The 57,671-nt window shown below is 53.9% G+C and carries 48 protein-coding genes and 1 pseudogene (1 of these 49 only partly in view); 13 read left to right on the top strand and 36 right to left on the bottom strand.

All coding sequences use genetic code 11. The features are described 5' to 3' along the window. Positions 1 to 259 carry the 5' portion of a nucleoside triphosphatase NudI gene (gene nudI / locus ACRDD5_RS18545; protein WP_271283185.1) on the bottom strand. 167 nt of this gene lie to the left of the window's left edge, so 259 of the gene's 426 nt are visible here — the first part of the coding sequence; its start codon is at positions 257 to 259; its stop codon lies beyond the left edge, outside the window. Between the two features lie 80 nt (positions 260 to 339). Next, positions 340 to 1,731, bottom strand: coding sequence for a PLP-dependent aminotransferase family protein (locus tag ACRDD5_RS18540; RefSeq protein WP_438677617.1), 1,392 nt, complete (start codon positions 1,729 to 1,731; stop codon positions 340 to 342). Between the two features lie 100 nt (positions 1,732 to 1,831). On the opposite strand from ACRDD5_RS18540, the gene ACRDD5_RS18535 reads away from it, so the two are divergent. The 8 genes and pseudogenes from ACRDD5_RS18535 to ACRDD5_RS18500 all read left to right on the top strand — a co-directional run bounded on the left by ACRDD5_RS18535 (position 1,832) and on the right by ACRDD5_RS18500 (position 12,268). Beyond that, a complete protein-coding gene (locus tag ACRDD5_RS18535) occupies positions 1,832 to 2,311 on the top strand; it encodes a carboxymuconolactone decarboxylase family protein (protein ID WP_271283183.1) in 480 nt (159 codons plus the stop codon). A gap of 153 nt (positions 2,312 to 2,464) precedes the next feature. Next, entirely contained in the window at positions 2,465 to 2,935 is a 471-nt protein-coding gene (locus ACRDD5_RS18530; RefSeq protein ID WP_438677616.1) for a MarR family winged helix-turn-helix transcriptional regulator, read from the top strand. After that, positions 2,935 to 4,002 (top strand): HlyD family secretion protein, encoded by a 1,068-nt coding sequence (locus ACRDD5_RS18525; protein ID WP_271283339.1) that lies wholly within the window; start codon positions 2,935 to 2,937, stop codon positions 4,000 to 4,002. Before ACRDD5_RS18530 ends, ACRDD5_RS18525 begins: the two co-directional genes overlap by 1 nt. A gap of 2 nt (positions 4,003 to 4,004) precedes the next feature. Beyond that, positions 4,005 to 5,072 (top strand): DUF2955 domain-containing protein, encoded by a 1,068-nt coding sequence (locus ACRDD5_RS18520; RefSeq protein WP_271283181.1) that lies wholly within the window; start codon positions 4,005 to 4,007, stop codon positions 5,070 to 5,072. A gap of 70 nt (positions 5,073 to 5,142) precedes the next feature. Continuing rightward, a pseudogene (locus ACRDD5_RS18515) lies at positions 5,143 to 6,815 on the top strand (hypothetical protein). 260 nt (positions 6,816 to 7,075) lie between these two features. Continuing rightward, positions 7,076 to 9,523, top strand: a complete 2,448-nt coding sequence (locus tag ACRDD5_RS18510; RefSeq protein ID WP_438677615.1) for a hypothetical protein — start codon at positions 7,076 to 7,078, stop codon at positions 9,521 to 9,523. Then, the gene (gene bglB / locus ACRDD5_RS18505) at positions 9,520 to 10,602 is read left to right on the top strand and encodes a beta-galactosidase BglB (protein ID WP_438677614.1); all 1,083 of its coding nucleotides are present in this window, start codon (positions 9,520 to 9,522) and stop codon (positions 10,600 to 10,602) included. Before ACRDD5_RS18510 ends, bglB begins: the two co-directional genes overlap by 4 nt. Positions 10,603 to 10,642: 40 nt before the next feature. After that, positions 10,643 to 12,268, top strand: a complete 1,626-nt coding sequence (locus tag ACRDD5_RS18500; RefSeq protein WP_438677613.1) for an alpha-glucoside-specific PTS transporter subunit IIBC — start codon at positions 10,643 to 10,645, stop codon at positions 12,266 to 12,268. Between the two features lie 28 nt (positions 12,269 to 12,296). Here ACRDD5_RS18500 and ACRDD5_RS18495 read toward each other — a convergent pair whose 3' ends face one another. After that, a complete protein-coding gene (locus ACRDD5_RS18495; protein ID WP_438677612.1) occupies positions 12,297 to 13,568 on the bottom strand; it encodes a DUF445 domain-containing protein in 1,272 nt (423 codons plus the stop codon). Positions 13,569 to 13,746: 178 nt separating this feature from the next. Between ACRDD5_RS18495 and ACRDD5_RS18490 the strand changes: the two genes are divergently transcribed. After that, positions 13,747 to 14,034, top strand: a complete 288-nt coding sequence (locus ACRDD5_RS18490; RefSeq protein WP_271283175.1) for a BrnT family toxin — start codon at positions 13,747 to 13,749, stop codon at positions 14,032 to 14,034. Then, positions 14,021 to 14,323 (top strand): BrnA antitoxin family protein, encoded by a 303-nt coding sequence (locus ACRDD5_RS18485; protein ID WP_271283174.1) that lies wholly within the window; start codon positions 14,021 to 14,023, stop codon positions 14,321 to 14,323. Before ACRDD5_RS18490 ends, ACRDD5_RS18485 begins: the two co-directional genes overlap by 14 nt. An 85-nt stretch (positions 14,324 to 14,408) precedes the next feature. On the opposite strand, the gene ACRDD5_RS18480 is transcribed toward ACRDD5_RS18485, so the two are convergent. Both ACRDD5_RS18480 and ACRDD5_RS18475 read right to left on the bottom strand, forming a co-directional pair. Beyond that, entirely contained in the window at positions 14,409 to 15,053 is a 645-nt protein-coding gene (locus tag ACRDD5_RS18480) for a LysE family translocator (RefSeq protein WP_438677611.1), read from the bottom strand. A 47-nt stretch (positions 15,054 to 15,100) separates the two neighbouring features. Further along, the gene (locus tag ACRDD5_RS18475; protein ID WP_438677610.1) at positions 15,101 to 15,844 is read right to left on the bottom strand and encodes a helix-turn-helix domain-containing protein; all 744 of its coding nucleotides are present in this window, start codon (positions 15,842 to 15,844) and stop codon (positions 15,101 to 15,103) included. Positions 15,845 to 15,999: 155 nt separating this feature from the next. Here ACRDD5_RS18475 and ACRDD5_RS18470 point away from each other — a divergent pair, with 155 nt between their 5' ends. Next, positions 16,000 to 17,370: an NAD-dependent succinate-semialdehyde dehydrogenase gene (locus ACRDD5_RS18470; protein WP_438677609.1), complete on the top strand. Its 1,371-nt coding sequence runs from the start codon at positions 16,000 to 16,002 to the stop codon at positions 17,368 to 17,370. Between the two features lie 50 nt (positions 17,371 to 17,420). Here ACRDD5_RS18470 and yjiA read toward each other — a convergent pair whose 3' ends face one another. From yjiA to ACRDD5_RS18355, 23 genes are all read right to left on the bottom strand, one after another. Then, positions 17,421 to 18,374, bottom strand: coding sequence for a GTPase (gene yjiA / locus ACRDD5_RS18465; protein ID WP_438677608.1), 954 nt, complete (start codon positions 18,372 to 18,374; stop codon positions 17,421 to 17,423). Between the two features lie 10 nt (positions 18,375 to 18,384). Beyond that, positions 18,385 to 18,588 carry a YbdD/YjiX family protein gene (locus tag ACRDD5_RS18460; RefSeq protein WP_038155920.1) on the bottom strand — a complete coding sequence of 68 codons (204 nt, stop codon included), beginning with the start codon at positions 18,586 to 18,588 and terminating at the stop codon, positions 18,385 to 18,387. 153 nt (positions 18,589 to 18,741) lie between these two features. After that, on the bottom strand, positions 18,742 to 20,895 hold the full coding sequence (locus ACRDD5_RS18455; protein WP_438677607.1) for a carbon starvation CstA family protein: 2,154 nt from the start codon (positions 20,893 to 20,895) through the stop codon (positions 18,742 to 18,744). Between the two features lie 186 nt (positions 20,896 to 21,081). Beyond that, positions 21,082 to 22,353, bottom strand: a complete 1,272-nt coding sequence (locus ACRDD5_RS18450) for a capsule biosynthesis protein (protein WP_438677606.1) — start codon at positions 22,351 to 22,353, stop codon at positions 21,082 to 21,084. 48 nt (positions 22,354 to 22,401) lie between these two features. After that, positions 22,402 to 24,447, bottom strand: coding sequence for a capsular polysaccharide biosynthesis protein (locus ACRDD5_RS18445; protein WP_438677605.1), 2,046 nt, complete (start codon positions 24,445 to 24,447; stop codon positions 22,402 to 22,404). Between the two features lie 50 nt (positions 24,448 to 24,497). Continuing rightward, the gene (rfbC, locus tag ACRDD5_RS18440; RefSeq protein ID WP_271283166.1) at positions 24,498 to 25,049 is read right to left on the bottom strand and encodes a dTDP-4-dehydrorhamnose 3,5-epimerase; all 552 of its coding nucleotides are present in this window, start codon (positions 25,047 to 25,049) and stop codon (positions 24,498 to 24,500) included. Between the two features lie 50 nt (positions 25,050 to 25,099). Further along, entirely contained in the window at positions 25,100 to 25,972 is an 873-nt protein-coding gene (gene rfbA, locus ACRDD5_RS18435) for a glucose-1-phosphate thymidylyltransferase RfbA (RefSeq protein ID WP_271283165.1), read from the bottom strand. 99 nt (positions 25,973 to 26,071) lie between these two features. Continuing rightward, positions 26,072 to 26,959, bottom strand: a complete 888-nt coding sequence (gene rfbD, locus ACRDD5_RS18430) for a dTDP-4-dehydrorhamnose reductase (RefSeq protein WP_438677604.1) — start codon at positions 26,957 to 26,959, stop codon at positions 26,072 to 26,074. After that, positions 26,959 to 28,044 carry a dTDP-glucose 4,6-dehydratase gene (gene rfbB / locus ACRDD5_RS18425; protein ID WP_271283163.1) on the bottom strand — a complete coding sequence of 362 codons (1,086 nt, stop codon included), beginning with the start codon at positions 28,042 to 28,044 and terminating at the stop codon, positions 26,959 to 26,961. The genes rfbD and rfbB overlap by 1 nt, the downstream gene beginning before the upstream one ends. A gap of 147 nt (positions 28,045 to 28,191) precedes the next feature. Continuing rightward, a complete protein-coding gene (locus ACRDD5_RS18420; protein ID WP_438677603.1) occupies positions 28,192 to 29,214 on the bottom strand; it encodes a glycosyltransferase family 1 protein in 1,023 nt (340 codons plus the stop codon). Further along, positions 29,202 to 31,208 carry a glycosyltransferase family 2 protein gene (locus ACRDD5_RS18415; protein WP_438677602.1) on the bottom strand — a complete coding sequence of 669 codons (2,007 nt, stop codon included), beginning with the start codon at positions 31,206 to 31,208 and terminating at the stop codon, positions 29,202 to 29,204. Before ACRDD5_RS18415 ends, ACRDD5_RS18420 begins: the two co-directional genes overlap by 13 nt. Positions 31,209 to 31,289: 81 nt before the next feature. Then, positions 31,290 to 32,198 (bottom strand): glycosyltransferase family 92 protein, encoded by a 909-nt coding sequence (locus ACRDD5_RS18410; RefSeq protein WP_438677601.1) that lies wholly within the window; start codon positions 32,196 to 32,198, stop codon positions 31,290 to 31,292. A gap of 246 nt (positions 32,199 to 32,444) precedes the next feature. Beyond that, positions 32,445 to 33,137: an acylneuraminate cytidylyltransferase family protein gene (locus ACRDD5_RS18405; RefSeq protein ID WP_438677600.1), complete on the bottom strand. Its 693-nt coding sequence runs from the start codon at positions 33,135 to 33,137 to the stop codon at positions 32,445 to 32,447. Beyond that, complete coding sequence (locus tag ACRDD5_RS18400) at positions 33,134 to 33,790, bottom strand: HAD family hydrolase (RefSeq protein WP_438677599.1); 657 nt, start codon at positions 33,788 to 33,790, stop codon at positions 33,134 to 33,136. The genes ACRDD5_RS18405 and ACRDD5_RS18400 overlap by 4 nt, the downstream gene beginning before the upstream one ends. Next, positions 33,774 to 35,387, bottom strand: coding sequence for an aldolase catalytic domain-containing protein (locus ACRDD5_RS18395; RefSeq protein WP_438677598.1), 1,614 nt, complete (start codon positions 35,385 to 35,387; stop codon positions 33,774 to 33,776). The genes ACRDD5_RS18400 and ACRDD5_RS18395 overlap by 17 nt, the downstream gene beginning before the upstream one ends. After that, positions 35,375 to 36,469, bottom strand: coding sequence for a hypothetical protein (locus tag ACRDD5_RS18390; protein WP_438677597.1), 1,095 nt, complete (start codon positions 36,467 to 36,469; stop codon positions 35,375 to 35,377). The genes ACRDD5_RS18395 and ACRDD5_RS18390 overlap by 13 nt, the downstream gene beginning before the upstream one ends. Beyond that, on the bottom strand, positions 36,453 to 37,448 hold the full coding sequence (locus ACRDD5_RS18385; protein WP_438677596.1) for a hypothetical protein: 996 nt from the start codon (positions 37,446 to 37,448) through the stop codon (positions 36,453 to 36,455). The genes ACRDD5_RS18390 and ACRDD5_RS18385 overlap by 17 nt, the downstream gene beginning before the upstream one ends. 1 nt (position 37,449) lies before the next feature. Next, on the bottom strand, positions 37,450 to 40,761 hold the full coding sequence (locus ACRDD5_RS18380; protein WP_438677595.1) for a glycosyltransferase: 3,312 nt from the start codon (positions 40,759 to 40,761) through the stop codon (positions 37,450 to 37,452). A gap of 301 nt (positions 40,762 to 41,062) precedes the next feature. Beyond that, the gene (locus ACRDD5_RS18375) at positions 41,063 to 42,265 is read right to left on the bottom strand and encodes a sugar transporter (protein ID WP_438677594.1); all 1,203 of its coding nucleotides are present in this window, start codon (positions 42,263 to 42,265) and stop codon (positions 41,063 to 41,065) included. A 13-nt stretch (positions 42,266 to 42,278) separates the two neighbouring features. Further along, entirely contained in the window at positions 42,279 to 42,929 is a 651-nt protein-coding gene (locus ACRDD5_RS18370) for an ABC transporter ATP-binding protein (RefSeq protein ID WP_438677593.1), read from the bottom strand. Positions 42,930 to 42,941: 12 nt separating this feature from the next. Continuing rightward, positions 42,942 to 43,742, bottom strand: coding sequence for an ABC transporter permease (locus tag ACRDD5_RS18365; RefSeq protein WP_438677592.1), 801 nt, complete (start codon positions 43,740 to 43,742; stop codon positions 42,942 to 42,944). A gap of 53 nt (positions 43,743 to 43,795) precedes the next feature. Continuing rightward, positions 43,796 to 45,547 (bottom strand): polysaccharide biosynthesis/export family protein, encoded by a 1,752-nt coding sequence (locus ACRDD5_RS18360; protein WP_438677591.1) that lies wholly within the window; start codon positions 45,545 to 45,547, stop codon positions 43,796 to 43,798. Between the two features lie 24 nt (positions 45,548 to 45,571). Then, positions 45,572 to 45,946: a hypothetical protein gene (locus ACRDD5_RS18355; RefSeq protein ID WP_271283149.1), complete on the bottom strand. Its 375-nt coding sequence runs from the start codon at positions 45,944 to 45,946 to the stop codon at positions 45,572 to 45,574. 688 nt (positions 45,947 to 46,634) lie between these two features. Here ACRDD5_RS18355 and tsr point away from each other — a divergent pair. Continuing rightward, complete coding sequence (gene tsr, locus ACRDD5_RS18350; RefSeq protein WP_438677590.1) at positions 46,635 to 48,299, top strand: methyl-accepting chemotaxis protein; 1,665 nt, start codon at positions 46,635 to 46,637, stop codon at positions 48,297 to 48,299. Positions 48,300 to 48,347: 48 nt separating this feature from the next. Here the strand turns inward: tsr and ACRDD5_RS18345 are convergent, their stop codons facing one another. Then, the gene (locus tag ACRDD5_RS18345; RefSeq protein WP_438677589.1) at positions 48,348 to 49,709 is read right to left on the bottom strand and encodes an MFS transporter; all 1,362 of its coding nucleotides are present in this window, start codon (positions 49,707 to 49,709) and stop codon (positions 48,348 to 48,350) included. Between the two features lie 216 nt (positions 49,710 to 49,925). Continuing rightward, positions 49,926 to 50,840, bottom strand: a complete 915-nt coding sequence (locus tag ACRDD5_RS18340) for a GntR family transcriptional regulator (protein WP_438677588.1) — start codon at positions 50,838 to 50,840, stop codon at positions 49,926 to 49,928. Positions 50,841 to 50,986: 146 nt separating this feature from the next. On the opposite strand from ACRDD5_RS18340, the gene ACRDD5_RS18335 reads away from it, so the two are divergent. Next, entirely contained in the window at positions 50,987 to 52,009 is a 1,023-nt protein-coding gene (locus ACRDD5_RS18335) for a zinc-binding alcohol dehydrogenase family protein (RefSeq protein ID WP_438677587.1), read from the top strand. A 45-nt stretch (positions 52,010 to 52,054) separates the two neighbouring features. Here the strand turns inward: ACRDD5_RS18335 and opgB are convergent, their stop codons facing one another. From opgB to ACRDD5_RS18305, 6 genes are all read right to left on the bottom strand, one after another. Further along, on the bottom strand, positions 52,055 to 54,352 hold the full coding sequence (gene opgB / locus ACRDD5_RS18330; protein ID WP_438677586.1) for a phosphatidylglycerol--membrane-oligosaccharide glycerophosphotransferase: 2,298 nt from the start codon (positions 54,350 to 54,352) through the stop codon (positions 52,055 to 52,057). Between the two features lie 214 nt (positions 54,353 to 54,566). After that, on the bottom strand, positions 54,567 to 55,055 hold the full coding sequence (locus ACRDD5_RS18325) for a DUF2501 domain-containing protein (RefSeq protein WP_438677585.1): 489 nt from the start codon (positions 55,053 to 55,055) through the stop codon (positions 54,567 to 54,569). Positions 55,056 to 55,137: 82 nt separating this feature from the next. Continuing rightward, positions 55,138 to 55,875, bottom strand: coding sequence for a DNA replication protein DnaC (gene dnaC, locus ACRDD5_RS18320; protein ID WP_271283142.1), 738 nt, complete (start codon positions 55,873 to 55,875; stop codon positions 55,138 to 55,140). Next, the gene (gene dnaT, locus ACRDD5_RS18315) at positions 55,872 to 56,417 is read right to left on the bottom strand and encodes a primosomal protein DnaT (protein ID WP_438677584.1); all 546 of its coding nucleotides are present in this window, start codon (positions 56,415 to 56,417) and stop codon (positions 55,872 to 55,874) included. The genes dnaC and dnaT overlap by 4 nt, the downstream gene beginning before the upstream one ends. A gap of 103 nt (positions 56,418 to 56,520) precedes the next feature. Continuing rightward, entirely contained in the window at positions 56,521 to 56,949 is a 429-nt protein-coding gene (locus ACRDD5_RS18310) for an organic hydroperoxide resistance protein (RefSeq protein WP_438677583.1), read from the bottom strand. 34 nt (positions 56,950 to 56,983) lie between these two features. Beyond that, on the bottom strand, positions 56,984 to 57,625 hold the full coding sequence (locus ACRDD5_RS18305; protein ID WP_438677582.1) for a TetR family transcriptional regulator: 642 nt from the start codon (positions 57,623 to 57,625) through the stop codon (positions 56,984 to 56,986). Between the last annotated feature and the right edge of the window lie 46 nt (positions 57,626 to 57,671).

The raw sequence follows: 57,671 nt of genomic DNA, 5'->3' as shown, positions 1-57,671 counted from the left end.
CGGTGGTGCCATCCGGATAGGTTTTAATCCGGGTGTCATCCCGAAAAGCCCATGGCTTAATCTCTGTAATGTCCAGTTCCTCGCCTAGCTCTTCCCGGATTTCGCGCCTGAGCGCAGTTTCCATCGACTCACCCGGTTCCATTCCCCCGCCTGACAGTGCCCACTGTCCCGGGAAAACGCCACGATCGGCAGCCATTTTACACAGTAAATACTCGCCTTCATTTTGTATTACGGGGCACACGATGACTCTCTGGCGCATCTTATTTCCTTCGCTTTTTGGCTTTTTTGGGTTAGCCAATCCTATCACCATGAATTCTGTAAGGCTAAATCTGTTGGCGGTCAGGCAAGAAGCTCGCAGGTTTTTGCCTTCGGGCGGGTGAGCAGCGCAACCGCCTCATCATAGCTGCGTACATTGTTGTACCCCATCACCAGGCCGTAGCGCTTGCCCGAGCCGCTGTACCAGGCCGATAGCGCGTTCACCTGCAATTGCTGCTGTTGCCAGCAGTGGGCGATCTCCCGGTCGCAGCTGCCCCGGGTGAGAAACGCCACGATGTGCATCCCGCCATCGTTTTGCTCGGTGAAAAATCGGTCCCCGTAGACCGCGTGCAGAGCGGCAATCATCCAGTCGCGTCGCTGTTGATACAGGGCGCGCATCTTTTTCAGATGACGGAAGAAATGCCCGTCGTTGAGAAAGGCGGTGAGGATCTTCTGCGTCAGCACCGGCTGGCCGCTGGCCAGCATGTCGGCGCAGTCGGTAAATGCCGACACGGTGCTGGCGGGCATCACCACATAGCCCAGGCGCAGCGACGGCATCACGGTTTTGCTGAAGGTTCCCATGTAGATCACCCGATCGTGACGATCGAGGCTTTTCAGCGACGGCAGCACCTTGCGGGTGTAGTGAAACTCGCCGTCGTAGTCGTCTTCGATGATCCACGCCTCGTTTTGTCCGGCCCAGTCGAGCAACTGCTGCCTGCGCGGCAGCGACAGCGTGACCGCCAGCGGGCTCTGGTGCGACGGGGTGACAATGGCAAAGCGGGCGTCGGCGTGGTGGTGCAGCAGATAGTCGGTGTCAATTCCCGCGCGGTCCACCGGCACGGTGTGCAGGCGGGTCACGATCCGGCGCAGCAGCTGCTGGCCCATAAAATAGCCCGGATCTTCAAACACCACTTTATCTTTGTGGGTGGCGAGCGTATCGAGGATCAGGCGCAGGCTGCCGCTGTAACCGCTGGTGATCAGCACCTGGTCGGCATGACACGACAACCCGCGCGAGATGTTCAGGTAGCTGGCAATTGCCTGACGCAGGGGAGCCCAGCCCATCACCGGTGGGTTGAGCATCTCCTCCTGACGCATGGCGCGCACCGCCTGGCCCGCCAGCAACAGCCACTTCTTATACGGAAAGCTGTCCAGCGCCGGAATACCGGGGCGCAAAAAGCCCGACCGTTCACGCTGGCTGGCAAGCGTGAGCGGAAGCTGGCCCGTAACCTGATCGGCCGCAGGGGCCTGGATAACGGAGAGGTTTAAATCCGGGTTTACCCGCGTGCCGCGCGCCCCCTGGCTCACCAGATAGCCCTCGCCGGTGAGAATGGCATACGCCGTTTCGACGGTTTTGCGCGCCACCTTCAGCTCTTCCGCCAGCACGCGAATGGCAGGCACTTTGTCGCCGGGTTTCAGTACGCCGCGGGTGATGTTGTCCCGGTAGCGGGAATAAATCGCGTGATAACCCGGTTTCATGTCCTACCTCGTTTAGGTGTTTTTGTGTCTTTTTACTATGTCATTACTCGGGTAGTTTACACCCATCGCAACATCCCTGACGCACCAAAGAGGAAAGACAATGAGCACCCGCGTAAACCATCACAAAATCACTCCGGCCCTGGTTAAATCGCTGTCCGACCTGAGCATGGCTATCGGCAAAACGTCCATCGAGCCGGGTCTGAAGCACCTGATCGACATTCGCGTATCCCAGCTGAACGGCTGTACATTCTGCCTGGATATGCACGCTAAAGAGGCGAAAATCGCCGGCGAGCGCGAGCTGCGTATTTATCACCTGTCGGTATGGCGTGAGTCGCCGCTGTTCAGCGCCCGCGAGCGCGCTGCGCTGACCTTCGCCGAAGCGCTGACCCACATCACCGCCGAAGGGGTCAGTGATGAAGTGTACCGCTGCGTGGCGGAACATTTTTCCGAGACTGAGATTGCCGAGCTGAACTTCGTGGTTGTGGCGATCAACGCCTGGAACCGTTTAGGCATTACCTCCCGCATGGCCCCAGGTTCACTGGATGCTGCCTACGGTCTGAACAAGGCGAACCTGGAGTAACATCGCACCATGCCCGGCGGCGCAGGCTGTCGGGCGACAAAAGCACCACGAGTGTTTTCCTTCATTTCGCAATTCCTGCTCTTTACCACCTTGTTTCTTGATACTTACCCTGATAACTATTATCTTCTCAGGGTGTGAAGCGAGGTTTCCCCCATGAATAATGAAAAGGATCTGTTCTGCCGTCGCCCAATGGGGATGCGCATGGCAATGATTGTGCGCCAGTGGCGTGCGGTGATTGACGACGCCATTCTCGAGACCGGGTTAACCCAGTCGAGCTGGACGGTGATGATGCAGCTCAAACAGCTGGGGGATAACGTCTCGGTGAGCGAACTGGCGGAGGTGCAGGGCATTGAACTGCCGCCGCTGATGCGCACCCTCGCACAGCTGGAAAAGCAGGGCTATCTGCTGCGCACCACATCGCCTTATGACAAGCGCATCCGGCTGTTAACGCTCACGCCCGAAGGTAACGCGGTGCTGAAAACGCTGACCCAGGTTATCGAAACGTTCCAGGAGCGCGTATCGCAGAATATCGCCCCGGCGCATCTCGAGATTTTCAGCGCCACTTTGAATCAAATCGCCTGCAACTTGCGGACAATCCGCGAAGAAGATAACAAGACCCCATAATCATGACCCCTGAACAAAAGTTTGCCCGCTGGGTAAGGGTGAGTATTGCCTCTTTCCTGCTGATGTTTGTCTATTTTATCGTCGCTGACATCTGGATCCCGCTGACGCCGGACTCCACGGTGATGCGCGTGGTGACGCCCGTTTCGGCGCGCGTGTCCGGCTATGTGGCGGCGGTGCATGTGCACAACAACAGCCAGGTGAAGAGGGGCGATCTGCTGTTTGAGCTCGACCCGACGCCGTATCGCAACAAAGTCGAAGCGGCGCAGATTGCGCTGGAGCAGGCGCGGCTCTCCAACCAGCAGCTCGACGCCCAGATTGCGGCCGCCCAGGCCAGCCTGAAGACCGCCCAGCTCACCGCCCGCAACGATAAAGTCACCTTTGACCGTTACCAGAAATTGAGCACCCTGCAGAACGTCTCGCAGGCGGATCTGGATAAAGTGCGCACCACCTGGCAGAGCAGCGAGCAGTCGGTGGCGAATCTGGATGCCAACATCCACCAGCTGCGCATTGAGCGCGGCCAGCGCGACGAAACGCACAACGTGACCCTGCAGAAGTACCGCAATGCGCTGGACGAAGCGGAGCTGAATCTCGGCTGGACGAAAGTGTATGCCGAGGCGGACGGCACGGTCAGCAACGTGCAGTTAAGCCCAGGGTTTTATGCCACCTCCGGCACCGCGTCGCTGGCGCTGGTGAATAACCAGAGCGATATCGTCGCCGACTTCCGCGAGAAGAGCCTGCGCCACACCCGCCAGGGCACTGATGCCGCGGTGGTGTTTGATGCCTTCCCGGGACACGTGTTCCGCGCCCACGTCACCAGCAGCGATGCCGGTATTCTGGCGGGGCAGGAGGCAGTAAACGGCGAGCTGTCTGAACCGGAAAGCTCTAACCGCTGGGTGCGGGATGCGCAGCGGATGCGCATACACGTGGCGCTCGACGAGCCGCTGCCGAAGCAGCTCCCAACCGGCGCACGCGCCACCGTGCAGCTGTATAACAGCGAAGGTCCGTTTGCCCGGTTCTTCTCCGGGATGCAGATCCACCTCGTCAGCCTGCTGCACTATGTGTACTGATCATGTCTATTAATACTCTCGCGCGGGTCTTTACCCCGCACGGCAATATCGTCTATACGGCTAACGATTTTCGCCAGACGTTGCGTATCGTGTTTGCCGGGATGATCGCCCTGAGCGTGTCGACGTTTTACAACACCAGCTACGGCGTCTTTTTTGTCATCTACCCGATCATGCTCCTGTCACTGGTGCCGGTGTTTAATCGCCACGTTGCTAAGCAATTCGTGTTCAGTTCGGCGCTGAATTGCGTCGAAATGGTGTTTATTATCGGCTATCTGGCGCAGTGGCCACTGATCATGACCCTCGTGGTGTTCGGCCTGTATGTGATCCGTTTTCGCTTTATGAGCCAGGGGCCGCTGTTCCTGTTTGGCTCAATGGGGGTGGTGTGCCAGAGCACGATGCTCAACTTTATGAGCTACCCCACCACTAACTGGCACACGCTGCTGTTTTCGAACATCGAAGCCAGCGTGATGGCGGTGTGCCTGAGCGCGCTGATGCACTATCTGCTGCCGGACGTGGAGCCGCGCAAGCCCCCGCCGAGGCTGGAGAAAGACGCCGCCCGCGTGCGCCATGAGTCGCTGCTCTCCGGCACGGTGGCGACGGTGATCTTTGTGGTGTTCCAGATAAGCGATCTCAGTGATTCCCTGTCGGCGCTGATGGCCGGGATCCTGATCCTCTTTCCGATGCATTATCGCGGGGCGGTGCTGAGTTCCCTGTGGCGCGTGGTCGGGGTGGTGATCGGCTGCCTGTACATCCTGCTGGTGCAAATGGTGCTGTACAATCACAGCAGTCACATGCTGCTGATGATGCCGCTGATTGGCCTCGGGCTGGCGTTTGGCGCCCGGCTGCACGTAATGGAGAAGGTCGGAGCCGGGGTCGGGTTCGCCAGTATTACCACCATCGGGATCATGTTCGGCCAGAATATGCACCCGGACGGGGACCTGATTTTCAGCGATCTGTACCGCATCGTCTCGGTGACGGTGGCGCTGGTGGCGACCCTGACGCTGGTGTTTGTGATGCACCTGATCCTCAACTGCTTTGCCCCGACGCGCTACGTCATTCGCGAACAGTAACGCACACATTTTCTGCATTCTGTGATATCACTGTCGCTCGTTAAATTGGGCGATGACAAGGATAAAGGGAATGTGGCAGACGCGGGCGCTGGAGTTAAATAATCAGGCTTACTGGAACTGGGACAAGGCCTGTGAGCTGGTGGAATACGCCGTCGCGCATGACTTTAACACCGTGATTGTCGGGCAGGTCGCACTGTTCGACATGCTGGTTTCGCCCAAAGGCTATACGCCGCACCACTATAACGACCGCCTCTCCAGCCAGCAGCGCGCCCGTTGCGTTTATCTCAACCGGTTGGGGGCGTTGTGCCAGCAAAAAGGGCTGCGTTTTTATCTGCAGGCGAAGGAGTTTAACTTCCCGACCGACCTGCTGCTGGCGCACCCGCACCTGTTTGAACCGGGGCAGGGAGTCCGCTTCGACGTCGATTTCTGGTGCGGCTATCTTGCCGCCAAGGTGTCGCTGATTTGCCAGCGCATTCCGGCACTGAGCGGGCTGCTGATCGCCATTTCCAATACCGACGGCCTGCTGCCCATTTCGCGCCCGAACTGGGAGCTGTCCCCGCCGATGCGATGAGTTTCTCCCCCCGGGATGAACGCAGCCTGACGCTCTACAGTCGCTGCTTTAACGCCCTGTCTCGCGCGATGCAAAACGAGAATAAACACCTGGTGCTGCGCGTGTTCCCGGCCGGGAATCACGATCTGGGCAACGTGCTGGAGGCCATTCGCCCGCTGCCTGAAAGCGTCAGCGTCTCGATTAAGCTTACCCCGGAGCGCTTCTGGCCCTCATTCCCGAACAATCCGGCGCTGCTGGCGGTTCAGGAGCGTGAAGTGTGGGCCGATATCGATCTGGTGGGCGAAGAGGTGGGCTGGGGCATTTTCCCGTTCCCGCGCATTGATGAGCTGCAGGGGCGGCTGCTGTGGTGTCGCAGCAATCCGGCGATCCGCGGGGCGGTATGCAAAACCAGCTGGGAAGGGGTGGATAACCACTGGATCATGGGCACCCTCAGCGAGTGCAATTTGCTGGCCTGCAGTCGGATGCTGGCCAGCGATGGAGTGCACCTTTCCCAGGCACAGCTGCTGATGTACTGGCTGGATGAATGCTACGGCTGGCACCCGGAGCCGGAGGTCTTTGCCCGCTTTAGCGCGCTGCTGGAGCAGGCCGGCCAGGTGCTGTACAGCGCGATTTACGTGCGCGATCACGTGTTCCACCGCCACAGCCAGGTACCGGAAAGCTACGGCCAGGCGGTATGGAGCCTGTACGGACAGCTAAACCGCACCCACTGGCTCCCCGGTTCCGAGCGGGATATCTTCTTCAACGCCAGCGACGTAGAGACCTCTGCCGCCTGCCTGTCGCGGATTGCGAAAGAGAAAGACGAGGCCCGCGAAGCCTCATCGGCCCTGCGCGAAGAGGCGCTGGCGTTTGCCCGAACCGCCGACTTCCCGCATGCCCTGCACCAGCGCTGGCTCGAGGAGTGGCAGGGGTTTGCCCTGTACTGCCATCTTTTCCTGCACGCGCAGAAAGCGTTTTTCACCCTGCGTTTTGCCCGGGAAGTGGAGAACAGCTGGAGCATGCGCGAGATTTGCCAGATTAACATTCAGGAGCTGTATCGCAGCGCCGCCGAGATGGAAGACTACTGCGCGAAGCACGTGGATGCCTCACCCGGCCTGCACGTGTTATTCGATCCCTCGCGCGTCCGCGCCCTGGCGGACAGCCTGAGCGATGAGCTGAAAACCCTGAAAGGCTAATTCGCCCCGCAAGACCCGTATAGCGTGATGCCGATCACGCTATTTTTTTACCCGTCAGCCGCCAGGTGATCTGCGTCACATCCTTACGGATTCCCTTCAGGCGCAATGTGATGCCCGTCACGCCGCACCCTGCCTGCGCTGGCGGTTTGTGAGTCGCCGGGCAATTCCCACTTATCCCTAAAAATGGCTACTCGCCACATCTATCAAACCCGCTGATGATATCGCCGCAATGTATTAGTTCCACGCAAGAAGAGGAAACTATGTCACAGGGTGACTGGCAGTTATCACAGGGCGACGCGCTGACGCGTTTTCTGTTTTCAGCGGCAAAAGCGGAGCGGTTTGCCGAGTTCTATACCGGTGAAGCGACGGATCCGGCGATCGATTACCACTTTCGCAACGGCGCTGGGCCGAAGGAGGCGTCCTTTTGCCGTCGGGTGTTTCGCGAGACCCACGCCCGGCGTGCCGTTGATCCCCTTCAGGCTTTGCCCTGCCATGACGTCACCTTCACGGGCGAGAGCGATACCGTCTCTTTCTCTGACTTTCGCCACGTCGCCTTCCACGTTCAGCGCTGGCTGACGGTCGATCTTTATGCCCCTGACGCGGGCGAGTTTCGCTTTCGACTTGCCACCTGCGGCGGGGTGCGGATCTGGAATCAGGGCCAGCCGATCGTCTGCTTTACGCCGTTTACCCGCAATCAGATGCAGCCGATCGAGGTCAAACTGCCGCTCAATGCCGGACAGAACCGCCTGCTGATCCATCTGGACGAACTGTTTGAACGCGACACTATCTTTGCCCTGCAGATGATCTATCTGGATACGCCTGCGCTGGGTGTCGCCTTGCCGGACGTTGACGGGACGGCGGTTAATATCCTGAACCAGTTTGCGGGCGGCCTGCGCCCGGAACTCGCCGCGTTCAACCATACCGTGCGGGTGCGCTGCAATGAACCTGCGCCGGACGACCTCGTCTGCGGGGGTGAACTGCACGGCATGGGCAACGATAATTTCACGGCCCTGCAGCTTGATTTTGGCGCGGTGGAGGCCGGTACTACGGCGCTGTCGCTGCCGTTGCCGCCGGAAACGGGCGAAGCGCACTACCAGCTGCGCCTGACCCTGACCCGGGCCGGAATAACGTTGACCCGTTACCTGGGCGTTAACGTCATGCCGGATGCGCCGGTTAAGGCGAGTGCCGATACGCTGGCCGGGCGCAAGCAGGAAGCGTTGCGCTATACCGCCCGGCACGGCATGGACCGTACCGGGCGCCTGCTGGCGATGCTGCATCTGGGCGATACTGGCCCGGCGTGCGAGCGCTTATTGCAAAGCACCCTGAAACGCATCAGCGCCCGGGAAGACTGCTCTGACTTTTCGCTGGTGCCGCTGCTGTGGATCTGGCGCTATCACCAGGGGGAGCATTTCCCGCCGACCCTGTGGCGGCGGGTGAAATCAACCCTGCTGGGCTATCGCTACTGGCTGGACGAGCCGGGCTGCGACGTGATGTGGTTCTGGAGTGAAAACCACGCCCTGTGCTTCCACACCGCCCAGTACCTGGCCGGGCAGTTTTTCCCACAGGAGCGTTTTATCGCCTCCGGGCGCAGCGGGCGTGAGCAGCAGAACATCGCGCACGCGCGCCTGATGCAGTGGTTCGACGCCATCGAGGTTCACGGCTTTGTCGAGTGGAACTCCGCCCCCTATTACCCGGTGGATTACATCGGCCTCTTCGCTCTGTATCAGATGGCGGAACACGCGGTTATCCGCGAGAGGGCGCGCGGGCTGATCGACCGCCTGATGCTGCAAAGCGCGCTGCACTATCAGCACGGCGTGGCGGCGGGCACCATGGGCCGGGTGTATGAAAAAGAGCTGCTGGCCGGGAGTCTGACCGAGCTGTCTGCCTACGGCACCGTGGCCTGGGGCCAGGGCGGCTATAACCGTAAATGTGCGTCGCTGCCGCTGTTTTGCGCCAGCGATTACGTCCCGCCTGCACAGGCGGCGCAGTCTGCGCATCTCACCCACGGGGCGCTGTCGGCCTGGTACCGCTGCGGCGGCGGCAACATCGTGGTGTGGAAAGCGCCAGGGGTGAGTTTGTCCTCCTGCGTCGATCACCACACCGGCGAGGCGGGCCATCAACAGCACCTGGTCGATCTGCAGTTTGCCTCGCGTTTTGACGCCAAAATCTGGATTAACCATCCTGGCGAAGCGGAGCCGGGTGGGGAAAAACGCCCCTCATTCTGGGCCGGAAACGCCGTGATGCCCCGCGTGGTGCAGGCCGAAAATCGCGCCATGCTGCTGTGGGACATTGCGGGCGACCCCCTGCCGTGGACCCATCTTCATCTCCCCGTTGAAGCTTTCGACTGTGTCATTTCTCTGGAGGCCGGGCGGATTGTGCGCGCCGGTCACGCCTTTGCGGCGGTGCTTTGCACTGCACCGCTGCAGGCGATAACGCAAGGATTAACCGCCGGAAGCGAGTGCCGGGCGATGGGGCGTCAGGTGGCGTGGTATCTCGACGCCGGGGAGGGCGATGACGCGGCCTTCGCTGCCTTCTGTACCCGCATCGCGGCGCTGACCTTCCATCTTGATCCGGCCCGGCAGAAGGCCTGGGTGAGCGATGCCGCGTCGGGCGACGAGATGGCAATCGATATGGCCGGGACCCACCACCCGTTCCCGGCGCTGAAAGACGGTGAACTGCGGGTGGAACACACAGGAGTGAAGGGATGATCAGGGAAGAGACAATGAGCACGCTGGATCGCGTGGTGCGGGGCTTTTGCCGCCTGAAGAACCTGAACGAGGTCGGCACAGGCGACGGATTTGCGATCCACTTTGAAGAGTGGGAGTGGGAGATTGGCGTGGGGTTGTACGGCTTCTGGCGCTATGCGCAGTTTTGCCAGGATGCGGCCCTGCAGCAGTCGATCCTCGAATGGTATGAGCAGCAGATCGCCAAAGGGCTGCCGGAAATTCAGATCAACACCACCGCGCCGATGATCGCTCTGGCGCTGGTCGCCGGGCACCATCAGCGCCCGGACCTGCTGGCGACGGTCAACGACTGGGCCGACGCGCTGCTGCAAGACCTGCCCAGAACCGAAGAGGGCGGTTTTCAGCACGTGGTGAAAGAGCAGCCTAACACCGGTCAGCTGTGGGATGACACCCTGTTTATGACCTGCCTGTTCCTCGGCGTGGCGGGGATTGTGCTTAAGCGCCGGGATCTGATTGATGAGGCGGGGTATCAGTTTTTGCTGCATACCCGCTACTTAAGCGATCCGGCCAGCGGGCTCTGGTATCACGGCTGGACGTTTGTGGATAAGCACCACTTTGCGGGGGCGTTCTGGGCGCGCGGCAACGCGTGGGTCACGGTTGCTATTCCTGAGTTTATTGAACTGATGGGTGAACACCTGGATGCGGGGATCCGCCGCTATCTGTCGCAGGTGGTTGCTCGTCAGGTTCGCACCCTGTGCGGGTGTCAGGCCGACAACGGCATGTGGCACACCGTGCTCGACGATCCGCTCTCGCCGCAGGAGTCGTCTGCCACGGCGGGGATCGCCTGGGGCATGCTGCGTGGCGTGCGGATGGGCATTCTTGATGACGACGTGGCCGCACATGCGCTGCGGGCGTTTGACGCTGTGCTGGCGCGGATCGACGACGGGGGCATTGTCCTTGAAGCGTCGCGCGGCACCATGCTGGGCTGGGATATTCAGTATTACTGCGATATCGCCATGGCCCCTGTTCCTTACGCTCAGGCGTTAACCATGCTGCTCCTGCTGGAGGTGGAGCAGGGTAACTGGCTGGGTACAACGCAGTGACGTGATCCTTTCTGAACGATGATAGCGGAGATAATAATAAGTGAAAAAACTCAACCTCATGGGCGCCTTCCAGACGTTTGGCGGTGCGATGGCGGTGCCAATAGCCTTCCTGCCGTTTACCGGTTTGCTGCTGGCCGTCACCAATATTCTGACCATGCCGGAGATCATGGGATCGCTGGCCAGTCCGGAGTCTAATTTTTATAAGGTAATGACCATCCTGAAGTCCGGTGGCTGGACCATATTCCGCAACTTCCCGCTGCTGTTCTGCATGGCATTGCCGATCGGGCTGGCGCGATCGGCCCAGGCGCGCGCGGCGCTGGTGGCCTTTTTCGCCTATATGGCCTTTAACTACTTCACCAGCAGTATTCTGACCTTCTGGGGGCCAGATTTCGGCGTCGACTTTAGCCAGGAGATTGGCAAAGAGAGCGGCCTGACGATGATCGGCGGCATCAAAACCCTGGATACCAGCATTGTCTTCTCCCTGCTGGTGGGGGGGATCGTCACCTGGATCCACAACCGCTTCTTCGAGAAGAAACTGCACGATTACCTGTCCATCTTCCAGGGGATGGCGCTGGTGTTTATCATCGCCTTCTTCCTGATGCTGCCGCTGGCGTGGCTGACCTGCCTGCTGTGGCCGAAAGTGCAGCTGGGCATTAACGCCATGCAGACCTTCTACATTGGCGCGGGCGTGCCGGGGATGGGGATTTTCACCTTCATTAATCACTTCCTGGTGCCGACGGGCCTGCACCGCTTCGTCTACTTCCCGTTCTATTTTGGCCCTGCGGTGGTGGATGGCGGACTGTACACCTACTGGATTGAGCACGTGGCGCAGTTTGCCGCCTCGCCGATCCCGCTGAAAGAGCAGTTCCCGGCGGGGGGCTATAGTCTGGAAGGTAACATCTGCGTGTTCTGCTCCATCGGGGCGGGGCTGGCGATGTACTCCACCGCGCATAAAGATCAGAAGCGTAAAGTGGCGGCGCTGATTTTCCCGGCGATCATCACCGCGGTCACAGTGGGGATCACCGAACCTATCGAGTTTACCTATCTGTTTATTTCACCGCTGCTGTTTGCCCTGAACGCGCTGGTGGGGGCGGTACTCTGTATGGTGCTGTATATGGCGGGGGTGGTCGGCTTTATGGGCGGCGGCTTGAACGACATGATCCTCTTTAATTGGGTGTTCTACGCCCAGAACCACGCCAACCTGATCTGGATCCACATTGCGATCGGTCTGACCTTTGCGGCGATCAACTTCTTTGTCTTCCGTTTCGTGATCCTGCGCTACAACATCATGACCCCGGGGCGCAATCCGGATGAAGCCGAGGTGCGTCTGTATTCGAAGCAGGATTATCGGGATAAAAAAGCGGCGGGCGTCCAGCCGGATCGCGAGAAAGCGATCGCCATCCTGAACTGCGTCGGCGGTGCGGATAACGTGGATGTGATCAGCAACTGCCAGACCCGTCTGCGGCTGGTGGTGAACGATCCGTCCCGGGTGCTGGACGACCACGCGCTAAAAGCTGCCGGTGCGCTGGGGACAATCCGCAGCGGCAATAACCTGCAGATTGTGATTGGTCTGTCGGTGACGGTGGTGAAGGAATTCTTCGAAGCCGAGGTGATGCGCGAGCGGGAACGTGGGCGCGATGCCCCTGAACCGCAACCCGCGGGCTAACGGAAAACGGGGCATGATGCCCCGTTTTTTATGCCTGCAGGAAGGCAGGGAGTTGCGACAGCAGGAACAGAATCAGCCCGATGGTGCCGCCCACCAGCGTGCCGTTGACGCGGATAAACTGCAGATCCTTGCCGATGTTCAGCTCAATTTGCTGGGACATGTCCTTCGCATCCCAGCCTTTTACCGTGTCGCTGATGTGGCGGGTGAGGAAGGCGGCAAACTCCGGTGCCACGCGGTGCGCCGCCTGCTCCAGGTGCTCGTTGAACGAGGCGCGCAGGCTGGCGTCGGCAATCAGCGTTTCGCCGAACCACAGCCCGGCATTGGCAAGGCGCTGCTTCACCCGCGAGTCGTCGCTCTGCATATCCGTCTTCAGCCACTGGCGCAGATCGGTCCACATCTCGCCCAGATAGCGGTTAAAGGCCTCGTCATTTTTCAGGTAGTGTTTAATGTTTTCCGCTTTTTCGGCGGTCTGCGGATCGTTTTTCAGGTTGTCGATAAACTTCATTACCGCGCGATCGAACGCCTGACGGATCTGGTGAGTACGGTCGTGGCTGATGTCATCCAGCAGGGTGTTCACGGCGTCCGACACCAGCTCGGCGCTTTGATCCCCCAGCCATTCGGTCGGCAGGATTTTTGATTTGTTCGGGTGCTCGGTCTTCAGCCAGTGGACGATCTGCGCGGCGATAAAATCCCGGGTGCTGTCGCGCTGGATCAGGTCGATCAGCCGGTTGATGATCGCATCCAGCAGCACCTGATGGCGGTTATTTTTGGTCATGCTCTCCAGCATGATCGCGCTGGTTTGGCTGAGATCGACCTTATCAATCGCCTTATGCACCGCGCGCTTGAGCAGCTGCTGAATGCGCCCGTCGTCGGTGAGCTCCAGAAAACCGCTCATCACCTGGATCAAATGCTGCCCGACGCGCTGGGCGTTTTCCGGCTGGCTAAACCATGTCCCGATCATCTGCGCCGGTTCATGGCGGCGGATCAGCGTGACCAGCGACTGGGTATCGAGAAATTTCTCCTGCACGAACTGGCCAAGATTGTCGCCAATCCGGTCTTTATTACGCGGAATAATCGCCGTATGGCGCGAGATAAACGGGATCGGCACCCGGCGAAACAGGGCGACAACGGCGAACCAGTCCGCCAGCGCACCGACCATCGCCGCCTCGGCAATGGCCTTCACGCCACGCACCCAGAAGGTTTGCGGCAAAAAGAGGGTGACGATAAAGGTCGCGACGGCAATCAGCAGTAACGACAGCGCTAACAGCTTGGCGCGTTTGAGTTCAGCGAGTTTTTCCATAGGGTTAAGGATAGAGGGAGGTGTGTTGAAAAAGCAAAAATAAGGTATGGGTGTCATCGAGAGGTGGATTATTCCTGAAGCCGCATTCCATTTTTGATTGAAATTACAGCGGGTAGCGTGTGTATTGCACTGCATTTGTATATTCTTTTTTGTATATACAATCCAGGGAGGGTGCACTATGCTAACGGAGTTTGAGTGGGATACCAGGAAGGCCAAAAGTAATCTGCAAAAGCACGGGGTTCGCTTTGAGGATGCGGTGTTAATTTTTGACGATCCTCACCATTTATCCCTGCAGGAGCGATACGAAAACGGTGAGTTTCGCTGGCAAAGTATCGGGCTTGTGGGCGGCGTCGCTGTGATTTTGGTTGCACACACGATTCGTTTTGAAAGTGGCTATGAAGTGATTCGCATCATCAGCGCACGTAAGGCAGACAGAAGAGAGAGGATTCGTTATGAGCGTGGTTAAACATAAACGTGGCGACGCACCCGTCATGAGCGCCAGACGTGAGGCAGAACTCAAGGCGCTGGCAAATAAACCTGATGAGGACATCGACTATAGCGATATCCCTGCAACGATGGATGAAACCTGGTCCGAGGCGGTGCGCGGCAAATTTTATCGCCCTTTAAAAACGCAGGCCTCAGTGCGTATTGATGCTGATGTCATGGAGTGGCTGAAGAGGCCAGGAAAGGGCTATCAGACCAGGCTTAACGCCATCCTGCGCGAAGCGATGCTTCGCGATCAAAACAAGAATTAACTCCCGGTGGCGCTGCGCTTACCGGGGCTACGGATTGTATTCCCCGGCCTGATAAGCGCAGCGCCATCAGGCGTTTCCTTTGCGCTTAGAGTGGCGCCAAAAATCGCCATAAGATCCCGCCGCCAAACATCAGCAGCACCGCCCCTGCCGCGCGTTCGATTTTCCACACGCAATATTTCAGGCGCTGTTGCACAGCGGGCAAGGTAATCAACGACACCACCGCCAGATCCCATACCAGCACCACCATCACCATCCAGATCCCACTTACCGACTGCTGAAGAAGCGTGACGTCCGGGCCGAGCAGGGCGGTCACCAGCGCCAGATAAAAAAGCGCGTTTTTCGGATTTAACACTGCGGAACCCAGGCCGAGCAGGAGCTGCCTGCGCCAGGAGGGGCAGACAGCTTCTGCGCGCTCAACGGCGAGCGTGGTGGGCCGGCTTTGCACCAGTTGCCAGCCTATCCACAGCAGGTACAACGCGCCCAGCAACTCAATAGCACTGAACAGCAGTGTGAACTGGCGCAGCGCGCTCCAGCCCACTATCACCAGCAGAATGTAGAATCCGTTGCCCGCGGCGATCCCCACGCACAGCCCGGCGCTGCCGCGCAGGCGGTGGCGGGCAGCGAAGCCCATCAGCAAAAAGAAATCCGGACCGGGGCTGAGCAGGGCGACAAAATGCGCCAGCGCGAGGGCCAAAAAAGCGGGCGGGAAGAGAGTGGTAAACAGTTCCATAGTGACCTCATCAGCAAAACTGAGGTCAGGCTACGCCGACGCGAGCGCTAATTATTGTCGGATATTGATCGCCCGGTGGCGTACTGGCGAGGGGTAGCGGCCGTGTAGCTGACAAAGGTTTTATGGAAATGGCTCTGATCGGCAAAGCCGCTCTGGTAACTGACGTCTGCGATGAGATCCCCGGCACGCAGGCGCGCTTTGGCGAACTCTACTCTGGAGATGGCCAGAAAGGTGCCGGGCGTCAGGCCGGTATCCTGTTTAAAGGTTCTGATAAGCGTCTCTTTGCGCAACGAGAAGCGCCGGGCTAAAACGTCCAGAGAAGGCGGTTCCTGCAGGCTGTGGCGTAACGTTTGCAACAGGGCAAGGCTGGATGGACGAAGGGCATCAGGCGGGGCGCTATTTGCTGCCAGCCCGGACAGCAGGGCACCGATCGCCTCGGGCGACAGCGTCTCAACGACCGTCAGATACTGGCGGAACAGCGCCTCATTGCGGATCACCTGCATAGCGGGCTGAAGGTCAGTCTCCAGATACAGCATATGGTAGCTGCGGGGTTGCCCGGCAACGGGGTTACAGCTGTGCGGCAGATGCGCGGGGATGATAATCAGATCGCCAGGATAAAGGGTGAACGGCTCGCCGTTGCAGGTGCAGCAGGTTTGTCCCTCCAGGATGGCGCCAATGGAAAGTTGCGCATGGCTGTGGCGTTTATACGCCTGGGTGCTTTGCCAGGTGCTGCGTAGCTCTACGCCGGGCTGGCGACGGAAGGTCTGATTGACGTGGCGCGTGTAGGTCATGGTGGCTACCTGTGCGAGGGGACAGGTGCTTATAGCATGGGGCGGCGGAAAAGTCTGATAGTGGTCCTCACTACAGCCTGTATACCCAACTTTACCTTCATACCCGGCCATGTTGACTACCCTTAATAGCCTGTGTAGTCAAAAAGGAGGCAATAATGGCCTATCAGACAGTGAATCCTGCTAACAACAAACTCATCAAAGAATATCCTTCTCATACTGATGCTGATGTCGAGGCGGCGCTGAAAACAGCCGATGCGCTCTATCACTCCGACTGGGCGAAAGGCAGCATCGACAAACGGCTGCCGGTGCTGCACAAGCTGGCGGATCTGATTGACTCCCGTAGCGAAGAATTGGCGAAAATTGCCAGCGTGGAGATGGGGAAACTCATCGAGCAGAGCCGTGCCGAAGTGAAACTCTGCGCGCAGATCGCTCGCTACTATGCCGATAACGCGAAGCAGCACCTTGCCCCGGTAAAATACCCCTCCGAACTCGGCGAAGCCTGGGTCGAGCATCATCCCATCGGCGTGGTGATGGCGGTTGAGCCGTGGAACTTCCCCTATTATCAGCTGATGCGCGTGCTGGCTCCGAACCTGGCGGCGGGTAACCCGGTTCTCGCTAAACATGCCAGCATCGTGCCGCACTGTGCAGAGACTTTCGCCCATCTGGTGCGCGAAGCCGGTGCGCCGGAAGGGGCATGGACTAACCTGTTTATCTCTCAGGATCAGGTGGCCAGGATCATCGCCGACCCGCGCGTGCAGGGTGCTGCCCTGACCGGATCCGAGAAAGCCGGTAGCGTGGTGGCCGCGCAGGCCGCGAAGCACATCAAAAAATCGACCCTCGAACTGGGCGGTAACGATGTGTTCGTGGTGCTGGACGATGCGGATCTGGAGAAGGCCGTAAAAATCGGCGTTAACGCGCGGCTCGCCAACGCCGGGCAGGTCTGTACCGCCGCCAAGCGTTTTATCGTGCATGAAAAAGTGGCTGAGCAGTTCCTGACGAAATATACCGAGGCCTTCAAACAGGTGAAGATCGGCGATCCGCTGGATGCGAGCACCACATTGGGGCCACTGTCATCGAAAGACGCGCTGGAGACCCTGACCAAACAGGTTAACGAGGCGGTGAAAAACGGGGCGACGCTGCATTACGGCGGCAAGCCGGTCGCGCGTGAGGGCAGCTTCTTTGAGCCGACGATTTTGACCAACATCACCCGCGATAACCCGGCGTATTTCGAAGAGTTCTTCGGCCCGGTGGCGCAGGTCTACGTGGTGAAAAACGATGAAGAGGCGGTGAAACTGGCCAACGACTCGCACTACGGTCTGGGCGGCGCGGTGTTCAGCAAAGATATTGAACGCGCCAAAAAGATGGCGTCGAACATCGAAACCGGGATGGTGTGGATCAACTGGCTGACCGATACCGCAGCCGAGCTGCCGTTCGGTGGCGTTAAGCGCTCCGGCTACGGACGCGAGCTGTCGGACCTGGGGATCAAAGAGTTTGTGAACCAGAAGCTGGTGGTGATCCGCCGCTAATTATGCGGCCTGATGCCCTCTCCCAGCGGGAGAGGGAACCGTCCGCGGGCTTATTTACGTAACCCCGCAAACCCCGCCCTGATCTCCTCTTCCGGCAGCTGGATACCGATAAACACCATCACACTGTGCGGCGTTTCATCGCCCCACGGGCGGTCCCAGTCGGCGCTGTACAGGCGCTGTACGCCCTGGAACAGCAGGCGGTTCGGCTCACCGTCGATCCATAGCATCCCTTTGTAGCGCAGCAGTTTGTCGGCAAACGACAGCAGCAGGTTCTCCATCACGCGCGACACGTCGCTGATGTCCACCGGATAATCCAGCTCGACCACAATCGACGAGACGTCGTTTTGCTTGTCGGCCATAAAGTGAAAGCGCGGTTTCGCGGTGACGTTCTCTTCCAGCATAAAGCCGTTGGTGTTAAACAGCTGCGTCAGGTCGATATCGCCATGCGTGACGGTGTAAATCGGCGCGCGGGCGTTGATCCGCGTCAGGCGTTCGCGCAGCTTTTCGCTATCGCCCGCCACGTCGGTTTTGGTTAGCAGAATGCGGTCGGCGTAGCCTACCTGCGACTGGGCAATGGTGAACTGGTTCATCTGCTCATCGGCGTGAACCGCGTCGACCAGGGCGATCACCCCGTCCAACAGGTAGCGCTGGCAGAGGATCTCGTGGGAGAAAAAGGTCTGAATAATCGGGCCGGGGTCGGCCATACCGGTGCATTCGATTATCAGGCGGTCGAAAGCGATATCGCCGCGATCGCGGCTGTCGAGCAGGTCGAGCAGGGCGTCTTCCAGCTCGCTGGAGCGGGTGCAGCAGATGCAGCCGTTGGTCAACGTTTTGATCTGGGTGGCGCGATCGCCAATCAGCTGATCGTCAACGGACACTTCACCGAACTCGTTCTCAATGACCGCGATTTTAAAGCCGTGCTGTTCGTTGAGGATATGGCGCAGCAGGGTGGTTTTGCCCGCGCCAAGAAAGCCGGTAAGTAGGGTAACTGCAATCGGTGTCATGGTCTCTCCTTTAGCAGCAGCGCACGCCGCCTTCTCCACTTCCGCCGTAGCGCGCTTCCTGGCGCTCGCGGAAGAATTCGCTGTAGGTCATGTACGGTTTATCCGGATGGTTGGTCTTCATATGTTCAACGTAGTTGTCATAGTCCGGAATGCCAATCAGCATTTTCGCCGCCTGACCGAGGTATTTTTTTGCTTCGCCTAAGTTACCAAACATTATGTCATCCAGATATAAAAAGCCCGGGAACGTCAGTCCGCCGGGCTTGTGTTTCCCCTCACCCCGGCCCTCTCCCCAAAGGGGCGAGGGGGAAAGACCGCGCCGTACGGTTCCCTCTCCCCTTTGGGGAGAGGGTTAGGGTGAGGGGTAGGATTAATGGTGTGAAGAGGTCTTCACGCCGCCTTCCGGTACCGGAACGTATGGCGTTTCGTTATCGGTACGACCGTCGGCGTTACGCACGGCGATCCAGGTTTTGACCCCGTAGAAGATAATGCTGTACACCACCACCAGGAACAGAATGCTTAACGCGGCGTTGGTGTAGTTGTTCACCACGATATGGTTCATGTTGGCAATCTGCTGCGCGGTCAGTTCACCCGAGTCTGCGGCAATCTTCGCTTTGTACTGGCTCGCCATATAGAAGAACCCTTCCAGCTGCGGGTTGGTGCTGAACAGCTTCAGACCCAACGCCCAGGTGGTGCAGAGCAGCAGCCACAGAGCAGGCACCACGGTCACCCAGATGTATTTGGTGCGCTTCATCTTGATCAGCACCACGGTGCCGAGCACCAGCGCCACAGCCGCCAGCATCTGGTTAGAGATACCGAACAGCGGCCACAGGCTCTTCACGCCGCCCAGCGGGTCAACCACGCCCTGATACAGCAGGTAGCCCCACAGCCCAACGCAGCCCGCGGTGCCCAGAATCCCGGCGACCAGTGAATCGGTTTTTTTCAGGAATGGCACGAAGTTACCCAGCAGATCCTGCAGCATAAAGCGACCCGCACGGGTACCGGCATCCAGCGCGGTCAGGATAAACAGCGCTTCGAACAGGATCCCGAAGTGATACCAGAAGCCCATGTCGGCCATCGGCAGCACTTTGTGGAACACGTGGGCGATACCTACCGCGAGGGTCGGTGCGCCACCGGCACGGTTCAGAACCGAGGGTTCGCCGATGTCTTTGGCGGTCTGCATGATCTGCTCAGGTGAGATCACAAAGCCCCAGGAGCTGACGGTCGCTGCCGCGTGGGTGCTGACGTCTTTCAGCTGCGCCATGATCAGCGCCGCATTGTCGCCACCCATTTCGTGCAGGTTCGGCATGGTAATGCCCAGACCCGCCGGTGGAGTGTTCATTGCGAAGTACAGACCCGGCTCGATGATGGACGCTGCCACCAGGGCCATGATCGCCACGAAGGATTCCATCAGCATCGCGCCATAACCAATGAAGCGGGCGTCGGTTTCGTTTGCCATCAGCTTCGGCGTGGTGCCGGAGGCGATCAGGGCATGGAAGCCAGACACCGCGCCACAGGCGATGGTGATGAACAGGAACGGGAACATCGCGCCTTTCCACAGCGGTCCGGTGCCGTCAATGTACTGCGTCACCGCAGGCATTTTCAGTTCCGGGTTGATGATCACGATGCCGATCGCCAGACCGACGATCACGCCGATTTTCAGGAAGGTCGCCAGGTAATCACGCGGGGCCAGAATCAGCCACACTGGCAGCAGGGCGGAGATAAAGGCATAGCCAATCAGCGCAAAGGTGATGGTGGTGTCTTTAAAGGTCAGCGCCGGGCCCCAGTACGGGTCGTGGGCGATGATGCCGCCAAAGTAAATGGAGGCCACCAGCAGCACAATACCAATCACCGACACTTCGCCCACGCGGCCCGGCCGCAGGAAGCGCATATAGATGCCCATAAACAGCGCAATCGGCACCGTCGAGCAGACAGTGAACACGCCCCACGGACTTTCAGCCAGCGCTTTCACCACGATCAGGGCCAGCACCGCCAGGATGATTATCATGATCAGGAAGCAGCCAAACAGGGCGATGGTGCCCGGCACGCGGCCCATCTCTTCTTTGATCATCTCACCCAGAGAGGCGCCGTTACGACGGGAAGAGATAAACAGCACCATAAAGTCCTGCACTGCACCCGCCAGCACCACGCCTGCGAGCAGCCACAGGGTACCCGGCAGGTAGCCCATCTGCGCCGCCAGCACCGGTCCCACCAACGGGCCAGCACCGGCAATTGCCGCAAAGTGGTGACCAAACAGCACGTAGCGGTTGGTCGGAACGTAGTTCAGGCCGTCATTGTTAATGACCGCCGGGGTGGCGCGCGTCGGGTCAAGCTTCATGACCTTCTGGGCGATATAGAGACTGTAGTAGCGGTACGCCACCAGATAAACCGATACGGAAGCCACGACGATCCACAGGGCACTGACGTGCTCACCGCGGCGCAGGGCCACTACCGAGAGGCAAAATGCGCCGAGGATCCCTATAAGGGCCCAGGGAGCATGTTTAAGAAGTTTTTTCATATCCATAATAAAACCTGGTTTTTTAACGGGTAAAAGGGTCAGGGTTCGGTGTGAGAAATGTTGATTAATGCTGAGGCGATCTTGCCAGAGTGGCGCGCGCGTAAAGGAAGGTAAATCTGTGAGAGGTTATATGGCGGGATGAACGGTCAACAGCGACGGCGAGTGGTTCAGGCTCGCCGCCATCAGGGGATTTTATGTGATTGAGGTCACGGTCTCAGGGGCGGGCTGCGGCTCCTGTTCGACCACGGTTTCCGGCGTCGACAGGGTGTAAGGGGTATCGAGCCAGTCGGACTTACCGTAAAACACGGCGTTGATCTGGGTGTCGTGCAGCAGATGAGCGCGAAAACGCTGGAACAGTTTTTTATCCGGGGTGAAGTCAGTCTGCCAGAACTGAGTTAGCGGACCCTGCCAGGTGAGCCCTTCGATGTCGTACAGCGCTTTGCCCATCACCATCAGCGGCTTGTTGTGGATCAGCGCCGACAGGCCTGCGGTGCTGTTTACGGTAATCACCGCCCGGGTATGGGTCAGCAGCGCGGGCAGGTTCACATCGTGTACATAAATAACCCGCCCCGTAATGCCGTATTTCTCGGTCAGGGTGTTAATTAAGGTGCCGTAATAGCGGTGACCACGATCCATCGGGTGATGCTTAAACACCAGGTGCCGCTCTTTCGGCGCATGGCGGGCAAATGAGCGGATCACGGTTTCGATATATTCACGCACGTCTTTGTACGGGCTGTGATGAATAATCTGGCTGTCGTTGTAGACCTGCAAAATCGCCAGGTAATATTCGTTATCCAGCGTGCCGGTGATATGGCTCAGCATATGGCGCTGCTGCCAGCGGTACCACAGCTTACGGCGACCGGCACGGAACCAGCATTGCATCTCGTACCACGGGGAGAACGACTTATGGTGACGGTAGCCCCGGTAGCGATGGCGACCAAACCAGCCCGCCGCGTAATAGAGCATGGCATGGGCGGCACGGTTAAAGGAGCTCGGTTTCCATGGCGTCGGCGTTTTCACCTCGGGCAGCGGCTGGTCGCGATAATACTTCGCATCGATGGGCATTGAGGAGAAGGCGTTCACCCCCCCTTTTTCCAGGGTGATGTAGAACGGGCGGAAATAGCCCTCCTCAAACGCGAGGAAATCGATGGCTTTGCTGCGCGCCCACTTTTTCGCTTCGATGTGCATTGGACGGCAGTCACCAAAACAGACGATGGTGTCGAAGGGGTAGGTTTTGTGTAATTCGCGCAGCCAGAAGGCAAAATTCTTCACGGAGCCGGTGTAGTGCAGCGCGGTCTCTTTCGCGGCATACCATGAGTCCCCGGCATTAAAGCAGACCTGCTTGACCTCGCGACGGCTGTTCTGCAGCCAGGCAGCCAGACGCGAAAAACAGGGGCCCATAGGTCCTTGTAATAACAGATATCGACGGCCATTCAATAAGTGGCGGATAGCTTGCTCGTCCATTGTGTTTCCCAGATCGGTTCCGTTGATAAATCAAATCAGTAAGCGGCTTTAATGACGTCTTTCTTTAATGAAGCGGGACAAAGAGGCGCGGGGCTGCAGAGTCTGTGCGAGATAGCTCAGCTTGATTTGCCAGCGCTGCCAGCGGCTCGATTTTTGCGATGAGGCTTTTTTTTGCCCTGCCAGCTGGCGGATCAGCTGCTCCGGGCTCATCCACAGGCCGCTTTGCCAGTCGATATACAGCGGATAGGCAACCAGCGTCATATACACCAGCGCCGCCAGCGGCAAGGTACGTTCCCGACGAGGCGCGGGATGACGATCTTCGGTCAGTCCCCAGCCGCTGTAGAACGGCTGGCCCCAGGTGGTGACCTTCACGCCCTGGACCAGCGCCTCGAAGCCACTGAGCGAGGTCATGGTGTGCAGTTCGTCCACGTGCGGATAGAGGCTGGTGAGGCCGAGATCCAGCACCTGGCTGTCGACGCATTGCGCCAGACAGGCGGCGGAGATCGCCCCGGCCCGGTTACCCGCCACCACATCCGGATGCGGTTTAAACAGGATATGCGCTTCCGGTCTGGCCTCGCGCACTGCCCACAGCAGCTGCTCGTTGCTGCGAATCACCGGGCTGCCGGTCAGGATCGAGGCATCGCCGTCAACCTGGCCCACCACCAGCACCAGCGGGCGACCATCGTCAGGCGGCGTAAACTGCTGGGCGGTGCCGACGTTGTACTTGCTGACGCCGTGCTGCTGGAGCAGTTCCACCAGCGCGGCACCCCGTGCCAGCACGTCGTGGGTCAGCGGCAGGGCGTTGAGCTGCTGCTCGAGCCTGCTCGGCTGACGACTGTCAAAATAGATCCCCACCGGATCGATCGATAACGAAGACGGACGGCACAGGTTAGATCCCAGCCCTCGCGAACGGATAAAACCGTCTTCCACCCGAATCGCGTTGGTCAGTTCCGGATGGCGCGCGCCCCACACCAGCACCTGTTCGTCTGCCGCAAGCCGTGCGGGCGGAGTGCGCACAAAGCACAGCTCGGTGGCCAATGGGTGGCAGAAGGCATGCATAAAGGCGCGCTTCCACAGCGAGAATCCCACCAGGTACAGGCGGCGATAGCGCGGGGCAGGGTGCTGCTGGCGGGCAATAATCGCCAGCACCTCTTCCACTTCGCAGCGCTGGCCGAGCACCGGATCCAGATAGCGGGGATACAGAATCAATGCTGCGGCGACTAACTGCGCAACGCTGACCTGCGCCTCGCGTCGCGCGCAGGTTTTGCTGTCCTGTGTCAGCCCCCAGCCGGCATAAAACGGCATCCCGAAGCAGTGCACCGCTTTGCCCAGCAGCAGGGCTTCAAAACCCATCTGCGAGGAGACGGTGTAGACCGCCTCAACTTCATTCAGCAGGGCGTGGGGATGGCAGTGATCGGCGACCACTTCGACATCGTCCAGTTCCAGACGCGCCAGCACGCCGTTTTTCTTACCGAGCCGCGTGTCCGGGTGGGTGCGCAGCAGCAGGCGGGCACCGGGATGGTCGCGCCGGGCGGCGGCCACCATCGCGATAAAATCGTCTTCCGTGGCCAGCGCGCCGGGAATGGACATATCCCCTGCCACCTGGTCGATCAGCAACACGTTAGGGCGCGGGTCATTGTGCAGGCGGGTCGCCAGCGCATCTGGCACGCCGCTGCCTGCGGCGTAGCAGTTGTATTTGGTGATGCCCAGGCGCAGCAGTTCATTAATCAGCGATTCGGCGCGCGCCAGCATCGCGGTGTTGCAGGGCACGGCAATCAGCTGTTCAAGCTGGCTCGGCTGGCGGGCGTCGTAATAAATACCCACCGGGTCGGCAATCAGCGAGACCGGCAGTCCCGCACGGGCGGGATGGCCGATATAGCCGATAAAACCGTCTTCCAGCTGCCAGTAGGGCAGGCCGAGGTCGTGGGCTTTTTGTTTGATTTTATGGGTGTTGGGTTTTTGGCCCCAGCCAACCAGGGTATCGTCGTCGGCAAGCTGAATGTCGGTCTTGAAAAGATGCAGCGGGCGACCAAGCAGCGGTTCAATCTGCGCTCTTCTGCCCAGGATCCCTGTTGAACCTGTATAAAATTTCATTTTTGCTCTGTGCAGGAGAAAGCGCCCCGCGTCGCTGCGGGGCGTGGAACTTAGTTGAAGTACTCTGCGTCCGGGAAGGATTTAGCAATGCTGTCTTTGGCGGAAGTGAGGATCTCGCTGTCGATTTCTGGCCATGCGATAGCAATGGTCTCGTCGTTCCAGCGGATGCCGCGGTCACTTTCCGGCGCGTAGTAGTTGGTGGTTTTGTACAGGAATTCTGCGGTGTCGCTCAGGGTCATAAAGCCGTGGGCGAAGCCTTCCGGGATCCACAGCTGGCGCTTGTTTTCGCCAGACAGATGCACGCCTACCCACTGACCAAAGGTCGGGGAGCTTTTGCGGATATCCACCGCCACGTCGAACACTTCACCGGCGACACAGCGCACCAGTTTGCCCTGCGCATGAGGTGCCAACTGGTAGTGCAGACCGCGCAACACGCCTTTAGAAGACTTAGAGTGGTTGTCCTGGACAAAGGTCACACTGCGGCCAATGGCGGTTTCAAACTGCTGGTGGTTAAAGCTCTCGAAGAAGAAACCACGGTCATCGCCAAATACTTTTGGCTCAAAAATAAAGACGTCGGGAATTGCGGTCTGGATAACATTCATGATTACGGCCTGATTGATAAATGGGGCATGACGCCCCAGGTAAACGGTGATTACTTAAGCATTTTCAGCAGATACTGGCCGTAAGCATTCTTCGCCAGCGGGGCGGCTAATTTGCGCACCTGGTCGGCATCGATAAACTTCAGACGGTAGGCAATCTCTTCCGGACAGGCCACTTTCAGCCCCTGACGGGTTTCGATGGTCTGAATAAAGTTGCTGGCCTCAATCAGGCTCTCGTGGGTACCGGTATCCAGCCAGGCGTAGCCACGGCCCATCATCGCCACCGACAGATCCCCTTGCTCAAGGTAGATGCGGTTAACGTCAGTGATCTCCAGCTCGCCGCGTGGCGATGGCTTCAGGCTCTTGGCAATTTCTACGACGCGATTGTCGTAGAAGTAGAGACCGGTAACCGCGTAGTTGCTCTTCGGCTCCAGCGGCTTCTCTTCCAGCGAGATCGCGGTGCCTTCGTGGTTGAACTCCACCACGCCGTAGCGCTCTGGATCGTGCACGTGATAGGCAAAGACGGTGGCACCCGCGGTTTTAGCGGCAGCATCGACCAGCTGTTTTTGCAGGTCGTGACCGTAGAAAATGTTATCGCCCAGCACCAGCGCGCAGTCGTCTTCGCCGATGAACTCTTCACCGAGGATAAAGGCCTGCGCCAGGCCGTCCGGGCTTGGCTGCACGATGTACTGCAGGTTCAGGCCCCACTGGCTACCGTCGCCGAGCAGTTGCTCAAAGCGCGGCGTATCCTGTGGGGTGCTGATGATTAAGATGTCGCGGATCCCCGCCAGCATCAGGGTGCTCAGCGGGTAGTAGATCATCGGCTTGTCATAAATCGGCAGCAGTTGCTTGCTGACGGCCATGGTGACGGGGTAGAGACGGGTTCCGGAACCACCGGCCAGGATAATACCTTTACGTTTAGTCATGATGCTTCATTCTTCTGTGTGCATTTACAGGGAAGGGTGGCGCGGCCACACCTCGACGTTAGTCCATGTCGGTAAAGCAAGGCGGTCCTTGCTCTTCACTTATTTCCCGAGGATCTCGGTCAGCATACGATCAACGCCAACCGTCCAGTCCGGCAGCGTCATCCCGAAGGTGCGCTGGAACTTGCTGGTATCAAGGCGTGAGTTATGCGGCCGTTTTGCCGGTGTCGGGAATGCACTGGTCGGCACAGCATTCACCTGGGTCACGGCCAGCTCAACGCCAGCCGCTTTCGCAGTGGCGAACACACGTTGAGCATAGTCGAACCAGGTGGTAGTTCCTGAGGCAATCAGGTGATAAAGACCTGCTACCTCGGGTTTATCCTGAGCGATGCGGATCGCATGGGCCGTGCAGTCGGCCAGCAGTTCTGCCCCGGTCGGCGCACCAAACTGATCGTTGATGACCGACATCTCGCTGCGCTCTTTACCAAAGCGCAGCATGGTTTTGGCAAAGTTCGCGCCACGGGCGGCGTACACCCAGCTGGTACGGAATACCAGATGGCGGGAACAGAGCGCGGCAGCCTGTTCGCCCGCCAGCTTGGTTTCACCGTACACGTTCAGCGGAGCGGTCTGGTCAGTTTCAACCCAGGCTTTGTCACCGCTGCCATCGAACACGTAGTCGGTGGAGTAATGCACCAGCCACGCGCCCAGCGCTTCGGCTTCTTTGGCGATGGCGGCAACGCTTGTGGCGTTAAGCAGCTCGGCAAAGTCGCGCTCGGTTTCAGCTTTGTCGACCGCGGTATGCGCGGCGGCATTGACGATTACGTCTGGCTTCAGCAGACGCACGGTCTCGGCTACGCCCGCCGGGTTGCTGAAATCACCGCAGTAGTCGGTGGAGTTAAAATCCACCGCCGTCACGCGGCCCAGCGGTGCCAGCGCACGCTGCAGCTCCCAGCCGACCTGGCCATTTTTTCCGAACAGCAGAATATGCATTATTTACGCCCCTGATAGTTCTGCGCGATCCAGTCCTGATAGCTGCCGCTTTTGACGTTGTTCACCCACTGCTGGTTATCCAGATACCACTGCACGGTTTTACGGATGCCGGACTCGAAGGTCTCCTGCGGCTGCCAGTTCAGCTCGTGGCTCATTTTGCTGGCATCGATAGCATAGCGGCGGTCGTGGCCTGGGCGGTCGGTCACGTAAGTGATCTGATCGCGGTAAGAACCTTCTTTTGGCACGATCTCATCCAGCAGGTCGCAGATGGTGTGTACCACATCGAGGTTTTGCTTCTCGTTGTGGCCGCCGATGTTGTAGGTCTCGCCGATTACGCCAGTGGTCACTACGGTGTACAGGGCGCGGGCATGGTCTTCAACATACAGCCAGTCGCGGATCTGATCGCCTTTGCCGTAGATTGGCAGCGCTTTGCCGTCCAGCGCGTTCAGAATAACCAGCGGGATCAGCTTCTCCGGGAAGTGATACGGGCCGTAGTTGTTGGAGCAGTTGGTCACGATGGTCGGCAGACCGTAGGTGCGACGCCAGGCGCGAACCAGATGATCGCTGGAAGCTTTGGATGCGGAATACGGGCTGCTTGGCGCATACGGGGTCGTTTCCGTAAACAGCGGCAGTGCTTCGCCGGTGCTCACCTCGTCCGGGTGCGGCAGGTCGCCGTAAACTTCATCGGTAGATATGTGGTGGAAACGAAACGCCTGCTTGCGGGTTTCATCCAGCTCGCTCCAGTAAGCGCGGGCGGCTTCGAGCAGCGTATAGGTGCCGACGATGTTGGTCTCGATAAAATCGGCCGGGCCGGTGATGGAGCGATCCACATGGCTCTCGGCGGCGAGGTGCATAACCGCATCCGGCTGATGAGCGGCAAAGACCCGATCCAGCTCAGCGCGGTTACAAATATCAACTTGCTCAAAGGCATAACGGTCACTTGCTGCGACGTCGGCGAGCGATTCCAGATTGCCTGCATAGGTGAGCTTGTCCAGGTTGATCACCGCATCCTGGGTATCACGAATAATGTGGCGAACCACCGCAGAACCGATGAAACCGGCACCGCCCGTTACTAAGATTTTCATAAGTGAGAGTGACTTTTTTTATTGGTTAATAGGAACACCCGTACAATACCTTTTTTTATCCGTTCAGGCATTGTTTGGCTGCCGGCAACATATGAATACCAGGCCTGAAACGCGTTCAGAATTGACGCTTCCCTGTGCCGTTCTGTTTTAATTCATTAATGCGTAAGTGAATTCCCGGGCATTATTTGCCAGCTGCTGACGCCGCTTATCGGAATTTACTAACAGTGACAATGCGTCAATCCACTTCTGCGGATCGTTACTCAGCAGTACACCATTGCTATTTTGCTCGATAAATTCACTGTACGGCGCGCAGTTACTGTAAATCCCCACCGCGCCCATACGAACAAAATCATAAAATTTTACCGGGCCTCTTGCCAGATTAAAGGCTGAGTCCAGCAACGGCGCCAGCCCGATATCCACCCGATGATGCCGGGTATAATCGAGATAGTTCTGCCAGCTCATTGGATGCAATACTGTGACCCGGGGCAAATCGCGATAAAGTTTGTAGATCTCGTGCTCGCCAAAGATCTCGAAACTGGCCTGCGGGCACTGCATCAGTACGCCTTCGACCACCTCTCGCAGCCAGTACTTCTCTGCCTGATGCGAACTGGATCCGTGGTAGGCGATTTTTACAGGTCGTCGCACTTCAAGCAATCCGGACGTGGGCATTGCGGGCACAACGTCGGGGTTAAGGTGCGCATACTTGTTTGCCAGATACGGCGTCGAGACCCAGATGTTATCGCAGTGGGAGGTGATCCAGCGGTGCTGGGCCGCAGAGCGACGGATGATTTTGGTCCGGTAGGCTTTAGGTAACGCCTCTAACGCGGAGGGATCGAACAGATCATCATCCATAAAATAGACCACCTGCGAGAGGTCATCGATATTGCGTGCAATCTCGCGCTGCCATAGCGTCGAGATAAAGCGGATCACCACCAGCGCCGCGCCTTTATCAACGGTAATGGCTGGCGTGGTTAACGTATCCACCAGCAGACATTCGGCTTCGGGAAAACGGCTTTTGATCGCCTCTTCAAAATAGGCCAGCGTTGGGGAATTCCCTTCATGCAAAATCAGTAGCGAGCGACATTCAGACCCGCTGTCGGACTGATTATCGCTTTGCTTGTTCAACTTCAGATACGGTTTAAAGAGTGCCTTTCTGATCAGTTCGTCCATGGCAACACCACATTAGGAGCATGACTTAACGAGAAATCGGGTCGGTCATAGCTCAGGTTGGGATTGTAGGCAGGATCATGCTGGAGCCGCTTCGCCCAGCGCTTTTTCATGTAGTTCAGTTCGCCCTGCGCACGTGCCAGCTGCTGCGGGGTAATGTCTTTGCCGCGGGATACCGACTCATGGTGGTAAAGCTCGGCATACGGGGTCCAGACGATGCGCCAGCCCGCTTCGCCAACGCGCAGACAATAATCCACATCGTTAAATGCCACCGGCAGATTGACCTCGTCTAACCCATTAAGGCTAATAAACAGCGAGCGATGGGTCAGCAGGCAGGCTGCTGTGACGGCAGACAGCTCCTGAGCGCTTACCGCCCTGCGCTGGTAACCGGGTTCATCGGCAGACAGGCCTGCATGCAGGTGATCGGCGCAGCCCCCAGGCCCGACGGCATCGCCTGCATGCTGTACCCGACCATCGCCATAAAACAGCCGTGCGCCAACCACACCAACGCCAGGTCGCAGCAGATGGGCGACCATCTCTTCCAGCCATTCCGGGTTCATCACTTCGGTGTCGTTGTTCAGCAGGCAGATAAGTTCGCCCGTAGACGCATGTACCGCTGCATTGTTAATCGCCGAGTAATTAAACGGATGATCCCAGGCGATAACCCGCACCCCGTACTGACGGGTGATGTGGGCGAGATAAGCCAGGGTTTCGGGATCGTCGCTCTGGTTATCCATCACCAGGATCTCAAGATCGGGGTAACGGGTTTGCTGCACCAGACTCTCGATGCAGGGCCGTAAATGCGCCAGCCCGTTACGGGTGGGGATCACAACCGAGACGCGCGGCAGTTCTGCCGGCAGCGGCCAGCGCCAGCGGCAGATGCCGTGCGGCGCGGGCTCTAGCGTTACCCCTGCCGGGAGCGGCGGAAACTGACCCGCCAGGGTGTGATAATCATCCTGCTGCAACGCTGTTTCCGGCAGGTGCATCAACAGGGCAGGGATGTGCGCAATCTCGTCTGCCTGGTGCTGGTGGGCCAGCTGTAACCACCTGTGGTGGCACTCGGACGCGTTGTTTGGCACGTCGAGATGACCCTGTTCCCGCCATAGCCCGCACCAGCCGATGTAGTTCTGGCTGTGGAGCAGGGTTTCATTCCAGTCCGGCTTGAAGTTAGGCGAGTGGCGCTTGCCTTTTTCATCCAGCAGATCGTGATCGCCATAGACCCATTGGGCCTGCGGGGTCTGGCGCAGCTGATGCGCCAGCCACACTAACGCCGCCGGTGCGAGCACGGCCCCTGCGGGGATCGCCCACTGCCATTCGCCAACGGGCCGCTGAGTGGCTGATTCCACCACGGTGATATGACTTGCCGGGTAATGCAGGGCCGTGATGCTGGCAAGGGTGCGCTGGCGTGCTGCCTCATCGGTGCCGTTGACCAGATGCAGGCAGACGTGGGGCAGATTTTTCCAGCGGGCCAGCTGGCGGGCGATCATCCGCTGTTCGCCAGGCTGCACGGCATCAAAGTTTGCCAGCCAGTGTTCGTAGGCGTGCAGCGGCCTGTCGTCGCGGATCTTGCCGACCAGCTGGTAAGCCTGCTGTAAATCGGTGAGCCAAAGGTGCCACGCCAGCCCCAGCCGTTTGCGTTTGTGTGCGCTCAGGCGCTGATAAAAAGGCCACACCCGGCGCAGGCGACGCCAGCGGCTTTCACCCGCCGACACCCGCGAAAAACGGGTGATCGCCAGTTCGCACTCCACCCCTTCACTGCTGGCGAGCAGCGCCAGTTGGCTCACGCCTATCGGCAGCCAGACCAGTTCCTGCAGCGTGCCGCGACGCGTGACCGGGAGAGTCTGTTCATGCCAGCTCCCCTGGTGGCCCTGCCAGCGTAGCCGGGTTTCTCCCCGGGACTGGCGGGCGCGCAGGGTGCCCTGAATCAGAAACCAGCCCGCGCGTAATGTCGATGAGTCGGGCAGCGTCAGAGGCTGCCAGTGGCCATTGCTTTGCATAAGAAGATTTTCAGCCCACAGTGGGGCAACCCCGTCCTGGCGTTTGTCGAAAATGATAAGAAGAAAAGACGTTGTGCAGGTTTAGCCGATTAGCTTTTTCACCCGCGAAGCCAGCCAGGAATCGTTTTTCTGTGGGCTTTCTTCTTCTGGCAGGGCATCGAGTTGCGCTTGCAGCGCGGCCATTTCTGCTTTGACTTTGGGGGCGAGAGAGGCTGCCAGCAGACAGGTCTCATCGTTGCGGTCATGGGCTTTGAAATAGGCTTTGTGTTTAACCCGGTTAGCGGTGGCGGCACTGCCGCGCAGGTGCTTCCCGAGCAGGAATTCTTCGAGCGATTTCACCGCGTAATGGTTAACCCGCACGCCGTTCCACAGCACTTCGGCGCTGACGCCATTACCGTGCTTAGGATGCAGGACCAGATCATTTCCTGACGCATCGATATAGCGGCCAAAGCGCAGGTCGGCGTGATGGGGATTGTTAAAATGGTTCACGCGTTCAGGTTTCACCACGCTTTTAAAGTTGTGGTGAACATTAAATTTAAAAGGCGCTCTTTTAGTGAACCGCTCGGTTACCAGCCCTTCTTCGGCAAAGAGTTCGCCATTTGAGCCAAAATTAGACCAGTTCAGAGCAATCGCACTGACGCTTTCATCGTTGAAATGCGAGCTAAAGTAATCGACTAGATTCAAATCGGACGATAAAGGTAATAAAAATTCATCAGCATCGATAAAGGCGAGCAGGTCAATCTCGCGTGCACAGCTGCGTAGAATGCGCTCGTAGGCTGGGAGCTGCGGTTTTTGATCTCTGATGGTTGGAAAGTCGAGTACTGTTACGATTCCAAGCTTAGCCAGACCTTCCAGTAGATCGCGAGAACCATCATTACTGCTATTATCCGCAATAATAAAACCTGTTATCCCCAGAGTTCGATGATAGGCAATCCACTCAAGTAAAGCACCAGATTCATTTTTTACAATTGCTGCAATAAATATATTCAACGTAACGTCTCAAGAAAGTTCTGATGAAGGGCAACTGTATTCATAAGCAAATTTCCTGTATACAGACAACTAATCTTGTTCTTTAATTATATTTAAGAAAAGCTTGTGAAAATAATTGTAGCATCAGTAATATACTTTAATCGCGTAATATATAAACACTGTTGCCCTTAAAACGTGCGGGAAGTAATATGGAAATTATTACTTCTGATAAGCATTCAAGTTTATCGTTATTGAATAACGTAGTGCTTACTTCAAGTTGCAATGACTATTCTGAAATTTCCATATTTCTTCAGCAAGTAAGAAATCATCAGGCCAATCAATGTCTAAAGATTTCATTTTTTCTTGAATATAGATAAATGGATGCTTGCCGATTCGATCAGAAAATTCTTTATAATTATTAGCACTTGAAACAAATGCTCCGCTATCAATCTCAAAGAATGGTTTGATGTTTTGAGTCATCGGCCATTTTAACTCATCTCTGTTATAGCTAATAGGACTTGTTTCATTCCATATGAACCCCTGTAACTTATGTGCAGTCATCAGAGAATCATAACCTTGTTGCATATTAAAGAAATATGCCTCAATGATTTTTTGATAATCATGCTCATTAATAAATGGGGAGGTGACATGAGTCCATAATATGTGTTCATCATGAACAATCGAAGGTACATATCTAATCAGTTCATCTGTTGTTGTAGAACTACTTCCCAAATAGTCCGGTCTTTCATCTATAATGATTCTGGAGTCTTTATCTATGCTAACAAGCTCTAAAATCCTTTCATCGTTTGATGAAACCACGATTGAATTAATTAGAGTGCATTTCTTAAGCTGATTTAATTTTATACTTAATAAACCGCCTTTAATATTAGCAAAGTCTTTTATATTCTTGTCTGCAATTCGTTGACTCCCTTTGCGGCAAGGAAGAAATGCTGTAATCATTGTATCTCACTCCATGAATTAATGACTCTATTGCCACTATTGGTAGTAAGCAATCTAAGACTATCCTTTACATTCGAATACGGGGTGTATGCGATGAAGTCTATGTTGTTTTTTGTTGCTGCCTCAAAATCAGAAATGGCATCTCCAATCATGACCGCATTCTTTGACTGTTCATTAGTTAAGATCTTAAGAATTAAATTATATTTAGTTTCAGGTGAGCCGTAAATTTTTGAAAATAAACAACCCAAGCCTCTTTCTGCGAAGGCTTTAATTAGCCCAGATTCCTCCGAACCACTTGCAATATATTTTTTTCCATCTAGTGAAGAAATGAAGTCAATAAACCCAGGTGTTATTTCGGCTTTTAAATATAAATTATGACACTGTTCTGAGAATCTATTGAGAATTTCAATTCGGATTGTGTCTATCCTGTTTTGTTCAATGTGTAAGAATTTCTCGATGAAAACGTCTACATGATGAAAACGAGATAAACCGAAATTATTTCTGAAATAATCAATGCATTGATCAATCTGTGGTGCTTCAAAACAAAGATCACGCAATGCTTCTTCCATTGCGTCAATTTTTAGCTGGTTTGAATTTAAAATAACACCATCACAATCAAAGATATAAATATTATAATTATGAATGGACTGCATAAATAGAACCTTGGGAGATTGGGTATTCTGTTGGTGTGAGGGAAATGAGCTCGGCAGAGTCATTCAATTGTTTATATTGGCTAATAATATCCAGCATTTCCTGCTGACGGCTATCGCCTTTCTCATATCCATCAAAACCAATCAGTTTTATTGACTCTGGGTTAGCCATGGCTAATATTCCGAAGACATAAGCACTGGTTAAATCATACGGAGAATTCACAACGCACTCATCAACAGAAAATGTATTAGAGTTGCTATTGAATCCTACATCGATGATATCTAAGTGCACAATAGAGGACATTTCTTCTGTGCTAAAACGATGCTTTGGTAAGATTACAGGCTTACTTAATGATTTATATTTTTCAAATTCAGAAAGGAACTTAACGTTATGGGATAGAACAATGTAATCTACGATTGATTCATCAATGAACTGACTTAAGTTAACGGATAATACAATTGGTTTCTTGGTCTTAATATAAAGTTCAATAGATTTTTTATAACGAGAGCATGAACTCCCATTAGCAATTACTAACACTTCTTTGCCCTGGAATTTGTTAATAAATGCATCTGTACCTGTTGGCTTATCTGAATCAGTATTGAAGTTGAGTGCAGACTCAAGTACTGATCCATTATAAGACATTGTTCCTTCGAGATTGCTTAAATAGTTAATCGCTCCTACAATCTCATCTGTTCCATAGTGGTTGTTAGATAACAGATTCTGGATGTAAGTTGGATGGACATCATTTTGCGCGCCAAGGAAATATAGTAAATTGCTGCCCCAGCCATATTCTCGCTGCATTCCTTCAAAGTGCCGAATTACAAGGTCATAAATTGGCGAAGGATCGTATTTATTTGTTTCACGAACTAAGGTAGCTAGTAAATTTTCGGTTGGAGTATTCCCGGCTCCTCGACCCATACCAGTGATGGTTGTGTCTAACCAGGTAACATCATTCTTCATAGCTGAAAGAGTATTATCCAGGCCTTTGCCCATATTATTATGGGTATGAATTCCTATTGGCCCATTCCATTCTGTGCGAAGTGCTCTAAGAATTCTCTCAACTTCAGTGCCATCCATATTGCCCAATGAGTCAGCAAAATAAAGAACATCAATCACGCCCCATTCTTTTGCTTGCTTGGCTTTATCTGCAATAACATGATCTGGTTTTCCACCAGCCTGCATAAGGTTATAACCAACAATATAACCCATATCTTTTAATTTCTTAACAATCGGAGCTGAATGTTCAACTTCGTTAAAATGTGCAGCAACTCTGACTAATTTTATTTTACTGTTTTTCGCAGGTATAAATAATTTTTCAACAGCTTCTTCTATACTCATTGGTGCTTTAAGAATAGTTTTTGCATCAACCATAACACCATATATTGGGCCTTCAGGAAGGCTCAACGTATCCAAGTGTTGTTCGGTTGTATATGCATATGCGCCTAAAAAACCTGACTGGGGAAAATTTCTCAGTCCTAACTCTACATAATCAATCTTTGCTTCTGATACAGCTTTTAAGTATGCATCTACCACGATTTCTTGGAAATCCCAGTTATTGTAGTAGCCGCCATCACGTAAAGTACAATCTAAGATAAACATAAGCAATTCCTAATAAAAGTCCGATTTAAAGATTCTTTGTAAGTATAAATATCAAAGTCATCAAGTGAATCTGTTTTTAATGAGTGCTGCAGGACTGCATACACAAATAAAAAACATGGTATATCATTCGTAATTTCAGATGCTAACTCTGATGGAACTAAGTGTTTTATATTAGATAGCTCATAATGCATTTTCTCCTTCCAGTTGGATTTTTCAACGTACACTTTTATTTTTGTTTGTTCAGGCTCATTTTTAGATTCTGAAAATACAATAATTCGTCTATCATCCTTCCTTTTTGTAAATAATGCATCATCAGCCCTTGATAATTGAAAATTTAAACTTCCAGAAATAATTCCTTTTGCTATGTAGAGATTTACTGTTCTAAAAAAAGTACTATTCCCGGTTATGACAGTAGGCGTTGGACAATGTAGTTTTTTATCAATGTCGTATTTCATTTTCAGGCTGGCGACGAAACTATCAATAACTGATTGGCCAGTAAAAATGTTAAATAAAAAATTATACCCAAAGATAGATGGGTGTAAGCTTGAATCAATGTACAAGTATTCTAAATTTAATTTATCAAGTTCACTTAAGGTGATTGTGTTATCACTATATCTATTCTGGATAAAATCATAATTCCAAAGTGGATGGTTATACTCTCCGTTATTTGTATATTTTTCTGATTTTTTATTAATGAACTCACGCAAATATAAATCCCAAAAAACAAGTTTTACATTTGGTAGTTCAGATATTTGATCAAGAGCAAGTAAGGATTTATCGAGAAGTATTGAATCATTAGTATTATTAATATTGTCTTTACTTATTCCCAGATATCTCTTTAACTGCTTGTTAAAAAATCCATTTCCAAATCTAAAATCACCAACCAGAACATAGATTTCATCATATTTATGCCCCGAATCTTTCAAAAAGGATAGAAGCTCATCATCCCAGATTGGTAAGCCTCCTATTGCATATGAGTCAAAGCACGGTAATTGTGTTAGTACATTCTTAAAGAGGTGTTGCCAGCGCACTATGTGTGAAGGACCAACTATACATTTTCTATTATTAATGCTTCCTGACATCTAGTTTTTCCCTGATGGACTTAAAGAACTGCACCTTATGCTCTAATCCCCGAAAGCGGATAAATAATGGTGCAAAGTCTATAGGTTTATTATTTCCATTGAATGAGGAAACTCTTGTTGCAGAATGAATATTATTCTTCAGACATCTGGTTGAAGAAATTAAACTCAATTTTCCTAATTCAAGTAATGCAGTGCAATCCGAAAGTTGCCCTAATAACCAATCATTTCTTGGGTTATAAATATCGAGAAGCGCATTTCGAGAGAAAACGAACTGAGAAAGAAGGAGATTGCCAGCTAAATCCCACTGTTCATTGTTGATATAAATAAGAGATAAAAGAACCATCCCTTGAATGGCGTTCCAATAGCATAATGGATTTAGATTTACTCTATGATAATTTTGCTTAACTAAGTTAAGAAACTCCTCTGCTTCTTTTGTGCGATCAGTCGCTATCAATAACATTGCCATAGTTGCGGCAGATGATACAAACCAGCGAATAGAGTGTGGATTGGTATCATTTACTTTTGAATCGAAGTGTCTTTTTAGATTTACTATCTCTTCAACTAAATAATCCCTGTTCTCGATATCATCAATGATTCTGTATGAGATAATAGTCAGCATCGAACCCAGATAGGGGCAATCATGTGGGATGTTATTAATGTTATTTTTAATAAGGAAAAAGAGTTCATCATTCGTGAATTTACGAGCTCCAGCATTAACAATACTTTCTGTCATATAAAAATCGTTATAGTAGCTTTCTCTGCAAAGTTTGTACTTTTCAAAATCAACCGGAATTCCGTTTACTAAGATCTCGCTCTTGAAAATATCTATGCTTTTTATTGGTATTTTTATTTTGCATGTATCTTCATGTATTATAATTTCATGAGGAGTGGTTAATGGTGTCCCTTTTATTTTAATGTCAGGGTTTTCACATTTGTCTAGTTCAATATACAAGTCATTTTTGTTAATAGTGATAAGCATATTATATTCCATAATATTCAACTAACTCCTCAACCTGTTCAATAGCCAAACGGATATTGCTTTTTTGAGGGATTTTTTTAAATCTAGCAACGTCACGATCAATAGTTTTAATGGCGTCACACAAACTCTGGAATTCAGGCTTTATTCTAAATCCAGATTCACCTTCAATGACATCTTCACCAATTCCACCCAAATCACTTGCGACAACCCAACAACCACATGCTGAGGCCTCGCGAGTGACAAGACCATAACTTTCAGGCCAGGTTGAAGGTGCGAATAATACATCCATCCGGCGGTACAATTCGACAATCCTGTTTTGAGGAACACGTCCAATAATAGTTACTGGTACTTCTCCCCACTGAATTTTATCGACATAGTTTTCTTCTTTACTATGATCAACTAGCATCATGCTAATATTGGTAGGCTGTATTTTCTCAATGGCTTTTTTGAGTAAGAAAAATCCTTTATGGGCGGACATGCCACCAATATGCCCGCAAATCACACGATCATTATCGGCTGTATCTTTAGGGGCCCAGGGCTGGTTCGAACTAATACCATTGCGATTAACTCGGATCTGATTAAGCCCATTTTTACGATAGATTTCTGCAAATGCTTCCGAAACTGTCAATATTTCCTTCGCGCCTAATAGCAAGTCGGATAAATATTCAATACGTTCAATAGACTGCGAAAAATTGACATTATTCGGTAACAGGCGCGGAGCGAAACGATCCGGATGCCCCTCTGGATATAGCTTGCCATCTGCATCGACGAGGAATTGGAAGTCTGAAATCCACCATGCATCATGTGCTGTAACTACATAAGGGATACCCATGTCCCGTGTGGCCTCTACTACTGAACCAGTAAGCCTTTGCACACAATGGAAGTGAACCAAATCAGGTTGTTCAAGTTCTAAAAATCGTTCGAACAAATCGTACATATTTGGATCTTGTGGATGCCAATCCATATTCTCACGGTGAAGAATAGTTGAGCGATATACTGTTATATTATCTTGTTGATAAATATCTAGTTGATAAGGAGTGGTACAACGCTCATCAGACGTGAAAACAACAAGCTCGATTTCATCTCCATAATGAGATTTTAAAATCTCCACGTTATCGGCCACTACACGTGTAGCCCCCCCAATAGCTTGTGGGGGATAAAAGACGTTAACCAGCGCGATTTTACGCTTTTTCGTTCTGGTTGGTGCAAGAGCCTCTAACTGCGCAACAAGTTCCTTTCCAAGTGAAACCACACTGTAATTCTTTTCAACTTTGGTCAACGCTTTTTCAGCCATCTCTTTACGCAGAGATACATCTTCAATCAAATGGCTTAATGCGATAACCCACTCTTCCTCACTGCTAGCAAGATAAGCATCTTCTCCATGTACAAGTACATCCCTGTAATTCTGTGTGCTACTCACGACAGATGGGATTCCGAAGCAGGCGGCTTCAAACCATTTCAATTCGCTTTTACATGCGTTAATGACATCATCGTGTAACACAGCCAGGTTAATATCAGCCTGTTGCAACAAACTCCAGTAAGCCTTAATGCTTGAAAGAGGGGGGACTTGTTTGAGTTGATTAGCAAAACTACTAGTAAAAGTAGTGGGTAACTTTAAATATCCTGCTATTACTAATCGTACGTGAGGATATTTTACTAAAATCTGCGTTAAAGCAGGGAGGGCTTGCTCAATGAAATCGCTATTGTGTGCTTGAGTTCCACTACCGTAAAAAATATCTATAAATTCGCGATTATTACGTTCAACAGGCTTGATGATACTATGTTTATCTAGACCATTACGATGGAGTAGGCAGATTCCAGTTGTGACTAATGCTTTAAGTTTTTCACATAGGGGGAGTGTAGATGCGAGCCCGTAACTACACAAACGAGCTGCCGCATAAAACAGCGCCATTCCTTTGCGAAGTTCAATATGTGTGTCGAGAGAAAGATATCCACCGTAGGTTTCAAGGTTTGCGGGGTAAATAGTATCGAAAAGAAGATCATCAATTTCATAAAGTGATATTTTTCCAGCTGCATTTACTTTCGCAATAGCTTTTATCACTTCAGGAACTGCTGGGACTCGGTAAAAAATCACTATGTCATGTAAAGCTAATTCGTTTGCATTTTCAGCTAACTTTGTCCAGTCAATACATGTAACTGATTTCCCTTGGCTTTCAAGTTGTTCTGTTTTTTGTTCTATACGGTATCGTACACATTGGGGCACATGATAATCGCCCACAATAAGAATTTTATCATGATTAATGTTTGACTTAGGCTGAATGTTTTCACCTGCACCATTTGCAGCTAAATAAGCTTTGTATATTGTTTCTGTGTAAATCCATGTCTGGTCTTGCATGTCATTTCTTTTATCTAATGTTGACAGCAATTGCAGCTTTCCGGCAAAGGAAAGATAATATTTGTTTACATACTGATCTAATTGTTCTCTTTGGCTGGTAAAATCGGGGTGGGAACTTAAACCCTTGCTTATGGCAATAAGTGCCTCATAATGTAAATTATTTGCGCTTTCAGCTTGAGCTAATAAAGGGAATAACCAACGACTTGAATTATCGTTCGAATCCGAAGACTGTTGATTGATAGCTTCGTAATAAATATCTGCAGCAGTCCTGTTATCACCTGAATCTAAATAGGTATTGCCAAGCAGTTCCAAAACACGAGCGGTTGGGCAGAAATATAAAGCCATACGGTATGCTGAACGAGCCGCCTGGCGTTCATGCTCTGAGCCATTGCCTTTATGCTTAAGATAGAATGATTTCCCAAGTCGCTCATAAAATGCCGCATTATCGACAGCGCTATCAGCAAATTCAATTGGTTGTGATATATTACCGCCCAGAACATTTTGGATAAGTTGTATAGTTACATCCTGACCATTTTTTTTATTGCGTTCAAAAACCGCAATAATATCATTTTCATTTAAATCAAGCTTACTATATCCACCATGCATCTTCATCCATTCAACTAATGTCCTGGCTCGACCTTCTTTTTTACCATGGAGCAACCAATGCACTTTAGCCTGGATCTCATTAATTCTTCCATTCTGGCTAACATCAGGATAGTTTCTGCAATAAAAATCAGGATCTATTTTAAACTCTGTATCTTGAGCATCATGGATATCGTGATTCTTGAGGAGTTGATGCAAGTTAGGGTGGCGCAGTTCTTTTTGGCCGAAGCTCTGCCAGTGACGATGTAATCCTGCCTCAGTTATCCCTGAGAGATCATTGTAATATTGTCCGTAAAAAATGGTATCTAATTCAGGAGATAAAACAATTTTCTTCTTACGCTTGAACATTAACATGTAACTTATCTTATTATTTAAAGTGTTTTATAGCAATTGGAAACCTGACGGAATGTCTTTTTATCAGTTGATTCCAACTATTTATTTAATCGATACGTGCAATCTATTTAATTATGTATGAATGCATTTTTTTTGATATTTAATATAATATTCCAACAATCCTTTTTTTATTCATGGTTTTAAACCTCCTTGTTCTTTTTTTTGAGGATATATTCGTTAAGCAATCACGGGCATATTATTAGCTTGAAGTTTTTAATAAATATTATTTTGATTAAATAATTATATTAAATTCACAGTGTCGTCAGTCTTGGTGCTCGCGCAGAGTTGCAAGACCCATTATGATCAATCCGTATAATAGGCAAAGTAGAACCCCTGTAGTAAGGAGGTTATAGAGACGGCGTGGATACTCGGCATCTTCTGCCAGTGTTGGCTGACTGATGACCAGCAGATGCTTAAGTTTGCGATATGCCTCTACTCGAGCTTGTTCGAGGCTAATCAGGCCGGTTTTATAAAGATCTGCAGCTAATGTCGCTTGGGTTTGCACATCTAAGTAGCGAGCGGTAACCTCATTCATCGCGTCTTTATCCACGCCGGTAAGTCTGGATTGCTCTTGCGCAAGTTGCTGATTTAAAGCATCGACTCTGGCCTGAACAGAAACAACCGCAGGTGCAGTTACTTTCATATAGCTTTGCAGCTGTTTTAACTGTGCCTGTTGCTGTGCGAGTTGGCCTTCAATCTGGCTAACTACACCGAGGCGGGCGCTACTGGTTGATTCTGGGCTGATAAGGTGATGGCTATTCTGGAAATCGAGAACTTTGGCTTTTTCAGTCTGAACTCGCTGATAGGCACGATCAACCTCTTTTTCAACGAAGGCTAGTTGCTCCAGTGCTACCTGATGCCCCAGTTTATTAATGAATTGATCGGACTCTTGGAGCATCAATTTCACTACACGCTGACCGTAGACAGGGTCAAATGCTTGTAGTTCTATTGTCAGCACACCGGATAATTCATCAAGATGTAATGACAGGTGTTGACGATAATATTTAATAAACTCTTCCCGGCTGGCATTGTCAGGCAAGCGGGAGAAGTAATCGACTTTGTTGCTTTGATAATGGGCTTTCAACCCAAGCTCTTTATCCAGCTTGTCGAGAAGATCCGGGGATTTAAGGTAGTCCTGGATTATCAGTATATCTTCATGATTACTGCCACCAATTCCCAGCATCGAAAGGGCATCAGGCAGCATTTTGATTTGATCCGCCTGCTTAACTACTAGCTCTGCCCGGCTCACGTAGCGATCCGAAACAATGACGCAAAAATAAAGCGCAGCAATGGCAAAACACCCTACCACCCACAAAAAACTGCCGAGTTTAAGGCTCTTTTTCCATGAGTGGTGGGCAAGCTTGAAACCGGTGGAATCAACAATAAAATGTTTGGGTTTATTTTTTAATTTGTGCAGCTTGCGCATCAAACCGGTGGATTTGTTAGAGCGGGTTGGCTGGGTCATGATTTTGGGCTTGTTATAGTTTCTGATAAATACGGATGGCATCTTCGATATTGTCGAATAACTCAAGGGTGCTGTTACGCAGTAAAATACCCATATCGCATTGCTGGCGTAAGTTCTTCATGTCGTGCGAAACCATAATCAGGCTGGCGGTCTCGCGTTTTTGGTTAAAAACATCAATGCATTTCTGTTTAAAGCGGGCATCACCTACTGACATAATTTCATCGGTCAGATAGATTTCAAAATCAAAAGCCATGCTGACGGCAAAGGAAAATTTTGATCTCATGCCGCTGGAATATCCTTTAATTGGCAGCTCGAAATGCTGGCCAATCTCCGAAAACTCCTTCACCCACTCCTCAATAGCTTGAGTGTCGCGTACACCGTGAATGCGGCAGACGAAGCGGGTGTTTTCCCGCCCGGTCATGCTGCCTTGAAATCCTCCATTTAGAGCAAGGGGCCAGGAGACGCGACAGTGACGTGTTAGTTTTCCCTTACTGGGCATATCCATGCCGCCCAACAAGCGCAGCAGGGTCGATTTACCTGCTCCGTTAACACCTAAAATACCGATATTGCGGTCACGGGGTAACGTGATGCTAACGTCACGTAAAACGTAGTTGCGACCAAATTTGGTGGGGTAAAACTTCGATACGTTATCCAGAATGATCATGCTTATTCTACTTTAGCTGGCAATCAGGCGGCGATGGCTCAGGCGATAGCAACTCATCGCAAAGGTCAGCAGCACCAATGTCACACATGATAAATAGGCCCCACTGACATTCGGGCTGACATAGCCGGAGATCCAACTCCCTCGTATCAGCTCAACGGCATGCACTAATGGGTTCCATAAAAACCAGTGTTGATACTGTGACGGTATGGTTGCCAGGGGGTACATCACGCAGGAGATAAACATCAAAGGCATCATTAACAAACTTAGGAACTTATCGGCCTCTTTAAACAAGTTACCCAATACACAAAAAATAATGCCAAGTGAAAAGGAAAAGATCATCAAAAGGAAATAGATAAGAACAACTTCTAAGGGATCGTTGGGGATGGCATCAAAACCAAACCACAGTAACCCTAAAACCAATACGCAGCCCACAACCATGCCAATAACCGCTTCGAGAATAAAACGGGAAACAAAGGTAGCGAAGGGCGTGACCTGCCGATAGCAAAACAATCCTTTGTTAGCATTAACAGCCGATTGCAGCTTACTCACCACATTCCTGAAAAAGAGAAAGGGAAGGTAACTTGCAGTGATAAATAGCGGGGCAGGCGCCCCTCCAAATCCGCTGTGTCCGCGCATCCCAAAAATCAAACTAAACGCGCCAATCATCAACAGCGGATCCAACAGCGCCCAGGCATAACCCAGCCGGTAACTACCAAACCGGGTTTTTAACTCGCGAATAAGCAGGCCAAACGTCACATCGCGCAGCACCTGGAACGGGCTACGCGGCGTTTGATTAAGAATGGGTTTAAGCATGGAAAGTCGTTACCGTAGTCAGGCTCGCCCGCAGGCGAGCCTGTCTTTGAGGGTTAATTCAGGACCACGTTGGCCGCCACGGCAATCTGATAGACCACCTGGGTAATGTCTTTGATCGACTGCATCATTTTGCTGTCAATTTTCGGCATGACCAGAATCTGATCGCCCGGCATTACGCTTCCCTGGTCTTTAAACTCCATCAGCCCGTTAGCATGCACCACCGCAATGCGCTGGTCGTTCGCGCGCTCGGTAAAGCCGCCCGCCCAGGCTACGTAGTCGTCAAGTTTGGCGCCTTCGTTGTAGACCACAGCCTGCGGCATCATGACTTCGCCGCCCACCTGAATCAGGTCGGTCTTGTTTGGGATCACAATCTGGTCGCCCTGTTCCAGCAGGATGTTGGCAATCACGCCCTTATCGGAGACCACCACTTTACCCAGCGGCTGGATCTTGCGGGCCTTTTCCACAAAGCGCATCACCAGCTCGGCTTCTTTGGAACGAATGGTCGCTTCGCCATCGGAATTTGCCGGTGCGGTAAACACGCTGCGCTCCAGACGGTTCAGGGAATCATCCAGCATCTCTTTCTGCCGGGCGGCCACGCTCTTACGCATGATGTAGATCGAGCCGTAGTCCGCCAGTTTTGGATCAATCGGAATGTGATTAAGCAGCTCGTGCAGACGGGTATCTTTACGCACGGTGAAGTAAGAGGGCCCACGGTAGCTGCCCATCACCTGCACATCGTAAACCTGCGCGTGCATGTCGTCGTTAAACAGGACCTTGTCCCCATCGCTCAGCTGGATGTTGGCAAAGTCTTTGTACGGCATATACACCGAGAACGGGCCGGAAGGGCGATCGCCAATCACGCCCACGTGGCTCACCTTGGCAAGCGGCAGGGCATAGTCGATAAGCTCAGAGGCCTGGGTGTTGTTGGCTTTTAACTCGAAGCGGAACGGGTTACGCACTTTACCGGCAACGTTGATCATCGGCCCCTGCGGCTCGACCAGAATCACATCCTGATCTTTCAGGGACAGCTTCGGCATTTTGCCTTGCTGCATAAACGCATATAGGTCGATCTCCTGGATCACCCGGTTCTGACGCAGCACCTTAATATGACGATAGCTGCCGCGATCGGAGTCGATGCCACCTGCGCGTTTCAGAAAATATAAAACGCTGTCGGAAGATTGCCCGGCATATTGCCCTGGGCGGATCACCGGTCCGGTGACAAATACACTCACTGGTGTGGCGGTAAGTAAATTTACGTAAACATTTACATTATTCGTAAACACTTCGCTGATGTGGCTGGTAACCAGATTATTCACTTTGCTGGCGGCCACATTCTTGACATTAATCGGTCCTACGTCAGGAATAAAAATATTCCCCTGATTATCGACCGTGACCACGTTAGAGAAATTGACCGCACCCCAAATCCAGATATTCAGCTTATCGCCGGGGGCAATCAGGTAATTGTCATTTAACCCGTCGCTGCGCTCGGTTTCATAGCCTCCGGCAAACAGGTTGGCGCCGTACGGTGGCGGCAGGCCGGATTCGGACTGTGGCAGCAGTTTACGCACGTCGGACTCGCCCGGCAGCAGCATGCCCTGTCGATTTTGCTGGGCAAAGGTGCCGGTGACGGAAGACGTGTTGGCCTCGCCGCTTAAGGTTGACTGCGCGCCAAGCTGGGGTCGGGTATTGTCATCTGCGGGGGCGTTAAAGCCAAAGGATTGCGCCTGTTCTGCGGTCGGGGCGGCAAAAGAGGAGCAGGAGAAGCAGGCCAGCAGCAGGATCGCGGGCAATTGCCGAAATTTCATTATGTTCACAACAGTTCTCTTCAATTAGTACGCGGCAAGCAGGTTGCTGGCAGTGGCCTGGCCCAGTTGTGGGATCAGATACCACGTCTCGCCGTTCTTGCAGGTAACGCCCTGCTGGGACTGACTGTAGCTACGTTTCTGCAGCAGCTCGACGCACTCCAGCCCAAGGGCGGAGACATAGCGTTGGCCAACAGTAAAGGTGGTGCCATTGGCGCTGATTGCAGCACCCATCGGCAACGTGTTCAGAGGCTGTTGCAGGTTTGCAGACATGGCCTGGAGGTCGGTGGAAGCGGCCTGTTCAACAAGCGGGCGTGAGGCTTCAACCTGCTTGGGGGAATATGCGCAACCGCTAAGCGTGATAGCGAGCGAAATCACCAGAAGTCGGACGGCGTTGTTCATTTGTAAATATTTTCCATGTATTCAAAACCAGGCATGCAAATATAAAAACACGAGGGTGCCCGACGGATTATATTGCCCAAAGAGTGGACCAGAGAGGTAAAGCGCAAAGCAGTATGCTGAGGAAGTGAAGCAAAAAAGGTCAAAAAAAGGGTAGGCTACCGCACGGAAAATGACAATTCCGGTTAAAAATCGTTCAGTTTGATTTAGGGTCTGCCACAAAAATACTATTCAGTAAACCACTAAATTGTTTTTTAATTATTCACGAAAATGTTATGTGCGCGGAAGATTACATAAATTCAAAGATTATGTCATTCCAATTCGATACAAAATTAACATGAGATAGGGGAAAAATCTGAAAGACTATTAACTCTGGGGGGTTTACTAAAAGCATATTAATAGCACTAGTTTCTGTTAGTGATTGTTTCATATAGATAGAGTTGAAAAAGAATAATTATCAGCCGTCGCAATCGACCGATTAAGGCTGTTAATTGGTCGATTTTTGTGCGATTGGCGCAAGCAGAAATGAGGCGTGTTTTGTTAATCCCATCGCTCTCAGAAGACCACATCATTCATAAGCTTGTTACAGGCACAATAAAGAGGCGATCCGGGTCATTATCAGTACGATTTTCGTAAAGTTTTTGCTTTCCAGGCCGAAAATTCTGTACCTGTCTGGTGGGAAAGAGAAAACATGTTAAATCGTATTAAAATTGTTACCAGCTTATTGCTGGTCCTGGTTATTTTTGGCCTATTACAGCTCACATCCGGTGGTCTTTTCTTCAATGCCCTCAAGCATGACAAAGAAAACTTCACCGTTCTGCAAACCATTCGTCAGCAACAATCCACGCTTAACGGCAGCTGGGTGGCGTTGCTGCAAACCCGTAATACCCTGAACCGTGCGGGCATCCGCTACATGATGGATCAGAACAATATCGGTAGCGGTGCCACCGTCAATGAACTGATGCAGATTGCGACGGTCTCCCTGAAGCAGGCGGAGAAAAACTGGGCAGAGTACGAAGCCCTGCCGCGCGATGAGCGTCAGAGCGAAAGCGCTGCGCTGGAAATCAAACGTAACTACGATATCTACCATGGCGCGCTGGCGGAACTGATCCAGCTGCTGGGTGCAGGCAAGATCAATGAGTTCTTCGACCAGCCGACCCAGAGCTTCCAGGACGGCTTTGAGAAGCAGTACGTGAACTATCTGCAGCAGAACGACCGCCTGTACCAGACTGCCGTCGATGACAGCAACAGCTCTTACAGTCAGGCCATCTGGGTGCTGATCAGCATTCTGATCCTGGTGCTGGTGGTGATTGTCGGCGTCTGGCTGGGTATTCGTCAGACGCTGATCTCCCCGCTGAACCGCCTGGTCGACAGCATTCGCCATATCGCCAGCGGCGACCTGGTGAAGCGCATCGAGGTGGAAGGTTCCAACGAGATGGGCCAACTGGCCGACACGCTGCGTCATATGCAGGGTGAACTGATGCGTACCGTCGGCGACGTGCGTAATGGTGCGAATGCCATCTACAGCGGTGCGAGCGAAATCTCGATAGGCAACAACGATCTCTCTTCGCGTACCGAGCAGCAGGCGGCCTCGCTGGAAGAGACCGCAGCCAGCATGGAAGAGCTGACTGCCACCGTGAAGCAGAACGCCGAAAACGCCCGTCAGGCGAGCCATCTGGCCCTGAGCGCGTCGGAAACCGCGCAGAAGGGCGGGAAAGTGGTGGATAACGTGGTGCAGACCATGCGTGACATCGCCGGCAGTTCGCAGAAAATCGCTGACATCATCAGCGTCATTGACGGCATTGCCTTCCAGACCAACATCCTGGCGCTGAACGCAGCGGTAGAAGCGGCGCGTGCCGGTGAACAAGGTCGTGGTTTTGCGGTGGTCGCGGGCGAAGTGCGTAACCTGGCGCAGCGTAGCGCCCAGGCGGCACGCGAGATCAAGAGCCTGATTGAAGACTCCGTCGGTCGCGTCGAGCTGGGGTCTACCCTGGTCGAAAGCGCCGGTGAAACCATGGGCGAAATCGTCAGCGCGGTTACCCGCGTGACCGACATCATGGGCGAAATTGCCTCTGCGTCTGATGAGCAGAGCCGCGGTATTGACCAGGTCGGTCTGGCGGTGGCCGAGATGGATCGCGTAACGCAGCAGAACGCCTCGCTGGTGGAAGAGTCCGCTGCGGCAGCGGCAGCCCTGGAAGAGCAGGCGAGCCGTCTGACCCAGGCGGTGGCGGTGTTCCGTATTCAGCAGGATCAGCAGAAAGCGCGTGCGCACACGGTAGCGAAAACCGTTGTGACACCGGTGATGGGGCGTAAAACTCCGGCAACCGACTCAGGCGATAACTGGGAAACCTTCTGATGTAAATCTGCCGGGTGGCGCTGTGCCACCCGGCAATTCCCTGGGTGTTTACTGTTGGCGCGGATCGCTGATCGGCTGACGTACCAGGAAGATGTACGCCAGCGCCCCCAGTGCCGTGACGCAGCCGCAGATGATCAGCGCCAGGCGGAACGAGTGGGTGGTGTCGACGATAAAACCGGTCACAATCGGCGCAAACGAGGCGCAGATAAAACTGGCGAAGTTTTGAATGCTGCCCACCGAGGCGGTCATGCGCGATGCCACGGCCACGTGGATCAGCCCCCAGCAGGACGTCCCCGCAAAGTGGATGCAGAACAGCGCCATCCCAATCAGCAGTACCGCACTCATCGCCGTCGTGGCCTCTGGCACCACAAAGGTAAAGGCCGCAGAACACAACATTCCGCTGATAATACACAACTTGCGGCTGCGTACCGGCGCCATCCCGCGTTTAACCAGCGCATCCGTCGTAAAGCCATTCACTAACATCCCCGCCGCACCAAACAGGAACGGGATCGCCGCCATCAGACCGGTGCTTTTGAGATCCAGGTTATACGCCGTCTGCAGATATCCTGGCAGCCAGGCCAGATACAGCCAGGCGGTGTAGTTGATGCCGCTAAAGCCGAGCATCATTCCCCACATGGTGCGGTTGCGGAACAGGCTGCGCCATTCGGCAAAGCTTAACGGGTCGCGGCGGGCGTTGACGCTGCCTGCGTTCAGATAGGCCTGCTCAACGCCGCTCAGTGCAATCTCCTCGCGGTTGCGATAGAGCATGTACCAGCCAATGGCGAGGAAGATACCGAGCACGCCGATGGTGATAAACATCCCGCGCCAGCCCATCACCAGCATCATTGCTGCCAGCAGCGGCGGACTCAGCGCCACGCCAATGGTCGAGGCGGCATTGAAAATGCCCATCGGACGGCCGCGTTCTTTAATGTTGAACCAGTCGTTGATCACCTTTACACCGCACGGGTTCATTGGCGCTTCACCAATCCCCATTCCGATACGCACCAGCACGAACTGAGTGAAGGTATGCACCATGCCGGACATCGCCTGGAACAGCGACCAGAAAAACATCCCGATCCCCAGCATCAGGCGCGGACCTTTGCGATCCAGCAGCGGGCCGCAGGGCAGCTGTGCAATGCCGTACGCCAGTGAGAACACCGACAGCAGGGCGCCGATCTCGGTGGCGCTCAGCCCCAGCTCCTGACGGATGGTTAAATTCGCCACCGACAGCGAGCTGCGGTCGAGATAATTAATCACCGCAGCAAAAAATAATAACAACATTGCCGTGGTCTGGATGCGTTTAATACGCGGCGAACGTTCAAGGGCACCGTCTGGCGGCACGGAAATAACGGGTGCGTTTTCTCTGTCAAAAGTGGTCTGCGGGTCGAGGGTTATATTGCTTTTTTCCACGCCGGACTCCTGAATTATTGTCGGGTTATTTCTCTTTTTTTGTTTTATTAGAGAAATATCAATAACGATTAGTGATGGAATAAAACAATGCATCACCGCTCACGAATAACAACGAATAAGTCGACTCCTCGTGAGCATAGGCAGGCTTAATTTTCCCGCGTGAGGCAGATGGCTGAAGCGTGCAGTGGGTACAGATTTGCTGTTTTTAATCGGTACTTAATAAAACACCGTCGCGCTCTGTTTAATGGAGCGGATCATCGACTGCTTGGCGGTGTGAAGGTGGTTACGCATCGCCAGATTGGCATCCAGATCGCTGCGGCAGATAAGCGCGCTGAGGATTGTCATGTGCTCGTCGATGGCGATGATATTGCGCTGCTTCAGGTCGCTCTCGTCCCACTGGTAGTGGAAGTGGAAGATAAACGAGATGATCTCCAGCGACTGGTTGAAAAAGATGTTGTTGGCGGCGGAGAGCAGCAGGGAATGGAAGTCGCGATCCAGTCGGGAGAACTTGCGAAAGCTGTCGCCGATGCTGTCGCGCAGGGCGCGGTGCTCCTCGAGCAGGGTTTTGGCCTGCAGCCAGCGCGGGTCGCTGTCGGGCAGGTTCAGAAAATGCTGCAGGGCGTGGGTTTCGAGCATTTCGCGCAGCTCAAACAGCTGCTCGGCCCACGACTGGTCGAACTGCTTCATCCGCCACTGGCCGCGCTTTTCGCTCTCGATCAGGTTGTAGCGGCTGAATTTAAGTAAGTACTCCCTTACCACCACAGGGCTGACGCCCGCCGCACGGGCCAGCTCCAGCTCGGAAAACGCCTCTCCGGCGCGCAGCACACGCTGGTTGATCATGGTGAGAAAGCTCTGCTCGAACAGCCGGGTTTGCTCGGCCAGCGGGGCGATTTCGCAGGTAAAGCCGTCATCGATGTCGGGCTTGCGGTCAATCACGTAATCACTGTTCACCCGGGTCAGCACCCCGCAGTCGCACAGGTGAGCCAGAATATGGCGCACGGTGGTGCGGCTGATGTTGTACATCTCTGCCAGCGCGCTTTGCGACGGCAGCGGCGAGGGGATGTGCCCCCGGGACATATCGTCGATGACCTGGTTAATGACGTTATGACGCAAGTTTTGCGAGCGGCTCATGGCGGTTCCTTATGACCAGTTCAGGGCATTAAAACCGTATTTAAAACGGCTTTATGCGCTGCGATTCACAATTTCTGTTTTTGCCCGCCCGTTATTTCGCATTTTCATCAATATCTGAAACCACTAAAGAACAGGAGAGCGAAAAAATGACGACGATGAATGCGCTGGTGTGCCAACAACCGAAAAAACTGATCTGGACGACGCGTGATATCCCCGCCCCGAAAGAGAACGAAGCGCTGATAAAAATAAAAACGGTCGGTATTTGTGGCACCGATATACATGCCTGGGGCGGCAATCAACCTTTTTTTAATTATCCCCGGGTGCTTGGGCATGAAATATGTGGCGAGGTGGTTGGTCTCGGCAAAAATATTCAGACGCTGCGGCAAGGGCAGCAGGTGGCGGTTATTCCCTACGTCGCCTGTCAGCAGTGTCCGGCCTGTCTGAGCGGTAAAACCAACTGCTGCGAAGCCATCTCGGTGATCGGCGTGCATCAGGACGGCGGGTTCAGTGAGTATCTGTCGGTGCCGGTCAGCAACCTGCTGCCTGCCGACGGCATCGATCCAGAGGCTGCTGCGCTAATTGAGCCGTTCGCCATCAGCGCCCACGCGGTGCGTCGGGCCGCCATCCAGCCTGGCGATAAGCTGCTGGTGGTAGGGGCGGGGCCGATTGGCCTGGGGGCGGCGGCAATTGCCCACGCCGACGGGGCCAGCGTGGTGGTGGCGGACACCAGTCCCGCCCGGCGCGAGCATGTCCAACACTGCCTGGGCGTGACCGCGCTGGATCCGTCCGCGGCGGACTTTACGGACCAGCTCAGAGCGCAGTTCGGCGGGGCGCTGGCGCAAAAAGTAATTGATGCCACCGGCAATCCGCAGGCGATGAACAATACCGTTAACCTGATCCGACACGGCGGGGTAATCGTCTTTGTCGGTCTGCATAAGGGCGAGCTGCAGATCTCCGACCCGGAGTTTCACAAAAAAGAGACCACCCTGATGGGCAGCCGCAACGCCACGGGAGAAGATTTTGCCAAAGTCGGGCGCCTGATGGCCGAGGGCAAACTGAACGCCAGTATGATGCTGACGCACCGCTATGCGTTTCGCGAGCTGGCGGAGGTGTACGAGCCCGAGGTGATCAATAACCGCGGGCTGATTAAAGGTGTGATTGCGTTTTAAGGTTGCCATACAGCGCCCGGGGCTTTGTTGGGCGCTGTTTTTTTATTACGACTCGCCTTCGGCGCTGATGACTTTGATCTCCACCATGCCGATCCCCAACTGACGCGGAGAATGGCCGAGGATATTGCCCTCGTTGGTGGATTCCGGCGCCGGGGGCACAATCACCAGCGTGCTGCTGTGCGACGGATTATCGAAATGCAGCGTGGTGGTGGTCACGTCATTACCCAGCGTCAGGATTTGCTCTTTATCGCCGACGCGCACCGGGATGGGCTGGTTGGCATTCGGCCCCCAGGCTTTGGCGGTGATCACCAGGTCAAACTTCGCCGGGAGCGGCTGGGCGTATTCGATCTTCACCTCGTCACCAAGCTGAGCGTTAGACCAGCGTCCCCAGCTTTCCGGCCGGGAGATACCGCTGAACTGCTTCACCTCTTCCGGCGCACCGGCCACGTTAAAGACAAAGCTGTCGGCTTTATAGCGAATATTATTATCGGCCACTTTCAGCATCTCGACGTTGCGTTGATAGCGGTCGGTACTGATAACAGTATCTTTAAACGCGGTTTTGCCTTTCCACTGCGCTTTATCCACGCGCTGTACGGTCTGCTCGCCGCCGAGTTGCCCCTGCGAGACGCACCAGTCGGTAGAGAGCGACAGGGGCTGCGACCACAGCTGGCCCATCTTGTAGCAGCGATCGACCCAGACGAAATTATCCCGCGGGGCAAAGTCGGCCAGCTGGTAGCGCAGCGGCGCGGAGTATTCACTTTCCGGCAGCGGTTCAACCCGCTTATCGGATACGCGCAGCAGCAGCGGCAGGCGGAAATGGCTACCGGAGAAGGCCATCATGTTTTTCTGGCTGTCGATGGTGAAGTCTTTCAGCTCTTTCGGGAAATTCCACAGGCGGATAACGTCCGGTTTCCACGCCAGCACTTTTTCCTTCATGTTGAGGAACACTTCCGACAGCGACTGCCCGGAAAGGCTGCTGCGACCGAGGCCAATAAAGTTATCCCCGCCGAGGATATCCAGCACCGTCGCGCCGTTATCCATGGTATTGCGCTTCACGGCCATCACCTCCTGCTGAGGCTTATCGCCGCGCAGGACAAAGAACAGGTTGCTGCGATCGCGCTTGTTCAGCGCATCCCAGGCGCTGTTTTTCATCGCCAGATGGTCCGACGAGACCACGATCACCGTGTTTTTATAGTACGGCGAGGCTTTGATTTTCTCGATCAGCGCCGCGATATGCTCCTGACTGCAGCCGACGGCGCTGAAAGACTGGTTCGGTTTGCCGTTGATTTCGTAGCTTTTACGCTGGCAGGTGCGAGAGATAAACCCGTCCGGGTGATGGGTATCGACGGTCAGGGCAAAGAGCGAGAAGCGTTGACCGGACTGGGACAGTTGTTCGAACTTTTTCCAGGTTTCGTCCAGCACCGTATCGTCATAGAAGCCCCAGTCGTTGCGGTAAGTCGGGTCCGCAACCGTGGTTTTTAACTCCTCGGCACCGTACAGATGGTCGAAACCGTGGGACTGCAGGAACACGTCTTTCCCGGCGAAGCGCAGATTAGCGCCCTGCACAAAGTAGTTCTGGTAGCCGGAGTTTTTCAGGATATCGCCGAGGCAGATATTCTGCGGGAAGAAGCTGGAGACCGACGCGGAGGCGTTGCCTTCAAACGGTGCGAACAGCGGGATACCGCACTGGGAGGCAACCATGCCGGCGATGGTGTAATCGGTGCCGGGCAGCTGCGCGGTGTGGCTGAAATCGATCCCTTCGTTTTTAAGCGCGCCCAGCTCCGGGGCGAGATCCGGGAAGGCGTCGTTATCGAAGTAGGTGCGCTCGAGGCTTTCGCCATAGATATAGACGAGATTGAGCTTCGGGTTCGGAATGGTTTTGCCCGGCTCTTTGTAATATGCCGTGAAGTCCGGATCGCCATCGCGCGACTGAGATTTCACCAGCTCGGTGATCTGATGAAACGCCGGGCTGGCATCCACCGACCCCAGGGCGAGCATCAGGGCCAGCAGACTGTAGCCGAGGTGATGCGGATGATGACGGCGACGGCGCAGGATCCAGCCCAGCAGGCCGAACACGGCAACCAGCGCCACCACCACGCCCACACCAGGAAGTATGTACTTACTCACACCTGCACCGGTCAGGCTGTTGGTCAGGGTATAAAGTACCGCGTCGTTGATGCCGTCGCCGGTAAAGTAGTCGCTGGCGTACAGGGTAATGTTTAAGACGACAAAAAGTCCCAGCACCAGCAGCGTGACGGCAAACCACCAGGTGTTACGACCGGCTTTGCGGGCGTAAATCACCACCGAGGCAAGAAACAGGGCAACAGAAATAAACTCGGACAACAGCTTATCCTCAACACACGCAGCCGCTTGAGTGCGGGCTCATCGTTTAATTTTTGGGTCATACAATGTAATGGCGTTGCCATTTAGCTGCAATTGTAGTGTTACCAGATTGTGCTGTTGTTAGGATTTGGTTTAGAAATAGCAAGGTTTGACGGGCGTCGCGTTTCCCCCCAGGAGGCAGACGCCACAGCAATTGCGCGGCGTCTTAAGGGGATCAGGAGATAAAGCTCAGTCCCTGTTTGAGGACAAAATCACAGGCTTTGGTTTTGACCTGTTTGGCCAGCGGCGAATTGCCGATGGTCTCCAGATTCAGCTGTTGGCCGTTGTCGGCGTTGAGCAGACCCTGGATCCCTTCCAGATAGTTGGTGTCCTGCTGCTGCTCTTGCGGAGTATCAAGCCCCAGTTTCCCCAGCACCTGATTTTTAATATTGGTGGCATCGGTCATCGAGGCCAGCTTCTCTTTAGCGCAGTACTCAAGGATCCCGGCGGCGTTATTCATGTTGCTGGCGCTCAGCGACGAGGTGCCGCTGTTCAGCAGGCCGGTGAGGGCCGACATCGACAGACCGCCGCTCTGGGTGGAGGTACTGCCGGTGCTGAGCTGGTTGGCGGCGCTGGAGAGTGACTCCTGCCAGGAGGCCGCGTGCGCGGTGCCCATTACCAGCAGGGCGCTCAATGCTGAGCTAAGAAGGAATTGTGTTTTCATGGACGCTACTCATCAGTTGCCCGCAGGGGCGGAAGTGCGGCCAGTATACGCCCCGCCGCAGCGCCCTTTCAGGGGTAAAATCCTAATACTCTTTGCCGGTAACACGGCTGCGGAAACTTTCCCAGTCAAAAATCACATACAGGCTGTTGCCGAGCTTCATGCGGTCCATTACACGCTCGCCCAGCAGGCGGGTCATCTCATCCACATTGTGGTTGGTGAGCATACCGGTGGGGCGCTTCGAGGAGGAGCGGCGATCGACAATCTGGTTGATGATCACTTTTTCATAGCGGGATTCGGTCTGGACACCGATCTCGTCAATCACCAGCAGGTCGACGTTACTCAGATCGTTCAACAGCTGTTCTTCGCTGGTTTCACGGTTGCTGAAGGTGTCTTTCATAGCGGACATAATGTCGGCTACGGTGATAATCAACACGGATTTTCCGCGCAGCAGCAGTTCGTTGCAGATGGCTGCCGCGAGATGGTTTTTACCGGTTCCCGGCTTGCCGCTGAAGATAAAGCTGGCGATGTTGCCGTCGAACTCTTCTACGTACTGGCGCGCCAGGTTCAGGGCTTTCAGCTGGCCCTGGCTCTCGACTTTGTAATTATCGAAAGAACAGTTTTGATGCAGGGGACGGATACCGGAGCGGTTAAAGGTGCGCTGCATCTTCATGGCGCGGTTTTCCCGGGCCAGCGCCGCAGCGCGGATCTCACCCTGCTCTTTTTGCCATGCCAGCAGCTCTTCGCCAGTGGTAAAGGCCGGCTTCACGTTGGCCGGCATCATCTTCTGCAAACGCTTCATCAGTTCGCCGAACTCTTTCATTTGGCACCTCGGAATCCGTTGGGGATCTGTTTATCCGGTTCTGAAAATGAATTCACATCGCGTTTTTGTTGCCCGCCGCTGCTGGCCCGGTTGATCTGCACGCTGCGCGCCAGCTTCTGCTGCCACTGAACGTGGTGGAAGACTTTTCCTTCCGCCTGCCAGTAGGCGGTGAAGGCGGCCAGCTCTTCCGGGGCGACAGGCTGGGTGAGGGCAATGCCCCACAGCGCCGCCTGACGCTGAAAATCCGGGTCCGGCTGCCAGCCTGCGTACATGGCGAATTTACCCATCGGGACAGCAACGGGCATGTTGGTCGGCTCGTCGAAAAACTGTGTATCCAGAGCGACATCGCTGGCCGGACGCGTGAGCCGCGCTTCGGTCTCCAGCAGCTGGGCCAGGCGTTGCGGGGTAACCGCATAAAAAGCCGGGGCGTTGTCGGCGAACACGGCAACAGTACCGCCTTCAGCATTCGCCAGCACGCTGCGGGGATCGCGCATAAAGGCATCAATGCCAGCAATGCTGGTGGTCAGGATTCTGGAGGACATAACACTTCTCTACTGGATTACTGCGGACGAGATATGGGCTTATGGTAGCACAGAGAGGAGGGGGCAGGCAGGGATCTGATCCCCTCTCTCTGCCCCCGGCACATTACGCGATAATGTTCAGCGTCACGTCAATATTGTTGCGGGTGGCGTTGGAGTAAGGGCAGACAATGTGGGCCGCATCAACCAGCTTTTTCGCCTCGGCGGCGTCCATCCCCGGCAGGTGAATATTCAGCTTTGCTTCGATACCAAATCCGGTTGGCAGCGGGCCGATCCCGACTTCGCCTTCGATAAACGCGTCTTTCGGCATGCTGATTTTGTCGCGTCCGGCAACAAACTTCATCGCCCCCAGGAAACAGGCCGAGTAGCCTGCGGCAAACAGCTGTTCCGGGTTGGTGACCTCACCGCCCGCCCCGCCCATCTCTTTGGGCACGCCCAGTTTGACATCCAGTACGCCGTCTGACGAGGTGGCGCGGCCATCACGGCCCCCGGTGGCTTTGGCTTTGGCGGTATAGACAACGTTATCTAAAGACATGACGGTTTCCTTATTTTACGGTTGTGTACGAGCATTAAGGACAGGTATAACGCAAGGCCACCTGAACTGCCATTTTTCGGTAGTGCTGGCGCTGGGCCTGCTCATCGGCACCCTCTTCAAACAGCAGGGTAAAGGTGTAGCTGTTGGCGACATAGTGAAAGCTGAAGCTGCTAATCAGGCGGTGTAAATCGCGGGCGTTGACCGTCGGGTTAAACAGCTGCCTGGCTTTTCCGCGTTCGAGGATGGTCTCCAGCAGCTCCAGCGCGCTGCGGTTTACCTGGCGTAACAGCGCCGATTGCTGCATAAAACGCCCGCGCTGCATGTTCTCCATGCAGATAATGCGGATGTAATCCGGATGGTCAGTGTGATAATCAAAGGTGGTTTCAACCAGCTGCACCAGGGCTTCCACCGGCGGCATGTCGTCCAGACTGAGCTGCTTTTCGCTGGCGCGGATCTGGGTATAAACGTACTCCAGCACCAGCAGGTACAGATTTTCTTTAGTCTTAAAGTGATAAACGACCATGCGCTTGGTCGTTCCCGCCTTTTCGGCGATCTGCTCCATGCGGGCACCGTTGAGCCCATACTCGGCAAACAGCGCCAGGCCGCTGAGAAATATTTTGTCCTTCAGGCTGGTTCCGTCGGGGTTGTCGGAGAGTTCGCTGCCAGGGTTAGACACATCCGTTCCTTAGTTAGCCAAAGAAGACCGGATTATCGCCATGGCA

It is taken from the genome of Silvania sp. (assembly GCF_051656365.1).
Classification (GTDB): domain Bacteria; phylum Pseudomonadota; class Gammaproteobacteria; order Enterobacterales; family Enterobacteriaceae; genus Enterobacter; species Enterobacter hatchlandensis.
This window is presented reverse-complemented; position numbering and strand designations above follow the sequence as displayed.

Coding starts and splice junctions, on each gene's coding strand:
- ACRDD5_RS18540 (WP_438677617.1), bottom strand. CDS start 1,731: ATGAAACCGGGTTATCACGCGATTTATTCCCGCTACCGGGACAACATC.
- ACRDD5_RS18535 (WP_271283183.1), top strand. CDS start 1,832: ATGAGCACCCGCGTAAACCATCACAAAATCACTCCGGCCCTGGTTAAA.
- ACRDD5_RS18530 (WP_438677616.1), top strand. CDS start 2,465: ATGAATAATGAAAAGGATCTGTTCTGCCGTCGCCCAATGGGGATGCGC.
- ACRDD5_RS18520 (WP_271283181.1), top strand. CDS start 4,005: ATGTCTATTAATACTCTCGCGCGGGTCTTTACCCCGCACGGCAATATC.
- ACRDD5_RS18510 (WP_438677615.1), top strand. CDS start 7,076: ATGTCACAGGGTGACTGGCAGTTATCACAGGGCGACGCGCTGACGCGT.
- bglB (WP_438677614.1), top strand. CDS start 9,520: ATGATCAGGGAAGAGACAATGAGCACGCTGGATCGCGTGGTGCGGGGC.
- ACRDD5_RS18495 (WP_438677612.1), bottom strand. CDS start 13,568: ATGGAAAAACTCGCTGAACTCAAACGCGCCAAGCTGTTAGCGCTGTCG.
- ACRDD5_RS18490 (WP_271283175.1), top strand. CDS start 13,747: ATGCTAACGGAGTTTGAGTGGGATACCAGGAAGGCCAAAAGTAATCTG.
- ACRDD5_RS18485 (WP_271283174.1), top strand. CDS start 14,021: ATGAGCGTGGTTAAACATAAACGTGGCGACGCACCCGTCATGAGCGCC.
- ACRDD5_RS18480 (WP_438677611.1), bottom strand. CDS start 15,053: ATGGAACTGTTTACCACTCTCTTCCCGCCCGCTTTTTTGGCCCTCGCG.
- ACRDD5_RS18475 (WP_438677610.1), bottom strand. CDS start 15,844: ATGACCTACACGCGCCACGTCAATCAGACCTTCCGTCGCCAGCCCGGC.
- ACRDD5_RS18470 (WP_438677609.1), top strand. CDS start 16,000: ATGGCCTATCAGACAGTGAATCCTGCTAACAACAAACTCATCAAAGAA.
- yjiA (WP_438677608.1), bottom strand. CDS start 18,374: ATGACACCGATTGCAGTTACCCTACTTACCGGCTTTCTTGGCGCGGGC.
- ACRDD5_RS18460 (WP_038155920.1), bottom strand. CDS start 18,588: ATGTTTGGTAACTTAGGCGAAGCAAAAAAATACCTCGGTCAGGCGGCG.
- ACRDD5_RS18455 (WP_438677607.1), bottom strand. CDS start 20,895: ATGGATATGAAAAAACTTCTTAAACATGCTCCCTGGGCCCTTATAGGG.
- ACRDD5_RS18450 (WP_438677606.1), bottom strand. CDS start 22,353: ATGGACGAGCAAGCTATCCGCCACTTATTGAATGGCCGTCGATATCTG.
- ACRDD5_RS18445 (WP_438677605.1), bottom strand. CDS start 24,447: ATGAAATTTTATACAGGTTCAACAGGGATCCTGGGCAGAAGAGCGCAG.
- rfbC (WP_271283166.1), bottom strand. CDS start 25,049: ATGAATGTTATCCAGACCGCAATTCCCGACGTCTTTATTTTTGAGCCA.
- rfbA (WP_271283165.1), bottom strand. CDS start 25,972: ATGACTAAACGTAAAGGTATTATCCTGGCCGGTGGTTCCGGAACCCGT.
- rfbD (WP_438677604.1), bottom strand. CDS start 26,959: ATGCATATTCTGCTGTTCGGAAAAAATGGCCAGGTCGGCTGGGAGCTG.
- rfbB (WP_271283163.1), bottom strand. CDS start 28,044: ATGAAAATCTTAGTAACGGGCGGTGCCGGTTTCATCGGTTCTGCGGTG.
- ACRDD5_RS18420 (WP_438677603.1), bottom strand. CDS start 29,214: ATGGACGAACTGATCAGAAAGGCACTCTTTAAACCGTATCTGAAGTTG.
- ACRDD5_RS18415 (WP_438677602.1), bottom strand. CDS start 31,208: ATGCAAAGCAATGGCCACTGGCAGCCTCTGACGCTGCCCGACTCATCG.
- ACRDD5_RS18405 (WP_438677600.1), bottom strand. CDS start 33,137: ATGATTACAGCATTTCTTCCTTGCCGCAAAGGGAGTCAACGAATTGCA.
- ACRDD5_RS18400 (WP_438677599.1), bottom strand. CDS start 33,790: ATGCAGTCCATTCATAATTATAATATTTATATCTTTGATTGTGATGGT.
- ACRDD5_RS18395 (WP_438677598.1), bottom strand. CDS start 35,387: ATGTTTATCTTAGATTGTACTTTACGTGATGGCGGCTACTACAATAAC.
- ACRDD5_RS18390 (WP_438677597.1), bottom strand. CDS start 36,469: ATGTCAGGAAGCATTAATAATAGAAAATGTATAGTTGGTCCTTCACAC.
- ACRDD5_RS18385 (WP_438677596.1), bottom strand. CDS start 37,448: ATGCTTATCACTATTAACAAAAATGACTTGTATATTGAACTAGACAAA.
- ACRDD5_RS18380 (WP_438677595.1), bottom strand. CDS start 40,761: ATGTTAATGTTCAAGCGTAAGAAGAAAATTGTTTTATCTCCTGAATTA.
- ACRDD5_RS18375 (WP_438677594.1), bottom strand. CDS start 42,265: ATGACCCAGCCAACCCGCTCTAACAAATCCACCGGTTTGATGCGCAAG.
- ACRDD5_RS18370 (WP_438677593.1), bottom strand. CDS start 42,929: ATGATCATTCTGGATAACGTATCGAAGTTTTACCCCACCAAATTTGGT.
- ACRDD5_RS18365 (WP_438677592.1), bottom strand. CDS start 43,742: ATGCTTAAACCCATTCTTAATCAAACGCCGCGTAGCCCGTTCCAGGTG.
- ACRDD5_RS18360 (WP_438677591.1), bottom strand. CDS start 45,547: ATGAAATTTCGGCAATTGCCCGCGATCCTGCTGCTGGCCTGCTTCTCC.
- ACRDD5_RS18355 (WP_271283149.1), bottom strand. CDS start 45,946: ATGAACAACGCCGTCCGACTTCTGGTGATTTCGCTCGCTATCACGCTT.
- tsr (WP_438677590.1), top strand. CDS start 46,635: ATGTTAAATCGTATTAAAATTGTTACCAGCTTATTGCTGGTCCTGGTT.
- ACRDD5_RS18340 (WP_438677588.1), bottom strand. CDS start 50,840: ATGAGCCGCTCGCAAAACTTGCGTCATAACGTCATTAACCAGGTCATC.
- ACRDD5_RS18335 (WP_438677587.1), top strand. CDS start 50,987: ATGACGACGATGAATGCGCTGGTGTGCCAACAACCGAAAAAACTGATC.
- ACRDD5_RS18325 (WP_438677585.1), bottom strand. CDS start 55,055: ATGAAAACACAATTCCTTCTTAGCTCAGCATTGAGCGCCCTGCTGGTA.
- dnaC (WP_271283142.1), bottom strand. CDS start 55,875: ATGAAAGAGTTCGGCGAACTGATGAAGCGTTTGCAGAAGATGATGCCG.
- dnaT (WP_438677584.1), bottom strand. CDS start 56,417: ATGTCCTCCAGAATCCTGACCACCAGCATTGCTGGCATTGATGCCTTT.
- ACRDD5_RS18310 (WP_438677583.1), bottom strand. CDS start 56,949: ATGTCTTTAGATAACGTTGTCTATACCGCCAAAGCCAAAGCCACCGGG.